The following is a 57,671-nucleotide window of genomic DNA, read 5'->3' as shown; positions in this document are numbered from 1 at the left end:
CGGCGGCGAGGACGACGGCCTGGGATTCGGAGGCGCGCGGGGCGTACCCCATGGAGGAGGGCGAACTGTCCGCGCGGTCGCGGGCGTTGGCCGTGGCGCGCAGCCGGTCCACCGCGCCGTCCATCGCGAACTGCGCGGCGCCGAGCCCTTCGACGACATAGCCGCGCCGTGCCTGCCCGCTGTCCTCGAAGGCCGACAGGACGCGGTACGTCGCCGAGAAGCCGCCCTCGACGCCTTCGGCCGCGACCGCGCCGCGGGTCACCACCCCGTGCCGGTCCAGGAGGGTGCGGGCCAGGGCGTGGGCGCGCAGGGTGGGGTCCGGTTCGCGGGTGGGGAGCAGCGACCAGCGGCCCGCCACGGTCGGCGGACCCGTCCGGGACGCGGGGCGGGCGGCGGCCGTCAGCGTGCCGTAGCGCCCGCGCGGGATCGTGCGCTTGGCGCGGTGGGCCGTGGAACCGGCCGTGCGGCCCGAGCCGAGAAGCGCGCGCATCGGGGCGAGCGTGTCGTTCGTGAGCCGCCCGGACCAGGCCAGGTCCCAGATCGTGTCGGCCAGTTGGGGATCCGGGACGTCGGGATGGGTGGTGGCACGGACCTGGTCGGCGATCTGCCGGAAGAAGAGGCCGTAGCCCCCGGAGAGGGTGTTCAGGACGGACTCGTGGAGCGCGGTGAGCTCCAGAGGGTGCGGCGGTGGCAGGAGCAGGGGCGCGGCGTCGGCGAGATACAGGGAGACCCAGCCGTCCTTGCCGGGCAGCGCGCCCGCCCCGGCCCACACCACCTCTCCGGCGGCGGTGAGTTCGTCGAGCATGGCCGGCCCGTACCCCGCGACGCGGGAGGGCAGGACGAGCTTCTCGAGAGCGGACGCGGGCACCGTCGCCCCCTGCAACTGCTCGACGGCACGTACAAGGCCGTCGACGCCGCGCAGGCCGTGCCCGCTCAAGTGCTGCCACTGGGGCAGGAACTGGGCGAGCGCGGACGGCGGCACCGGCTCCAGCTCGTGCCGCAGCGCGGCCAGGGAGCGGCGGCGCAGTCGGCGCAGGACGGCCGCGTCGCACCACTCCTGGCCGATGCCCGCCGGATGGAACTCTCCTTGTACGACACGTCCGTTGGCGGCGAGCCGCTGCAGCGCCCCCTCCGTGACCGCCGCGCCGAGGCCGAACCGGGCGGCGGCTGTCGCCGAGGTGAAGGGGCCGTGCGTGCGCGCGTACCGGGCGATGAGGTCGCCCAGGGGGTCCTTGACGGGCTCGGTGAACGCCTCGGGGACGCCGACCGGCAGCGCCGTGCCGAGCGCGTCGCGCAGCCGGCCGGCGTCCTCGATCGCTGCCCAGTGGTCGGCTCCGGCGATCCGGACGCGGATCGCGCGGCGGGTCGATGCCAGCTCCTCTGCCCACTCCTGCTCGGCCCCGCGCTCGGCCAGCTCGGCGGCGGTGAGTGGCCCGAGCAGACGCAGCAGATCGGCGACGCCTTCGGCGTCCTTGACGCGTCGGTCCTCCGTGCGCCACTGGAGCTCCTGCTCCAGCTCGGCAAGCACCTCCGCGTCGAGCAGCTCGCGCAGCTCGGCCTGGCCGAGCAGCTCCGCAAGGAGACGTGAGTCCAGGGACAGGGCCGCCGCGCGCCGCTCGGCGAGCGGCGAGTCGCCCTCGTACAGGAACTGCGCCACATATCCGAACAGCAGTGAGCGCGCGAACGGGGACGGTTCGGGCGTGGTGACTTCGACGAGCCGGACCTTGCGGGACTCGATGTCGCCCATCAGTTCCGTGAGGCCCGGTACGTCGAAGACGTCCTGGAGGCATTCCCTGACCGCTTCGAGGACGATCGGGAACGACCCGAACTCGCTGGCCACCTGGAGCAGTTGTGCGGCGCGCTGGCGCTGCTGCCACAGCGGGGTGCGCTTGCCGGGGCTGCGGCGCGGAAGGAGCAGCGCGCGGGCGGCGCACTCGCGGAAGCGGGAGGCGAACAGGGCCGAGCCGCCCACCTGGTCGGTGACGAGCTGGTTTACCTCGCCCTTGTCGAAGGCGATGTCACCGGCTCCTACGGGTGCCTGCTCGGCGTCGTACTCCAGATGCCCGCCCGTCGTGGGCTCCTGGTCGAGCAGGTCGAGGCCCATCAGGTCGGCGTCCGGCAGGCGCAGGACGATGCCGTCGTCGGCGTGCATCACCTGGGCGTCCATGCCGTACCGCTCGCTGAGCCGGGAGCCGAGGGCGAGCGCCCAGGGCGCGTGCACCTGCGCGCCGAACGGGGAGTGCACGACGACCCGCCAGTCGCCCAGCTCGTCCCGGAACCGCTCGACCACGATCGTCCGGTCGTCCGGGATGTGGCCGCAGGCCTCACGCTGCTCGGCCAGGTAGGTCTGGACGTTGTCGGCCGCCCAGTCGTCGAGCCCCGCGGCCAGCAGGCGCACGCGCGCGTCCTCGCGCGACAGCGATCCGACCTCCCGGAGGAACGCGCCCACCGCACGCCCCAGTTCGAGCGGGCGGCCCAGCTGGTCGCCCTTCCAGAAGGGAAGTCGGCCGGGGACGCCCGGTGCGGGGGAGACCAGGACGCGGTCGCGGGTGATGTCCTCGATGCGCCAGGAGCTGGTGCCGAGGGTGAACACGTCGCCGATACGGGATTCGTAGACCATCTCCTCGTCCAGCTCGCCGACCCGGCCGCCGCCCTTCTTCGGGTCCGCGCCGGCGAGGAAGACCCCGAAGAGGCCGCGGTCGGGAATCGTGCCCCCGGAGGTGACCGCGAGGCGCTGCGCGCCCGGCCGTCCGGTGACGGTGCCGGCGACGCGGTCCCACACCACCCGCGGCCGCAACTCCGCGAAGGCGTCCGACGGATAGCGGCCCGCGAGCATGTCCAGGACAGCGGTGAACGCCGACTCCGGGAGCGAGGCGAAGGAGGCCGCACGGCGGACCAGGGCCAGCAGGTCGTCGACCTGCCAGGTGTCCAGGGCGACCGTCGCGACCAGCTGCTGCGCCAGGACGTCCAGCGGGTTGGCAGGGATGCGCAGCGACTCGATGGAGCCGGTCCGCATCCGCTCCGTGACCACGGCGGCCTGCACCAGGTCTCCGCGGTACTTGGGGAAGACGACGCCGGTGGAGACCGCGCCCACCTGGTGTCCGGCACGGCCGACGCGCTGCAGTCCGGAGGCGACGGAGGGCGGCGACTCGACCTGGACCACCAGGTCGACCGCGCCCATGTCGATGCCGAGCTCCAGGCTGGAGGTGGCGACGACGGCCGGCAGCCGGCCCGCCTTCAGGTCCTCCTCGACCTGGGCGCGCTGCTCCTTGGACACCGAGCCGTGGTGGGCGCGGGCGAGAACCGGAGGGGCGCCCTTGGCCGCGCCCGATTCGGCCATCAGCTCGGCGGGGGAGTGGTCCTCGGGAAGCGGCTCGCCCGTCGCGCGTTCGTACGCGATCTCGTTGAGCCGGTTGCACAGGCGCTCCGCGAGGCGGCGGGAGTTGGCGAAGACGATCGTCGAGCGATGCGCCTGGACGAGGTCGGTGATGCGCTCCTCGACATGCGGCCAGATCGAGGGCCGCTCGGCGGCCTGGTCGGAGTCGGCGACCGGGGAACCGCCCAACTCCCCGAGATCCTCGACCGGAACGACCACGGAGAGGTCGAACTCCTTGCCGGACGGCGGCTGGACGATCTCCACCCTGCGCTGCGGGGACAGATAGCGCGCCACCTCGTCCACCGGACGGACCGTCGCCGACAGGCCGATACGGCGGGCGGGCCTGGGCAGCAGCTCGTCCAGCCGCTCCAGGGAGAGCGCGAGGTGCGCACCGCGCTTGGTGCCCGCGACCGCGTGGACCTCGTCCAGGATCACCGTCTCGATGCCCGTCAGCGCGTCCCGCGCGGCGGACGTGAGCATCAGGAAGAGCGACTCGGGTGTGGTGATCAGGATGTCCGGCGGGCGCGTGGACAGCGCGCGGCGCTTGGAGGGCGGGGTGTCGCCCGAGCGGATGCCGACCCGCACCTCGGGCTCGGGCAGGCCCAGGCGCACGGACTCCTGCCGGATGCCGGTCAGCGGGCTGCGCAGATTGCGCTCCACGTCGACCGCGAGGGCCTTCAGCGGTGACACGTACAGCACGCGGCAGCGCTTCTTCGGGTCGGCGGGCGGCGGGGTCGATGCCAGCTGGTCGAGGGCGGCGAGGAACGCGGCCAGCGTCTTGCCGGAGCCGGTCGGCGCGACCACCAGCACGTCCGAGCCCTCCCCGATGGCCCGCCACGCCCCGGCCTGGGCGGACGTGGGCGCGGAGAAGGCCCCCGTGAACCAACCGCGGGTCGCGGGGGAGAACCCGTTGAGTGCGCTGTGGGCGCTGGATGCGGACCTGACCATGACCCCATCGTGCACCCCGCCACTGACAACGGCGCCGACCTGCGGAAAAGGGCTTACAAAAGGGCTTGCGCGGCTGTCGCAGAATGAGAGTCATGGCAGCTTCGGCGGAGCAGGCGCGGCACTGGCGTTACGCGGAGCTGCCCGGGGTCGATCTGCTGCGGGCCCACTATGTCCGCAAGACGTTCGTGCGCCACACCCACGAGCACTTCGTGATCGCCGCGATCGCCGAGGGCGTCGACGTCTTCCACCACGGCGGCGCCGACCAGCACGCGGGGCCGGGAACCCTCGCCCTGATCAATCCGGACACCACGCACACGGGCCGGGCCGGTGCGCCCGAGGGCTGGCGGTACGGCGCGGTCTATCCGTCGCCGGAGCTGGTCGCCGCGATCGCCGGGGAGACGACGGCGATCCGGGGCGCGCCCGGCTTCATCCGCCCTGTGCTCGACGATCCGTACGCCGTCGCCCTCGTGCACCGCGTGCTGCGCGCGGCGGAGGAGAGCAACGCGCTCGCCGCCGACACCCTGCTGCGCGTGACGGTGACGCGGCTGCTGCGGCTGAACGGCGGCCGTCTGCCGCAGCGCGCCGTGCGGACGGCGGGGGCCAGGACGGCGGCACGCGCACGTGCCGTCCTGGAGGAGTGTCTCGTCGACCCGCCGAGCCTGGAGCGGCTCGCCGCCGACCTCGGCGCCAGCCCGTTCGCCCTGCTGCGGGCCTTCCGCGACGCGTACGGCATGCCGCCGCACGCGTGGCTCACGGACGCGCGCGTCAGGCGTGCCCGCGCCCTCCTGGACTCGGGAACGGCGCCCGCCGAAGCGGCCGTCGCGGTGGGATTCACCGACCAGCCGCACCTCAACCGGCACTTCACCCGGATCGTCGGGGTGCCGCCGGGGGCGTACCAGCGGGAGCGCAAGAATGTACAAGACCCGGAATCGACCGCCCCCGTAGCGTCCGAGGCGTGGCAGAACAGATAACCCCCGCGGACATCCGCGCAGCGGAAACAGCGGGCGAACCGGCAGACCAACTGGCAGGCCAACCGGCAGACGAGCCAGCACCGGAGAAGCCGGACTCCGCCGTCGTCCGCGACGCCCTCGGTGTCGGCGTCGCCGTCGGACTCTCCGGCTTCGCCTTCGGCGTGACCTCGGCCGGCAGCGGCCTCACCGTGCTGCAGACCTGCGCCCTCAGCCTGCTGGTCTTCACCGGGGCCTCGCAGTTCGCGCTGGTCGGTGCGCTCGCGGGCGGCGGGAACCCCTTCACGGCCGCCGCGGGGGCCTTCTTCCTGGGCGTACGCAACGCCTTCTACGGACTGCGCCTTTCGCAGCTGCTCGCCCTCCCGCGCACGGTGCGGCCCTTCGCCGCCCACTGGGTGATCGACGAGACCACCGCCGTCTCCCTGGCACAGCCCACGCGGCGCACGGCCCGCATCGGCTTCACCGTGACAGGGCTCAGCCTCTATGCGCTCTGGAACCTCACCACGCTCCTCGGCACCCTCGGTGCCGAAGCCATCGGTGACACCGATGCGTGGGGCCTCGACGCCGCGGGACCCGCGGTCTTCCTGGCGCTGCTCGCTCCGATGCTGCGGACGACCACGGAGCGCGCCGTCGGGGCCGTGGCGGTCCTCCTCGGGCTCGGACTGCTGCCCGTGCTGCCCGCGGGCGTTCCCGTCCTCGTGGCCGCTCTCGCGGTCCCGGCCGTCCTCTACGTAGAGGGGCGCAAAGCCCGTGACAGTCGCCGGGCTCGTGACGAGGCGCGGAGGGAGGACCGTTGAACATCTGGATCGCCATCGGCGTGACTTTCGTCAGCTGCTACCTCGTCAAGCTCGCGGGGCTGCTCGTGCCCGCAGGCGCCCTGGAGCGTCCGCTGGTCCAGCGCATGGCGGCGCTGCTGCCCGTGGCCCTGCTGGCGGCGCTCACGGCCCAGCAGGCCTTCGCCGAGGGCCGGGTGCTGGTCCTGGACGCCAAGGCGGCAGGGCTCGCGGCGGCGGCCGTGGCGCTGCTGCTGCGCGCGCCGTTCCTCGTCGTCATCTTGGCGGCCGTGGTCGTCACGGCGGGGCTGCGGGCGCTGACGGGCTGAACCGGTGTTACCGCTCACGGGAGTCGGTCCCGGCATTGCGGCCGGGACCGCCCCTGTCGCGCACAGGACCCGTGGGTAATGTGACGCGTCACAACGGCGGCCCTGGAGAGGAGACACCGTGGCGCTGTCCTCCGAAGCCCGGTCCCTCGCGGCGCGATGCGAGCCCCGGGTCAACGAACTGGCGCGCCGGATGGCCCGCGAGTCGTTCGAGGAACTGCCGGGCTACGCCGAGCTCCCGGACGACGTGAAGGACCTGGAGATAGCCGCGACCGCCCGCCACGGGGTGCGTCTCTTCCTGCGCCGCATCAACGACCGGCCCGGCAGCCACCGGGTCTTCCGGGAGCGGGCCGCGCAGCGCGCCGAGGAGGGCATGCCGCTGCACCTGCTGCTGCGTACGCACGCCCTGGGGGTCTACGTCCTGTGGCAGGCGTTGCGCGACGTGGCGCGTCCCGGCGAGGAGGCCGCCCTGGTCGAGCTCGTGGACGTACTCCTGGAGTCGCACCCGGCCATCGTCGGGACCGTGGCCGAGACCTACCTGGACGAGCGCTCGGCCCTGGAGGCCGAGCAGCGCGCCCAGCGCAGTTCCCTGGTGCGAGGCCTGCTCGACGGGATGGTGCCGCCCGGCCACGTGCTCCTCGACCAGTTGCGCCTCGCGGGGCCCGCCCTGGTCCTCGCGGTCGGCCTCGACAGGGCGCCCACCGAGGGCTCTGTGGCGGTACGGCGGCGGCTGCGGCGCCTGCAGACGGCCCTTGACCACGCCTTCGAGACGGAGGTGCTCGCGCTCCTCGACGCCGACGGGGGCCGGGTCATCGTCCCCAAGGAATGCCTGCCCCCGGAGGATCTGCCGCGCCGCCTGAGCAAGGCCTGCGAGCTTCCGGTGCGGGTGGCCGCCGTGGACGCTGCGGGGCCCGAAGCCGTGCCCGTCGCGGCGCGTACCGCGACGGAGATACTGCGCATCACGCGCGCGTGCGGGATGCCCCCGGGACTGCACCGCATGGACGACGTCCTGCTGGAGTACCACCTCTCCCGCCGCAACGAGAGCAGCCACCTGATCTCCGCGCTGCTCGACCCGGTCGCCGACCGCCCCGAGCTCCTGGAGACCCTGCGGGTCCACCTGGCCCATCAGCAGGAGCGCAGGGCCACCGCCGCCGCCCTCGGCCTGCACCCCAACACCGTCGACAACCGGCTCGCGAAGATCGGCGAACGGACCGGCATCGACCTGTCGGCACCGCGCGGCACGGCCCTGGCCATCGCGGCACTGCTGCTGCGTGAGGCCGAGAGCGCCCCGTCAGCCGATGGACCGTCCATACGCCCGTAGCGTGCGCAGTGCCTCGATGGTGACCATGGGGCGTGCCTCCAGGGCGGTGCCGGGCGCCCACTGCCGCCAGCGGATGGGCCAGCCGCCGTCGTCCTGCTGCTCCTGCTCGAGGTGGTCCAAGGAGAGCGCCATCTCCTCGTCCGTGAACCACGCGCGCGCGAGCGACTCGGGCACCTTCGCGTAGTCGTACGCGAAGTGGTGCTCACCCGGTGCGTAGCCCGGAGCGACCGGGTACGCGTCGAGCCGCCCGGGGTCGAGCGCCACGAGGCGCTGGTCCCGGGCGAGCCTGCCGAGACGGTCCGCGGCCGCCTCCGCGCGCGGGCGGTCCGGCGCCCCGTCCAGGAAGGCGACGGCCGCCTGGATCTCGTACGGATGTGACTTCTCGAGCGACTCGACAGCGGCCCAGCAGAAGTCGGTCGCCCGGAACAGCCAGGCGTGCCACACCTCGTTGCGGTGCAGCAGACCCACCACCGGACCGGTGGCGAGAAGCTCGCTCGGCGGGTCGTCCACGATCGGCACGAACGGCGCGCACGGATAGCCGCGCTGGCTGGGGTGGACCGCCGGAAGGGCGCCGTCCGGCGTGGACACCGAAGTCAGATAGCGGCACACGCGCTCCACGCGCTGGCCGCCGCAGCGCCGGATCGAGTCGAGGACGCGCAGCGCGTGCCCGGTGTGCAGGGGCTGGCTGACGGGGCCGCGCAGATCGGGCTCGAGCGCGTGGCCGTACCCGCCGTCCTCGTTGCCGTAGGCGGCAAGGGCGGTCTCCACCGCGTCGGCGAATGGTTCGGCGCCGCCCGGGCCGCTCAGGAAGTGGTAGGCGAACCGCCGCTGCTCCAGTACGCGCGCGGTGAGCCAGACGAAGTGCTCGGCGCGTGCGACCGGTGAGGGCGCGGCGTGCGGGGAAGCTCCGGTTTCGGCCATGCACAGACCGTAGGCCGGAAGGCGCCTTCAGGAAGCCCCCTGCGTCCGGCTGCACTCTCAAGGGCGCGATACTGGGGTCATGCGGTTGACGGTGTTCTGGGAGCGGATGGCCGACCATTTCGGGGCGGGGTACGCCGACTCCTTCGCGCGTGATCATGTGATGGCGGAGCTCGGCGGGCGCACCGTCCATCAGGCGCTGGACGCGGGCTGGGAAGCCAAGGACGTCTGGCGCGCGGTGTGCGGGGCAATGGACGTACCGGCCGAAAAGCGCTGACACGGGACGCCTCACCGCCTTCCGGTAGCCGTCACGAGCGCGCGGAAGTGCGAAGACATGGGGGCGGCGGCTGATTGTCGGTGGCGTGGGCGAGACTTGCACCGTGGCATCGACAGACGAGACCGCGCAGGTCGCCCAGGACGTAGCTCCGCTCGGCACGGCGCCGCCCGCACAGCCCCCGAACGGGGCCCGGGCCGGGCGAGGCGCCAGCATGCCGCGCTGGCTGCCGCGTGCCATGGTGCTCGCCCTCGCGCTGTTCGCCTGTTTCCAGCTGGGCAGTTGGGCTTTCCACCAGCTGACTGGGCTGCTGATCAACATCCTGATCGCGTTCTTCCTGGCCCTCGCGGTCGAGCCCGCGGTGAGCTGGATGGCCGCGCGCGGGCTGCGCAGGGGCTTCGCCACCTTCCTGGTCTTCCTCGGCGTCCTGATCGCGGGCGCGGGCTTCATCACGCTCATGGGCTCGATGCTCGCGGGCCAGATCGTGGACATGGTCGAGGACTTCCCCGACTACCTCGACAAGGTCATCAGCTGGATCAACCAGACGTTCCGCACGGACCTGTCCCGCGTCGAGATCCAGGACAGCCTGGTCCACTCCGACTGGCTCCAGAAGTACGTGCAGAACAGCGCCAGCGGCGTCCTGGACGTGTCGGCGCAGGTCCTCGGGGGCCTCTTCCAGCTCCTGACGGTCCTGCTGTTCTCGTTCTACTTCGCGGCCGACGGGCCCCGGCTGCGCCGCGCGCTGTGCTCGGTGCTCCCGCCGGCCAAGCAGGCCGAGGTGCTGCGCGCCTGGGAGATCGCGGTCGACAAGACCGGCGGCTATCTCTACTCGCGCGGCCTGATGGCGCTGATCTCCGGGGTCGCGCACTACATCCTGCTGCAGTCCCTGGGCGTGCCCTACGCGCCCGTGCTCGCGGTGTGGGTGGGCCTGGTCTCGCAGTTCATCCCGACCATCGGTACGTATCTGGCGGGCGCCCTGCCGATGCTGATCGCCTTCACGGTCGATCCCTGGTACGCGTTGTGGGTGCTGGGCTTCGTAGTGGTCTACCAGCAGTTCGAGAACTACGTACTGCAGCCCAAGCTCACCGCCAAGAGCGTGGACATCCACCCGGCGGTCGCCTTCGGGTCGGTCATCGCGGGCACGGCACTCCTCGGCGCGGTCGGCGCACTGATCTCCATCCCGGCGGTCGCGACGCTGCAGGCCTTCCTGGGGGCGTACGTGAAGCGGTACGACGTCACGGACGACCCGCGCGTCCACGGACACCGACGCAGGGGCGGAGCGCCCCTCCTGGCGCGCATGCGCCGTGCCCTGCGCGGGCCGAACGAGCCGGGGGCGGCGCCGGAGGCGGAGGCGGTGCCGGGCCCGGAGACGGCTCCGGGCGAGCGTCAGTAGGTGAAGACCGCCCAGATCCCGGAGGCGAGGACGGCCGCCACGTAGCAGCCGACGGCGACCGTTATCACCCGCTGCCGTGTCCGCTCGCTCCAGGAGGTGCGGGACATCAGCCAGGCAAGGGCGGGCAGGACAAGCACGGCGTGCAGGCTCACTCCGTGCAGCGGCTTGAGCGCCGCCGTGGAGTGGTACGCCGACTCCTGGTGGCCGGTCCGGGTCAGGAACACCCCGCGCGCGATCATCGAGGCGCCCGACGCGAGGGCGACGAGCAGGACGGCGAAGCCGGCCCGGAGCGCGAGAGCCATGCCCGTGGGCCCGGTGGGGCGGTGCTTGAAGGAGACGATCGCGAACGCCGAAAGCAGGACGACGAGGATGCCGCCGCCCACCGCGAGGGACATGGACACCGCGGAGTCGAAGCCGGTCTCCATGTTGAGATGCGATGGCACCTTGCGCCACGCCTGAAGTGTGATCCCGCCGACCTCCAGGACGCAGTCCGCGGCGAAGAGGACGAGCAGCGCGGTCCGGGTACGGGCCCCCATCCGCAGATACGACGTCACCCAGGCGACGGCGATCAGGGTCAGGCCGAAGGAGAGCCCGAAGGTGACGGGCTTGCGCCAGGAGACAGGCCCCTCCCAGGGGCCGCCGTCGACGGCGAACACCAGCAGGTGCGCGAGGCCCGAGAGGACCAGGACGGCGCCGGTCAGATAGCTGACGCGTTCGGCCGGGTGCGCCGAGCGCCACAGGGCGGGAAGGGGAGATGTCCCGGAGCGGCTTTCCATGAGGTCAAGCCTGGTGGGGAGCCGGCCTCCGGTCGTCGTCCGGCCGAAGGCACTGGCCGTACGCCCGGGGGAGTAGCTCCGGGTCGGCGGCCCGGGGGCGGGACGCAGGGTGGGTGGCCGGGTGGGTGGCCGGACGGCCCGACGCGGGGGCCGGATGACGGGTGTACGCCCGTGGAGCCGACCTGATCCGTACCCTCGGTGGTGCCGCGTGGTGCGCTTGACACCAAAATCGAACATCCATTCTTATGGGGTGTCTGGCGGCGTTTTCCCGGGGATTTCGCGGGGGGATGCCCGGAGCTCCGGCCGGTTTCGGCGGGGCGATCGCCTCGAGTTATCCACAGGCTGGACGGCCGTCGGGGCGGATTGTCAGTGGCAGGCGCTAGCGTCATTGACGTGAAGCGATCGACACAAGCAAATCGGGTGGAACCCATGGCAGGAACCGACCGCGAGAAGGCGCTGGACGCCGCGCTCGCACAGATTGAACGGCAGTTCGGCAAGGGCGCGGTCATGCGCATGGGCGAGCGGCCGAACGACCCCATCGAGGTGATCCCCACCGGGTCGACCGCGCTCGACGTCGCGCTCGGCGTCGGCGGCATCCCGCGCGGCCGTGTGGTGGAGGTGTACGGACCGGAGTCCTCCGGTAAGACGACGCTGACGCTGCACGCCGTGGCCAACGCCCAGCGCGCGGGCGGTGCCGTCGCCTTCGTGGACGCCGAGCACGCCCTCGACCCCGAGTACGCGAAGAAGCTCGGCGTCGACATCGACAACCTGATCCTGTCCCAGCCGGACAACGGCGAGCAGGCTCTGGAGATCGTCGACATGCTGGTCCGCTCCGGCGCCCTCGACCTGATCGTCATCGACTCCGTCGCGGCCCTGGTGCCGCGCGCGGAGATCGAGGGCGAGATGGGCGACTCGCACGTGGGTCTGCAGGCCCGCCTGATGAGCCAGGCCCTCCGGAAGATCACCAGCGCGCTCAACCAGTCCAAGACCACCGCGATCTTCATCAACCAGCTCCGCGAGAAGATCGGCGTGATGTTCGGCTCGCCGGAGACCACGACCGGTGGCCGCGCGCTGAAGTTCTACGCCTCCGTGCGGCTCGACATCCGCCGCATCGAGACCCTCAAGGACGGCACCGACGCGGTCGGCAACCGCACCCGCGTCAAGGTCGTCAAGAACAAGGTCGCGCCGCCCTTCAAGCAGGCCGAGTTCGACATCCTCTACGGCCAGGGCATCAGCCGCGAGGGCGGCCTGATCGACATGGGCGTGGAGCACGGCTTCGTCCGCAAGGCGGGCGCCTGGTACACGTACGAGGGCGACCAGCTCGGCCAGGGCAAGGAGAACGCCCGTAACTTCCTGAAGGACAACCCCGATCTCGCCAACGAGATCGAGAAGAAGATCAAGGAGAAGCTGGGCGTCGGCGTGAAGCCGAAGCCGGAGGAGCCGACGGCTGAGCCGGGCAAGGACGCGGCGGGCGCGGCCGAGGACGCCGCCAAGACAGTGCCCGCACCGGCGGCGAAGGCCACCAAGCCCAAGGCCGCAGCGGCCAAGAGCTGATCCGTGACGCGGCGAACCGACTGGGCGGAGCACACCGTCCCCGAGCATCACACCGCCCCCGCGGGCCAGGGCTTCGCGGACGGTGCGGATCAGGACGGCGCCGGCCAGGGTGGTGCGGGCACCGGCTCGCGTGGCGGCGGCAGGAGCGGCGGCCGTCGTCGGCGGCGAGGCGGTTTCGGTGACGGCCGGGGTGACAGCCGGGGCGACGGCCAACAGGACAGCGGCCCCCCTTCCTCGTCGAGGGCCGAGAAGGGGGAGTCGCCGACGGGGGATCCGGCTGAGCGGGCGCGGGCGATCTGTCTGCGCCTGCTCACCGGAACCCCGCGTACGCGCAAGCAGCTCGCGGACGCCCTGCGCAAGCGGGAAATCCCCGAGGACGTGGCGGACGAAGTACTGACCCGTTTCGAAGAGGTCGGCCTGATCAACGACGGGGCCTTCGCGGGCGCGTGGGTGGAGTCCCGGCACCACGGCCGGGGCCTCGCCCGGCGGGCGCTCGCGCAGGAGCTGCGGACGAAGGGCGTGGACGCCACGCTGATCGAGGAGGCCGTCGGACAGCTCGACTCGGAGCAGGAGGAGGCGACCGCACGCGAGCTGGTCGCCCGCAAGCTCCGCTCCACGCGAGGCCTCGACCGCGACAAGCGGCTGCGCAGGCTCGCGGGCATGCTCGCCCGCAAGGGCTACTCGGAAGGCCTCGCGCTGAGGATCGTCCGGCAGGCCCTGGAGGAAGAGGGCGAGGATACGGAAGACCTCGGGTACGACGGGGGCTGAGCGACCAGGGCCCTCGCGGGGGTGGGGCCCAGGTCAGGGCCGGGCGACGCGGTGCGAGCCGCGGGCCCGGCCCTTTCTCGTACACGGCCTCAACTCGCCTACCGCGCCTGGGGGGTGGGGGTAACCCCCCACTGAAGACGCCGGTCCACCGCACTGCACAGCTCCCTGTGCACAGGAAACTGTGTACGCATGGCAAAGCAACCCGGCACGACCGGCTCAGCCCCGGAAGGTGGGGCGGAGCCCGCATCTGATGGCGAGACGGACGCGGCCCTGCGTGGCGGGACCGAAGCCGTCCCGGAGTACGGGGCTGACGCGGTCCCCGGAGACGAGACCGAACCCGACGCAGCCCCCGAAGGCGAGCCCCAAGCAGCCCCCCAGCGCGCGGCAGCGCACCACGCCCACGAAGAGCTCCGTGATCTCCGCGTGCTCAAGGCGCTCGCGCAGCCCCGGCGGCAGCAGATGCTGCAGCACCTCACCGTGCACGGTCCTGCCACCTCCGCGACCCTCGCCAGGGATCTCGGTCTGAACACCGGGGCCACCAGCTACCACCTGCGCGAACTCGCCCGCTACGGCTTCGTCGAGGAGACCGGGGGTGCGGGGCACGGCCGTGAACGCTGGTGGCGCGCGGTCCCCGGCGACCGGCGCTTTCCGCCGCGCAGCAGGCAGAACGCCGAAACACGGCTCGTGATGGACGAGTTGAACCATCTTTCGTACGTCGCCGACCTGGAGCTCTTCGAGCAGTTGCAGCGGGACGGCGGCCCCGAACTAGGCGAGTGGACCGACGCGTTCCCGTACTCGCGCGGCACGATCCGGCTGACCCTCCCCGAACTCCGCGAGTTCTTCGAGGAGTACATCGCCCTGCTCAACCGCTACAAGCGCCCCGACGCCGAGACGCCGGCTGACGCGCGCACCGTGCTCACCCGGTTCCTGGCCTTCCCGGCACCCGAACTCCCGGACGAGCCCGCCCACCTCGCCGACCCCGCCCACCCCTCCGCACCCGACGCGACCGAACCCGAGGCCACATCATGATGCTGCGCTACGCACTGCAGACAGTCCGGGCCCGCAAGGGCGGATTCCTCGGCGCCTTCCTCGCGTTGATGTGCGCCGCCGCGCTCATCACGGCCTGCGGCACCCTCCTGGAGACGGGCCTGCGGGGCACCGTACGGACCGAGCGCTATGCCGCGGCCCCCGTGATCGTCTCCGCCGACCAGAACGTCCACCAGACCACGGTCAAGCACAAGAAGGGCAAGACCAAGGTCAAACACAAGGCCAAGCCGATCGCCGAACGGGCCTGGTTGTCGGACGACATCGCTCGCAAGCTCCAGGGAGTGAGAGGCGTCGGCGACGTCGTCCCCGAACTCACCTTCCTCGCCCAGCCGTTGACGCGCACGCCCGGAGACGTCTCCGGCGACCTCCCCGACAAGCCCGCGTACGGACACGCCTGGCGGTCGGCCGCGCTCACTCCGTTCCGTCTCGTCGAGGGCAAGGCCCCGCGCGCCGCCGGCGACCTCGTCATCGACCGCGACCTCGCCGACCGTGCCCGCCTCGCGCCGGGAGACCGGCTCACCGTGCAGTCGACACAGGCGCCGCGCACCTACCGGATCACCGGAGTCGCGGCCCCCGCCCAGGGTGCGCTCGCCCACCAGACGTCGCTCTTCTTCTCCGCCGGCGAGGCCGAGCGGCTCGCCGCCCACCCGGGACAGGTCACCGCCTTCGGCGTCGTACCCGCCGAGGGCACCGACACTGGCACCGAAACAGGAGACCTCAAGGCGGCGGTCACCCACGCGCTCAACGGAACGAAGGCGCAGGTCAGCGCCGGAGACGACCGTGGTCCCGTCGAGTTCCTCGACGCGGCGAGCGCCCGCGTCAAGCTGGTCAGCATGGGCGGTGCGATGGGCGGTACGTCCCTCCTCGTCGCCATCCTCGTGGTCGTCGGCACCTTCGCCCTCTCCGTGCAGCAGCGCCACCGCGAACTCGCCCTGCTCCGCGCCATCGCCGCCACCCCCAAGCAGATCCGGCGGCTCCTCGGCCGCGAGGCCCTGATCGTCGGCGCGGCCGCCGGCATCCTCGGCTCGCTCGCCGGAATCCCGCTCGGCGGCTGGCTGCACGGCCGGTTCGTGGACCTGGGCGCCGTCCCCGCCACTCTGGAGCGCTCCGTGAGCGTCTTCCCGCCCATGGCGGCCGTGGCCGCGACGCTCCTCGGGGCCTGGGCCGCCGCCCGCGTCTCGGCCCGCCGCATCGCCGGGATCCGCCCGGCGCAGGCCCTCGCCGAAGCGCGCGTCGAGCGCTCCGGGCTCCCATGGAGCCGCGTCATCGCGGGGCTCGTGCTCCTCGCCGGGGGCGCCGTACTGGTCGCCCTGCTCAGCGTCCTGCGCACCGAGCCCGCGTCGACTCCCGTGACATTCCTGGCTGTTGTGGTCCTCGCCTCCGCCGTCGCGCTGCTCGGCCCGCTCCTGGTCAAGGCGGCGGCCGCCCTGCTCCGCGGCCCCCTGCGGCTCTCCGGTCCCGGTGGCCGCCTCGCGCACGCCAACCTCCGGGGCAACGCCGCCCGGATGGCGGCCGCCGTCACCCCGCTCGCCCTCCTCACCGGCATGACCTGCACCGTCCTGTTCGTCCAGCCCACGCTCGGCGACGCGGCCCGCGCGCAGGCCCGCGAGGGCATCCGCGCCGACTGGGTCCTGGCGGCACAGGGGCCCGGCGTCCCGGCCCAGGCCGCGCAGAAGCTGCGTACGACCGAAGGCGTCGAGGCCGCCACCGAAGTCGTCCGCACCACCGTGCGCGTAGGCCTCGACAAGTACCCGGCGCAAGGCGTCACCCCGGCCGACCTGAGCCGCACCTGGGACCCGAACGTCACCGCCGGATCGCTGAAGGGGTTCGGCAAGGACAGCGTCGCCGTCAGCGAACTGGCCGCCGACCAGCTCGACTTGAAGCCCGGAAGCACCCTGAAGCTCACGCTCGGCGACGGCACAAAGACTGAGCTCAAGGTCGGTGCCGTGTACGCGCGCGGGCTCGGGTTCGGCGATCTGACCATGGCGCACGACCTGGTCGCCCGCCACGTCGACAACCCGCTCGCCGCCACGGTCCTGATCAAGAGCGACCGTACACAGGAACAACTCGCGGTGGACGTCGAGAAGTTCCCGGGTGTGCGGGTCCTCGCACCGGCCGAGGCCGACAACCTCCAGGCCGCACGCCAGCAGGCGAACGCCGAGGTGAACTACCTCGCCATGGGCCTCGTCCTGGCCTTCACCGCGATCGCCGTGGTCAACACCCTGGCCATGTCGGTCTCCGAACGCGTCCGCGAGTTCGCGATGCTGCGCCTCGCCGGAGCGAGCCGCCGCCAGGTCCTGCGCATGCTGCGCACCGAAGCACTGTCCGTGCTGCTCATCGGCACGGCCCTCGGCAGCGGCATCGCGCTCGCCGTCCTGACGGCCTTCAGCGTGGGCATGACCGGCAGCGCGGCGCCCTCGGTCGCTCCCTTGGTGTACGTCTCCGTGGTGGCCCTCGCCGCACTGCTCGCCCTCACCGCGACCGCCCTCCCCGGCCGCGCCGCCCTGAGGCCGCGCCCCGTGACGGTGGCCACGGCCAAGGAGTGAGGGTCACCGCTCGACGGGAAGCCCGGCGGCCCTCCACGCCTGGAACCCGCCGATGAGATCGGTGGCGTGCCGAAGCCCCAGCTGCCGCAAGGAGACGGCCGCCAGACTCGACGCGTAGCCCTCGTTGCAGACCACGACGACCCGCAGGCCGTGACCCACGGCCTGCGGGTCGCGGTGGCTGCCCTGCGGGTCAAGGCGCCACTCCAGTTCATTGCGTTCTACGACGAGGGCGCCGGGGATCAGCCCGTCGCGCTCGCGCAGGGCCGCGTACCGGATGTCGACGAGAAGTCCCCCGGCGGCAGCCGTGTCGCGTGCCTGCTGGGGAGTGACCCGGTCGAGATCGAGCCGTACACGCTCCAGCAACTCATCGATACCTATGGGCGGTTCGCCCACGGTCTGCTGCTCGCCGAGATCGTCGCCGCGAGCCACGGCACGCCCGCTCACTGCCAGTCCTCCGGACGCTCCACGGACTCCAGGCGGAGCACAGGACCGGTGCGGCTGTAGCGGCGGATGCGCGGCAGCGGCGGGTAGTAGGCGTGCACGGAGACGGCGTGCTCGGTGGTGGACTCGTTCAGGACCTCGTGCACGTGGTTCTGGCCGAACGCCCTGCCCTTGCCCGCCGCCAACTCCCGTTCGCGGTCCACCCCTTCGGACAGCTCCAGGGTCTTCCAGCCGTCGGTGGGCAGCCGCGCGGCGAGCGAGTTCTCCTTGAGGGTGCCCGCCGCGGTGAGGAAGGCGCCGACGGATTCGGCGTGGTCGTGCCAGCCGGTGCCGGTGCCTGGCGGCCAGCCGATCAGCCAGGCCTCGCTGCCGCCGGGACCTTCGAGCCGGACCCAGGTGCGGCCTTCGGGGTCGAGCGGCAGGGAGGCGATGAGCTCGGGGTCGGCGGCGCTACGACGTACGAAATCGAGCAGTTCGGCGGCGGTGGGCGCGGACGCCGGCGCGGGCGCGTGCGTGGTGGAGACAGAGGCAGACACGGGTATCCGTCCTGGAAGTTCGCGGAGGCGCGCACCAAAGAACACAAGAAACAGGGGCGCGCGAGGGGGGAAGGCGAATTCAGCAGGACGGACGACACACGCAGCCCGCATAGCGGACGAGGTCCATATGGACCCTCCGCCACAGGCGCAGATCGGTGTCGGTCACGTTTCGGAGTAGACCATGACGCTGCGTGCCGGTCAACTCTGGCTCACTGTGTGGTCGGCCGGCTCGCGACGGCCTTGCTCTCCGCCTTCTTCGCCTTCTCCGTAGTGTCCGTTTCGCGCGCCCGCTGCTTCGGAAGCACCCCGCCGAGCACCGTCTCGGCCGCCGTGTACAGCTCGGCGGGGCGCACCCCGCTCAGCGCGGTGACCAGGTGGCCGTCGGGGCGGATGAGCAGCACCGAGTGCGCGGCGGCCCCCGGGTAGCTCTCCGCGACGAGCAGCTCCGCAGGGTGCGGCAGCGCGGTCACCGCGGCGGCGAGCCGGGGCATGATCCCGGCCTTCACCCAGTGCCGCCGCTCCCACACCACCGTGCCCGGCGCGACCAGGACCACGAGCAGCTGCCCGAGGCCGAGCCGGTCCCGCAGCTGCACGAAGGACCCGTCGGGCGCCGTCACCCGCACATCGGCGACCGGGGCGCCCGGCTCGGTGCCGACCACCACCTCGGACTCCGATGGCGCGGGTGCCAGCGGTGACTCCGCGTACGACCCGGGCGCGCCGAGCGGGCCGCGCCCCACATGGCCGTCCGTGAGGAGCGTGTCGTGCCCGCGCGCCGTGCCCGGCACGTACGAGCGCAGCCCTCCGCCGCCCCGCAGTATCGGCAGCGACTGGTCGGCCGCGCGCAGGCGGGCGGCGACACTGGCGCGCCGCTCGGCCTGGTAGCTGTCGAGCAGGGATTCGCGCGCGCCGTGGTGCCAGGCGAGTGCCAGCTTCCAGGCGAGGTTGTCCGCGTCCCGCAGCCCTTCGTCGAGCCCCTGCGTGCCGAGCGCGCCGAGCAGGTGTGCGGCGTCGCCCGCGAGGAAGGCACGGCCGACCCGCCACCGGCGGGCGAGTCGGTGGTGGACGGTGTGCACACCTGTGTCGAGCAGTTCGTACGGCGGCGTGGATCCCCCGCACCACCCCGCGAGGGTCTCCCGGACGCGCGCCACGAGCGCATCCGGAGTCACCAGGTCGCCGCGGGGCGGCAGCAACCAGTCGAGCCGCCACACCCCGCCGGCGAGCGGACGGCCCGTCACCTCGGCGCCTCCGCCGCGCCACGGAGGCATCCGATGCAACAACGCTTCACCGGGCCTGGGAAGTTCCGTGCGCAGCGCGGCCACGGCGTGTCGCTCGACGGCCGTACGCCCCGGGAAGCGGATGTCGAGCAGCTTGCGCACCGTCGAGCGCGGCCCGTCGCAGCCCACCAGGTAACTGCCGCGCCACCAGGTGTCCTTGGGCCCGCGGGTGTGGGCGGTGAGCCCGCCCGAGTCCTGCTCCAGGGAGTCGAGCTTGCTCTCGACCGCGATCTTGACGAGGCGCTCATCGGCGATGGCGGCGCGCAGAGCGCCGGTCAGCACATGCTGCGGCACATGCAACGGCGGAGGCGTCTGATCACTGAACGTGAGCTCCCGCATGAGCTGCTTGCGGCGCAGGGAACGCCAGCCCGCCCACCGCGCGCCCGTCTCCATGTCACCGAACGAGTGACCGGCGAGCCGCTCCATGAGGGCCGCGGTGTCATCCCGCAGGACGACGGTCCGCGCGGGCCGCTGCTCGTCCTTGCCGGGCCCTTCGTCGAGTACGACGGTGGGTACGGAGTGCCGCGCGAGAGCCAGGGCGAGCGTGAGCCCCACGGGCCCCGCACCGACAACGATCACCGGGTCCACGGTGCACGACCTCCCGCCGCAAGGGCCCGGGAGCGCTGGACGTACGTACAAGAACTGGCAGTTGGAGCCCGGTGCACGATCACAGAACGTATGCAACCCATTGCCGGTGCTTGCGTCAAGTGACGACGTCGTGTGGGGACGGCTTAAACGATGGGGCGGCGATACTACGTCGTCCCCGGTCAGGCTCGTTCCCCGAGGCGTCCGGTCAACGAGCCTGCTGGACGGAACTACGCAGCTGCAGAGGCTTGCCAAGCGATTCGGGCGGCGTGGAGTCGACTCGCTGCATCAAGTTTCATGCAGATTGATCGAACATGCCCTTTCACCGTCTCTGAGCTTATTCCGAGGAGAGTTGCCACTTCTTTGTTGGGTAGTGCCTCGGCGATGAGCTCCAGCACTTGGCGCTCCCGGGTGCTGAGCTGCCCGAGTTTCTCGCGAGCCTCTCTGGTGTTATTGGAGAAGTGATTCGGTTTTGAGTACTCGTTAAATACATGGTCTGCGATTTCAGGGGAAAGGGCGCGACTTCCCTTGTGTATGGCGTCCACGGCCCAGGCGAGATGTCGAGCTGCCGTCTCTTGGAGCAGGATTCCGAACGCATCCAGGGTGAGCAGTCTCCGAACCTCGCTCACACGTATTCGTTGGGCGATCACGAGAATCTTCGGGGGATCTTTGAGTCGCTTTATGCGTTCGATGGCTTCAATAGACTCACCCGCGGTGACGGTGCAGACCATGATGATATCGGCGCGTGCAAACCCTCGTAGAGGCAACGCTTGGTCAAGTTCTCCCTGTGATGTGATGCGAACTTCGAATTGAGAAGACAAAATCGCGACCAAGCTGGCCCGAAAGAACTCGTTATTGCTGGCAATCGCTACCTGGATCATCATTAAACCCCCGGCTCCCCGAGACTCCGAAGTGTCGCCACTGCCTGGTCAGGGCGAATGGCTTGGCGGCAACATTGCCGAGCTCGCCCTGTGTCCGTCAAGCTACTCACGGTGATGGCGCTGCAATTTGAGCTTCTATTGAGGGAGGTGAGGGGTGCTCGGCTGCGCCGAGTGTCGTTTTGCCCTGAAAGGACGCCATTCTCCGATTGTGGCGGGATTGCTGTCGGGGTGGGTCTGGTGGTGTCGGCTGCAGCAGTTGCTGCGCTGGATTAGGCGCCCCCAGTGTGGGGGCGGGAGCTCCAAGGACCCCCAAGTGGGGGGTGCCGGATTCGCAATTTGCAAATATACGGTAACTCTCAAGGAAAAGGGGATAGTCTCCGATTCGATCAGTGAGGTGAGTTTACGGATGCGGATGGATTTCGGTGGACAGGATGTCCGTCGAGCTACGACGTCGCCTTGGGGTAGGCGTGGCATCGCTGCCCTTGCTGGTGCGGCTGCATTGGTTTTCGTGCCGTCGGGCGTGGGGGTAACTGCTCCTGCGGCGGCGAAAGAGCGCGGAGCGGTGAGTGCCTCCGGCGAATGCGGGTCTCCGCAAATCAAGATCAGATATTCCGGGCGTCACCCCAAGATCTACTTCAAGTCCCCCTCGGGGTGCAGTCGCGGCCGTCATGTTCTCGGTCTGGGGGCGGCGGTCTGGTGTGATGGGCGGCGAGTGGTGAGGATCCAGGGCGGCAGTGTGGTTGGTAAGACACCAATCAAGACCCCGACCAAGAAGCTTCCCACGAAGGCGAACTGCAAGCGTCTGCAGGCCACTGCCAACATTAGGTATGTGCAGGCGGACTTCGATGACGACTGGGCATGGAAATGGGGCAACTTTCCTGCCTGACTGCCGGGCTCGTTTTTTCAGGTCAGATTCATGAAATGAATCTGACCTAGCTGAATCCACTCGGAGGGGAATTAGTGCCTTACTCGAAGATTGCAGTGCGCCGCGGCTTGTCGGCTGCTGGAGTGTCGCTGCTCATGTGCCTCGGCGCGACAACTGTCCCTGCACACGCCGACGGGCCGACGGAAATATATCGCGGCACAGTCAAGGGGAGCATCGATATTCTGGGGGGTGGCCACACCTGGAAATTCAAGGATAAGCAATACATCAGTACCAGCATGAGGAATACTCGAAAGCATAGTATTCGCGTTACGTACAAGGGTTGCAAGGAGTGGAGGGCTCGGGCTGCCGTCAGGTACCCCGGTTCTGGTGGCCCTGACATGGACGAGCAGACGGTCAAGGGATGCAACAAGACGGCATGGCTGACTGTGATGGGAAGCAAGCGCTCAGAGGTTACTCTGGGTATCAAGCTCTCCGTATCCGGAGACTACCAAAGTAAGGAAATACGTCCACGCTAAGCGTGGCGACCATACACATGGCGGAGGCAGCGGCATGAATGCCGCTGCCTCCGCCATGTGTGTCCGTAGGACCGGCGGTCCCTAGATGCCGCCGCTGGCGTCTCCGGGGTCGCCCGGGATCTTCTTGGGGCCGACTGTCTCAAGGTTGTCGAGCGCCGCGGGGCCCACTACGGCCCCGGTGCTCTTCTTGGCTCGGCGCAGTCGCTTCTCGAGCCAGCTTGCGAAAGTCGTGAGTGCGAAGTTGATTGCCACGAAGATCACCGCGACGATGGTGAAGCTCGCGATGGTGTTCGCGCCGTATGCGGCGCTCATGGGCCGGACCGAGGCCAGCAGTTCCGAGAACGTGAGCATCGCGCCACCGAGCGCCGTGTCCTTCACGACGACCACGAGCTGGCTGACGATTGCGGGCAGCATCGCGGTGACCGACTGCGGGAGCAGGACGGACCGCATCGTCTGTCCCTTGCGCAGGCCAATCGCCATCGCGGCTTCGGACTGGCCCTTGGGCAGGGACAAGATTCCCGCTCGCACGATTTCCGCGAGAACCGACGCGTTGTAGAGCACCAGACCGGTGACGACGGCATAGAGCGGACGGTCGTCCGAACTGACGTTGGTGAACTCGGAGTACGCCGCGTCGGCGAACAACATCAGGATCAGCACCGGGATCGCGCGGAAGAGCTCCACGACGGTGCCGGACGGAATGCGCACCCAACTGTGGTCGGAGAGACGCGCAATACCGAAGATGGCGCCCAAGGGAAGGGCGATCAGCATGGCGAATGAGGCTGCCGTGAGGGTGTTCTCAAGCCCCGGCCAGATGTATGTCTCCCAGGCACGGGTGTCGGTGAAGAAAGGCTTCCACTTCACCCAGTCGAGCTGGTGCTTCTCGTCCAGCTTGGCGTACACCCAATAGGCGACGGCAGCGAAAGCGGCGAGGAAAACGATTGAATAGACGATGTTCCGCCGCTTGGCGCGAGGCCCCGGAGCGTCGTACAGAACGGAGGTCATCGCTTCACCGCCACCTTCTTGCTCACCCAGCCGAGGATCAGACCGGTGGGAAGGGTGAGGCACATGAATCCGAGCGCGAAGATGGCCGAGATCAGCAGCAGCTGAGCTTCGTTCTCGATCATCTCCTTCATCAGGAGTGCGGCTTCGGATACGCCGATCGCCGAGGCGACCGTCGTGTTCTTGGTCAAGGCGATCAGTACGTTCGTGAGTGGCGCAACGACCGCGCGGAAAGCCTGCGGCAGAATCACCAGTCCCAGCACCTGAGTGAAGCTGAGGCCGAGCGCACGTGCCGCCTCGGCCTGGCCGACGGGCACGGTGTTGATTCCGGACCGCAGCGCCTCACAGACGAACGCAGACGTGTAAAGGGTCAGCCCGAGCACCGCTAGCCGGAAATTGATCGTCTTGAACTCTTCCGCACCCAAGTTGATGCTCAGCGTCTGGAAGAGCCCCAGGGACGTGAAGACGATGATGACTGTCAGTGGGATGTTTCGCACCACGTTCACATACGCGGTACCGAAACCTCGCATGAGTGGCACCGGGCTGACTCGCATACCGGCCAGCATTGTTCCCCATATGAGGGAGCCGACGGCGGAGAGCGCGGTGAGTTTCACCGTCACCCAGAAGGCCGCCAGCAAGTCGTAACCTTCAAGAAAGTCGAACACGATCTCCCGCGCTTCCGCGTGTGGGGAGGGCGTGGCGCGCCGCCCAGGGGGACGGCGCGCCTATCAAGCCCTGCTTCACTTCTTGATGTCGCCGATCTTCGGGGCGGGCTCGTACTTGTAGTTCGCCGGGCCGAAGTTGGCCTTCACGGCCTTCTCCCACGAACCGTCGTCGACCATCTTGGTCAGCGCGGCGTCGATCTTCTTCTTGAGGTCGGCGTCGCCCTTCTTGAGGCCGATGCCGTAGTTCTCATTGGTCATCTTGAAGCCGGCGAGCTTGAACTTGCCCTGGAACTCCTTCTGCGCGGCATAGCCCGCGAGGATGGAGTCGTCCGTGGTCAGCGCGTCGATCGCCTCGTTCTCCACGCCGGTCAGGCACTCCGAGTAGCCGCCGTACTCCTGCAGCTGGGCCTTCGGGGCCAGTTCCTTCTTGATGTTCTGCGCCGACGTCGAGCCGGTCACAGAGCAGAGCTTCTTGTTGTTCAGGTCCTTCGGCGACTTGATGGACTTGTCGTCCGCGCGGACCAGGATGTCCTGGTGGGCGAGCAGGTAAGGGCCGGCGAAGTCGACCTTCTCCTTGCGCTCGTCGTTGATCGAGTACGACGCCGCGATGAAGTCGACGTCACCACGCGAGATCATGTTCTCGCGCTCGGCGCTCTTGGCTTCTTTCCACTCGATGTCGTCGGCCTTGTAGCCGAGCTCCTTGGCGACGTACGTCGCCACGTCGACGTCGAAGCCTTCGTACTTGCCGTCCGGGGTCTTCTGGCCGATGCCCGGCTGGTCGAACTTGATGCCGATGGTGATCTTCTTGCCACCACCGGAACCCTTGTCGTCCTTGTCGTCCGAGCCACAAGCGGTGGCGGTGACGGAGAGGGCGAGCACGACGGCGGCCGCCGCGGTGACCTTACGAACCTTCATGGTGAACATCCTTTGTGTCGGCAGAAGAGATTGAGACGCAGAGGGCTCGACGCGTGATGCGTCCAGCGCGTCAGTGGTGAAGGATCTTCGACAGGAAGTCCTTGGCCCGGTCACTGCGCGGGTTGCTGAAGAACTGGTCCGGCACGGCCTCTTCGACGATCCGGCCGTCCGCCATGAAGACGACGCGGTTGGCCGCGGACCGGGCGAAGCCCATCTCGTGGGTGACCACGACCATGGTCATGCCGTCACGGGCGAGCTGCTGCATGACCTCGAGGACCTCGTTGATCATCTCCGGGTCGAGCGCCGACGTGGGCTCGTCGAAGAGCATCACCTTCGGGTCCATCGCCAACGCGCGTGCGATCGCGACGCGTTGCTGCTGGCCACCCGAGAGCTGCGCCGGGTACTTGTCGGCCTGCGAGGCGACACCCACGCGGTCCAGGAGACCGCGTGCCTTTGTCTCAGCTTCCGCCTTGGACGTCTTGCGCACCTTGATCTGGCCCAGCATCACGTTCTCGAGCACGGTCTTGTGCGCGAAAAGGTTGAAGGACTGGAAGACCATGCCCACGTCCGCACGGAGACGGGCGAGCTCCTTGCCCTCCTGGGGCAGCGGCTTGCCGTCGATCGAGATCTCTCCCGACTCGACCGTCTCCAGGCGATTGATGGCGCGGCACAGTGTCGACTTGCCCGACCCGGAGGGGCCGATCACGACGACGACCTCACCGCGGGTGATGGTCAGGTCGATGTCCTGGAGGACGTGCAGAGCGCCGAAGTGCTTGTTGACGTTCTTCAGCACGACCAGGTCGTCCGCCCCGGGCGGTATGGCGTCCTTGGTCACCGATACTTCGGTCACGGCTTGTTGCTCCATCCTCCTCGGTTGGGAGGACAGTAATAACCCGGTGCGACCAGCGTCATTACATCTGAGGGGAAATTGAGCATAACGATCCGGCCGCAACCGGACACTCCGCGTGAAGGGGACGCCCTGCGTAGCTCTGCGCGCGTACCGGCTGCATAACGGAACGTGCCCGTAACCCGAACCCTCTTGACGCCGCCCTTATCCATCGGCGTGGATGCCTTGGTGCGTACGCACGCGCGCGTACCGGCCATCGGCAAGCGCGAACGAAACGACCGATGAACCGGAGGGGGCCCGCATGAGACTGCTCCTCGTAGAGGATGACAATCACGTGGCCGCCGCCCTGTCCGCGGTCCTGGCCCGGCACGGCTTCGACGTCGTGCACGCACGCAGCGGCGAGGAGGCCCTGCAGGCCCTGCTGCCCGGCGAAACGGCGCCCTTCGGAGTCGTACTGCTCGATCTGGGGCTGCCCGACCAGGACGGCTACGAGGTCTGCGGCAAGATCCGCAAGCGTGGGTCGACGCCCGTGATCATGGTGACAGCCCGTGCCGACGTGCGCTCCCGGATCCACGGCCTGAATCTCGGGGCCGATGACTACGTAGTGAAGCCGTACGACACCGGGGAACTGATAGCCCGCATCCACGCGGTCATCCGGCGCCCCCCGTCCGGCGCCGCGGCGGGCCCCGCCGACAGCGAACTGCGCCTCGGTCCCGTACGCATCGAACTGCCCACCCGCCAGGTCAGCGTGGACGGTTCGACCGTCCAACTGACACGCAAGGAGTTCGACTTGCTGGCGCTCCTCGCGCAGCGGCCCGGTGTGGTGTTCCGCCGGGAGCAGATCATCAGCGAGGTGTGGCGCACCAGCTGGGAGGGGACGGGGCGCACCCTTGAGGTGCATGTGGCGTCCCTGCGCTCCAAGCTGCACATGCCGGCCCTGATCGAGACCGTACGGGGCGTGGGCTACCGCCTCGTCGCCCCGGCCGCGTAGCGCGTAGCGAGGTCAGGTGCGCACTCGCCTTCTGCCGCTGCTCATCGTCCTCATGGCGGGAGTGCTGCTCGCGCTGGGCTTCCCGCTCGCGGTGAGCGTCGCCGCGGCGCAGCAGCAGAAGGTGGTCGTCGACCGGATCGACGACACGGCGAGATTCGCGGCGCTCGCGCAGTTCGTCACGAAACGTCCCACCGGCTCGCGGGTGCGCGACAAGGACGAACGCCGCGAAACCCTCCAGACCGAACTCGACTACTACCACGAGGTGTACGGGATCAGGGCGGGCGTCTTCTTCCGGGACGGCCAGCCCATGGCGCACGCGCCCGGCAACTGGTTCCTGCCCCCGCGCGGGCACGAACGGGAGGCCTTCGAGGAGGCACTCAGGTCCCGCGGCAGCCACGATCCGCGCCAGGTGTGGCCCTGGCAGCGCGGCCGGCTAGTCGTCGCCTCTCCGGTGATCAGGGACGGTGACGTCATCGCCGTCGTCGTCACCGACTCGCCCACGGGTCACATGCGTTCGAAGACCCTGCAGGGATGGCTGCTCATCGGCGCAGGCGAGTCGGCGGCGATGCTGCTGGCTGTGGGCGCCGCGCTGCGGCTCACCGGCTGGGTCCTGCGCCCGGTGCGGGTCCTGGACGCGACGACGCACGACATAGCGACCGGGCGCCTGAAGTCGCGGGTCGCGGCCGCGGGCGGGCCGCCGGAACTCAGGCGCCTGGCCCGGTCGTTCAACGAGATGGCGGACAACGTCCAAGACGTGCTGGAGCAGCAGCGCGCCTTCGTCGCCGACGCCTCGCACCAACTGCGCAATCCGCTCTCCGCCCTGCTGCTGCGCATCGAGCTGCTCGCCCTCGAACTGCCCGAGGGTAACGAGGAGATCGCCTCTGTGCGCACCGAGGGCAAGCGCCTCGCCCAGGTCCTCGACGACCTGCTCGGCCTGGCGCTCGCCGAGCACGCCGACGCGGACCTGAGCCTCACCGACATCGGCGAGCTCGCGTCGGAGCGGGTCGGGGCCTGGCGGCCGCTCGCCGAGGAGAGCGGGGTCCGGCTCACGGGGGAGTGCCCCGCCACCACCGGCTGGGCCGATCCCGTCGCGCTGTCCAGCGCCCTGGACGCGGTGATCGACAACGCCCTGAAGTTCACGCCCGAGGGCGAGGAGGTGCGGGTGGAGGTCTCCGGGAGCGGAGCGATGACGACGATAGTGATCACGGACGGCGGACCCGGCCTCACCGAGGACGAACTCGCCCGCATCGGCGACCGCTTCTGGCGCAGCAACCGCCACCAGAACGTGAAGGGCTCGGGCCTCGGCCTCTCCATCTCGCGGGCCCTGCTGGCGGCGGGCGGCGGCTCCATCGCCTACGAGAGCCATGAGCCGCACGGGCTGCGGGTGACCGTCGGCGTCCCGCGCACGGAAACCGCGTCGACGACGTGAGTGCCGATGGCTGAGCGTCGATGACCGCTACGGCTTGATCGACCCCTGGTAGCGGCGCGCGCACGACGGCGTTCAGCTCCGGTTCAGCGCAGGGGGGCCACAATCAGAAACATGCGGGTACTGGTCGTCGAGGACGAGGAGCGCTTCGCGGACGGGCTGCGCATCGGCCTGGAGGCCGAGGGTTTCGCCGTCGATGTCGCGCTGGACGGCACGGACGGCCTGTGGCGGGCGCGCGAGAACCCGTATGACGCCATCGTCCTGGACATCATGCTGCCGGGTCTGAACGGCTACCGCGTCTGCGCGGCCCTGCGCGCCGAGGGCAACTGGACCCCCATCCTGATGCTCACCGCCAAGGAGGGCGAATGGGACGAGGTCGAGGGCCTCGACACGGGCGCCGACGACTACCTGACGAAGCCCTTCTCGTACGCCGTGCTGCTTGCCCGGCTGCGCGCGCTGCTGCGCCGCGACCTCCGTGAGCGGCCCGCGGCGCTCACGGCCGGTGATCTGCGGCTCGATCCGGCGGTCAAGGAGGTCACACGCGGGGCGGTGCGGGTCGAACTGACCGCCCGGGAGTTCGCGCTCCTTGAGTTCCTGCTGCGCAGGCGCGGCGAGACCGTGTCCAAGCGGGAGATCCTCGCCCATGTCTGGGACGACGACTTCGACGGCGACCCGAACATCGTCGAGGTCTACGTCAGCCATCTGCGCACCAAACTCGACCGGCCGTTCGGAAGAGCAGCCATCGAGACCGTGCGCGGCTGCGGATACCGGCTGGCCTCCGATGGCGGGTAGACAGGGGGTGAGGGTCCGGTCGACCGCGGCAGCCGTCCTCGTCGTCGCGGTGGGGTTGGTCGCGGGTGCTGTGGCGCTGGTGGCGCTGTTGCAGGCGGAGCTCACCGACGACGTACGGCAGGCGGCACGCGCGCGTGCCGGGCAGGTCGCCGCTGTCATCGAGTCCGGGCGCGGTGTGCCGTCCCTGGCGGTGGCCGAGCGCGACGAGCAGTTCATCCAGGTCCTTGACGCCTCCGGGGCTGTGGTGGCCGCAAGCAAGAACGTGGCGGAACTGCCCGCCCTCGTGCGCCCGGACAGGGGCGGCGAGAGCAGGATCACCACCCCGCTGGACGAGGACGAGTTCCTGGTGGTGGCGGTCGCCGCCGATGGGCCGGACGGCAAGCAGACCGTGCTGGTCGGGCGGGCGCTGATCGCGGTCGCGGAGTCGACGCAGATCGTCACCAGGCTGCTCCTTGTGGGACTGCCGCTGCTGCTGATCATGGCCGCCGCAGCCACCTGGATGGCCGTCGGGCGGGCGCTCGCGCCGGTCGCGGCCATCCGCGCCGAGGTCGAGGAGATCTCCTCCGCGCAGCTGCACCGCCGCGTGCCGCTGCCGCACGGCCGCGACGAGATCTCCGCGCTCGCCGCCACCATGAACCGCATGCTGGACCGCCTCGAAAGGGCCCAGACGGCACAGCGGCGGTTCATCTCGGACGCCTCCCACGAACTGCGTTCCCCTGTCGCCTCCATCCGGCAGCACGCCGAGGTCGCGCTCAGGTATCCCGGCAGGACCGATCAGGAGCAGCTCGCGGCGACCGTCCTCGCGGAGGACCTGCGCATGCAGCGGCTGGTCGACGATCTGTTGCTGTTGGCACGCGCCGACGAGGACGCGCTGAGCCCACGCCTCCAGCCGGTCGACGTCGATGACTTGGTGCTCGACGAGGCGCGGCGGTTGCGCTCGGCGATGACGGGGCTGCGGATCAGTACGGCCGGGGTGTCGGCGGTGCGCCTCGACGCGGACGAGCAGGGCCTGCGGCGGGTGCTGCGCAACCTCGGTGACAACGCGGCCAGGCATGCCCGCTCCCAGGTGGCTTTCGACCTGGCGGCCCGGGCGGACGGCCTGGTCGTCCTCGGGGTCGAGGACGACGGCCCCGGAGTGCCTGCCGCCGAGCGCGAGCGGGTCTTCGAGCGGTTCGTGCGGCTCGACGACGCCCGTTCCCGCTCTGTGGAGGACGGCGGTGGCAGCGGCCTCGGGCTCGCGATCGTGGCGGAACTGGTGGCGGTGCACGGTGGTGCGGTGACCGTGGCGCGCGGGGAGCTCGGCGGGGCCCGGTTCGAGGTCTCGTTCCCTGCCGGATCCGCCTCCTGAAGGCCCTTTCAGTTTCGTTCAGGGTCCGTTCAGCGGCCTCCTGCCACGGTCGTCGTACGAGACGTGGAGGTGCGCCATGAGCAACAGGAATCTCGCGGCGGCTGTGGGAGTGGTGCTGGGAGCGGCGCTGGTGACCAGCGCCTGCGACTCCGGCTCGACGGTCGAGAAGGCCGGCCCCGAGTGCGTACAGATCGTGGAGGAGAGCACCGGCAAGAAGACCGGCGACTGCCTGCCGCTCGCGCCCCGGAAGGACCGCGTGGACCTGGGCAAGCCGGCCTTCTCCCATCCGGCATCGATCACCAACCCGCTGCACCCCAGCACCGAGGTCAAGCAGGTGATCTACGGCGGTCAGGTCGACGGCAAGCCGTTCCGGACCGAGTTCACGCTGCTGCCCGGCACCAAGACCATCGTCCTGAAGGGGGAGCGCGTGAAGGCGCGCACCGTCCAGTACATGGCCCTGTCCGACGGGCGCATCGAGGAGCTCGCGCTCGACTGGTTCGCCCAGGCCGACGACGGTTCCGTCTGGTACCTCGGCGAGGACGTCTTCAACTACAAGAACGGTGTGGTCGCCGACACCGGAGGCACTTGGCTGGCAGGGAAGACGGGGCCTGCGGCGATGATCATGCCCGCGCGGCCGGAGACCGGCGATGTCTACCGGCCGGAGAACGCGCCGGAGACCGTCTTCGAGGAAGTCACGGTCAAGGCCACCGGGCAGACCGTCGACGGACCGTACGGACCCGTCAAGGGCGCGATCACGGTGAACGAGCTGCACATGGACGGCTCCCGCGAGGACAAGGTCTTCGCCCCCGGTTATGGCGAGTTCTCCACCGGAAACGCGCATGGCGACCTTGAGGCGGTCTCGCTGGCGGTGCCCACCGACGCGAAGCCGGGGCCGGTGCCGGGCGACCTGACCGCGCTCTCGGGCGCCGTCCGTGCGGCACACGACGGCCCGACGGACGCGACGGCGCGGAAGGCGCGTGCGGCCTGGGACGCGTACGAGGCCTCGGACCGCGTGCCGCGTCTGCTGGCCCGGCAGATGGGCCGCGACCTGGACGCCCTCATCAGGGCGGTTGGCGCGCACGACGCGGCTGCCACCCGCGGAGCGGCGCTGCGGGTCGCCCAGAACGCACTGGACCTGCGCCTTCGCTACGAACCGCTCTCCTCCGTAGAGGCGGACCGGATGGATCTGTGGGCACGCCAGGTGACGATCGACGCGGCCGCCGGGGACGACGGCGCGGTCGCGGGGGACGTCACCAGCCTCGAACTCACCTGGGAACGGGCCGGCGCCGGTACTCCGGCCGACAAGGCCGCGCCGGTCGACGACGCGCTGCGCGAGCTCCGCGAAGCCGCCGACCACAAGGACACCGCCGCGGCGGCGAAGTCCGCGCCCCGGCTGCTCGCCGTGCTGGGTGACGCGTCGTGAACCTGCGCTACGGCTTGACCGACCGGTAGTAGCGGCGCGCGCCGTCGTGCAGGTCGAGCGGGTCCGTGTAGAGGGCCGTCCGCAGGTCCACCAGCTGGGCCGCGTGCACCTGGTCACCGATGTGGTCACGGCTGTCGATCACGGTCCGGGTCAGGCCCTCGGTCAGTTCCGGGTCGGCGCGGTCCGTGGTGACCAGGAGGTTCGCCACGGCCAGGGTCGGCACCGCGGCGTTCTGCTGCGCCTTGGGATAGGCGTCCGCGGGCATCACGGCGGCCCGGTAGTAGCGCGACGCACCGCCCTGCTTGTGCAGCTCCTCCACCAGGTCGCCGAGTTTGACGAGGCGGATGTCGAACTCTTCGGAGAGCTCAAGAACCGAACTGGTGGGCAGTCCGCCCGACCAGAAGAAGGCGTCGATGTCGCCCTTCTTAAGAAGAGTGGGCGCCTTGTCGATGCCGGCGTCCACCGCCGTCAGATCCTTCTCGGGATCGAGGTCGGCGGCCTTGAGAACGCGGTCCGCTATCAGCCGCACGCCCGAGCGCGGCTGCCCGACGGCCACCCGCTTGTCCCGGAGATCCGCCGCCTTCTCGATGTCCGACGAGCGCCGGACGACGAGCTGGACGTAGTCGTCGTACAGCCGCGCACACCCCCGCAGCCGGTCTGCGCCCGCACCGCCCTCCAGGCGGTACTTCTCGACGGCGTCGGCGGCCGCGATGGTGAAATCGGCCTTCCCCGTGGCCACCCGCTCGACGTTCTCCTGCGACCCCTGGCTGTTCAGCAACTCCACGTCCACCTTGGGCATGTCCTGCGCCACGGCGGTCCGCAGCAGCTTGCCGTACCGCTCGTACACGGCGTTCTTCACGCCCGTACTGAACGTCATCCGGCCACCAGGAGAGTCGTCGCCCGCCGGGACCAGCCACCACATCAGAAGACCGAAGACCACGAGGGCGGCGCCCGCACCCTGGAGTGCGCGCCGTCGGCTGATGTGGGGGAGTGCCTTGAGCATGCGCGCGATCCTGCCAGTCGATTCGCTCCGGTGACCAGGGGCGAACTCACACCGGCCACCGGGCGGCGCCCGCCCGTCCCGCTCGGGAGGCGTCCGTCACACCGTGATACCCGGACAAACCTCACTTGACGGATGTGGAGCGAGTGTCGTCGTACTGCCCATGACACAGACAGAGGCGTAAGTAAATCGAGCAGATAAGGCGGAGTTTTTGGGCTCGATCGAGCGAGAGTTCACTTTTTAGACACACCTGCGACCGCGGCTACACTCCCCCGCCATGGTTAGGGCGAGCAACACCGGCAGCAGAAGACGAGAACAGCGAAATCGCCAGATATTCGTCGACGGTTCCGGCAGGCGCCGGCGGCTCCTGCGGTACGCGGCCTTGCTGGTCGCCTGTGCCTGCGCGGGCTACCTGCTGCTGCTCGCCACGGCGCTGACGGGCGTCCTGCGGCAGCACGCCGGTGCGGCACCCGGAGCGGTCGAACCGGCCCCGGCCACTGGTGTGGCTGTCACGGCGACGAGTGGAGGCATCTCTACGTGAGCCGGCACGCGCAGCGGCGTGACCCGCGCGTTCACTGGGTGCTGATGGTCATCGTCCTCTCCGCGGTCGCCGCCGCGCTGCTCTTCGAGGGCTGGACCACCCACCAGATCTCCTCGGCGCAGACGCGGACGGCCTGTACGTCACCCGTGCCGAAGGCGGCGGACGACGGCGATCCGGTGCTGAGCATCACCGGCGACAAGGTGGAGACCTCCGCGATGCCCGCCCGCACCGTCGCGCTCACCTACGACGGCGGGCCCGACCCGGTGTGGACCCCGCGGCTGCTGAAGCTCCTGCGCGAGCACGACGCGCACGCGACCTTCTTCCTCTCCGGCGCACAGGCGGCCCGGCAGCCCGATCTGGTGCGGCAGATCCACGCCGCCGGGCACGAGATCGGCTCGTACACCTACACCGGCGCCGACCTGGGCTCCGTGTCGGCGCGGCGGGCCGGGATCGAGCTGTCGCTCACGCAGACGGCGCTCGCGGGCACCGCTGGCGTCGACACCCGGCTGCTGCGGCTGCCGCACACCACGCAGGCCGACACGCTGTGCGGCGGCGAATGGGCAGCGGCGCGACGGGCCGCCGCGGACGGCTACCTCCTGGTCGCAGCCGACCGGCCGTTCCGGAAACCGGAGCAGGGCGTGGTCCGTCAGTTCAGCCACACGAGCACCGCGTACCACGAGACCGAGAAGCTGCTCGGCAACCGGAAGGTCGAGAAGTTCACCACCGTGACCGCCGGGCTCGCGCAGCCGTCGGCGAACGCACCGGTGTCCTCCCTCGACCGTCAGCAGGGCAAGGGCCTGGTCTGGGTGCAGGCCGCGGGGCATGTCTTCGTGGACGCCATGACCTGGGTGCTCGGGATCGCGGGCAGCCTCGCGGTGCTGCGCCTGCTGATGCTCGTAGTCTTCGCCCGCGCCCATAGCCGGCGGCTGGACCGCTTCCGCCCCGGCGCGCCCCGGCTGCGGGAGGTCAACGGGCCGGTGACGGTGCTGGTCCCCGCGTACAACGAGGAAGCGGGCATCGAGTCCACCGTCAGATCGCTGCTCGCCTCCACCCACCGGCACCTGCAGATCGTGGTGATCGACGACGGGTCGACGGACCGCACGGCGGAGATCGCCGAGCGCATACGCGATCCCCGCGTGACGGTGGTGCGGCAGGCCAACGCGGGCAAGGCGGCCGCCCTCAACACCGGTCTGGCCCACACGAAGTACGACTACGTAGTCATGGTCGACGCCGACACGGTCTTCGAGCCGGACGCCATTCACCGGCTCATCCAGCCGCTCGCCCACGCGGCCGTCGGCGCGGTCAGCGGCAACACCAAGGTCGGCAACAGGCGTGGCCTGCTCGGCAGATGGCAGCACCTGGAGTACGTCTTCGGATTCAACCTCGACCGCCGGATGTTCGAGGTCCTCGAGTGCATGCCGACGGTTCCGGGGGCCGTCGGCGCCTTCCGCCGGGACGCGCTGATGGGTGTCGGCGGTGTCAGCGAGGACACCCTCGCCGAGGACACCGATCTCACGATGGCGCTGTGGCGGGCCGGCTGGCGGGTCGTGTACGAGGAGTCTGCGGTCGCCTGGACCGAGGTCCCCACCAAGCTGGGCCAGCTGTGGAGGCAGCGCTACCGCTGGTGCTACGGCACGCTCCAGGCCATGTGGAAGCACCGCCGAGCCGTGTTCGAGGTGGGCCCGTCCGGGCGCTTCGCGCGCCGCGGTCTCAGCTATCTCGCCCTCTTCCAGATCCTGCTGCCGCTGCTCGCGCCGATCGTCGACGTCTTCGCGGTCTACGGACTGCTGTTCATCAACTCCGCGCAGGCGATCGGCGTGTGGGTGGGCTTCCTCGTCGTCCAGATGATCGTCGCCGGATACGCGCTGCGGCTGGACGGGGAGCGGCTGCGGACGCTGTGGTCGATGCCGTTCCAGCTTTTCGTCTACCGACAGCTCATGTACCTGGTGACCATCCAGTCCGTGGTCACCGCGTTGCTCGGCAACCGGCTCAAGTGGCATCGCATGCAGCGCTCGGGCTCGGCCGCCGACCAGTTGCCCAGGGGACGCGAGCGCAAGGAGGTGTTGCCCGGATGAGCAGGGGCGAGCGGGGAAGGCGACGTCGTACGCGGGCGGAGAGCGCGGAGTCGGAGCCGCTGACCGGCGCGGTCCTGCCGCAGCAGCGCACGGAGCTGCTGCCGCCGGACGCGGCCGGGTACGGGACTGCGGCCGGGTACGGGACTACGGAGTACGTGCCTATGGGTCACCCGCCTACGGAGTACGTGCTTATGGGGCACCCGCCTACGGAGTATGTGCCTTCGGGATACGCGACTACGGAGTACGGCGTCTCCGCGTACGAGCACGACTACGGGACGGCTGAGCAGACTGTCCCCTACACGGGGCGCGGTGATTACGGCGTCCCCTCTGAAGCCGATGACGAGTGGGACGACGAGGACGACGAGGACGACGCGGAGGACGACGGCTCCCGCCGCGGTCGGCGCCGCACGGGGACCCGCCGCAGCCGGCCCCGCCGGATCATGCGGACGTTGCTCGTCCTGGTGGCCGCGGCGCTGGTCACATCCGTGTCCACGTATGTCTGGGCCGACGCCAAGCTCGAACGCGACGTCGATCTCGGCAAGGTCGAGGACCGGCCGTCCGGCGGTGAGGGCACGAACTACCTCATCGTGGGCTCCGACAGCCGCGACGGCCTCTCCGGCCAGGACAAGAAGGACCTGCACACCGGCTCGGCCGATGGCCGCCGCACCGACTCGATGATCCTGCTGCACACCGGCCGCAACGGGACCACGATGATGAGCCTGCCGCGCGACTCCTGGGTCACCATTCCGCCGTTCACCCGCCCGGAGACGGGAAAGCGCCCCGCAGCCGAGAAGAACAAGCTGAACGCGGCCTTCTCGGAGGGCGGCCCGGAACTCCTTGTGCGGACCGTCGAGTTCAACACCGGACTGAAGATCGACCACTATGCGGAGATCGGCTTCGCCGGTTTCGTGAACGTCGTCGACTCGGTCGGCGGCGTCGAGATGTGCCTCGACAAGGCCATCAAGGACAAGAGCTCGGGCGCGGACCTGAAGAAGGGCTGCCAGACCCTGGACGGCACCGAGGCCCTCGCGTTCGTCCGCCAGCGCCATCAGGAGTCGGAGGGAGACCTGGGGCGGTCGAGGAACCAGCAGAAGTTCCTGTCCGCGCTCGCGGAGCAGGCCGCGGCACCGGGCACCGTGTTCAACCCGGTCAAGCTCTACTCGACCATGGGCGCGGGCCTCGACACCCTCATCGTCGACAAGGACCTGAGCCTGAAGGACCTCACCGCGATGTTCCAGGCGATGCAGGGGGTCGCGGGCGGCACGGGCAGGCAGATCAACGTCCCGGTGGCGAGTCTCGGCTTCCCCACGTCCAAGGGCAGCGCCGTGAAATGGGACGAGGCGAAGGCGAAGAAGCTCTTCGGCGAGCTCCGGGACGACCGGCCGGTGACCGTCCGGGAGAAGAAGTGACCGGCCGCCGGGGGCCTGCTCCCGCTGAACGACTCCGGCGTCGGGAGGTGTCCGAGGTACCGCCTACCCTTGTCACATGAGCAGCAGCGACCGGAGCCAGCCAGTGGGCGTCAAGGGAACATACGAGGTGCGCACCTACGGGTGCCAGATGAACGTCCACGACTCCGAGCGGCTCTCCGGGCTGCTGGAGGGCGCCGGCTACGAACGCGCGCCCGAAGGCTCGGACGGCGACGCCGACGTGGTCGTCTTCAACACGTGTGCCGTCCGTGAGAACGCCGACAACCGGCTGTACGGCAACCTCGGCCGCCTGGCGCCGATGAAGACCAAGCGGCCCGGCATGCAGATCGCCGTCGGCGGCTGCCTCGCCCAGAAGGACCGCGACACGATCGTCAAGAAGGCCCCCTGGGTCGACGTCGTCTTCGGGACGCACAACATCGGCAAGCTGCCGGTGCTCCTGGAGCGCGCCCGCGTCCAGGAGGAGGCGCAGGTCGAGATCGCCGAGTCCCTGGAGGCGTTCCCCTCGACGCTGCCCACGCGCCGCGAGAGCGCGTACGCGGCGTGGGTCTCCATCTCCGTGGGCTGCAACAACACCTGCACGTTCTGCATCGTGCCCGCCCTGCGCGGCAAGGAGAAGGACCGCAGGACCGGCGACATCCTCGCCGAGATCGAGACCCTGGTCGGCGAGGGCGTCTCGGAGATCACCCTGCTCGGGCAGAACGTGAACGCGTACGGCTCGGACATCGGCGACCGCGAGGCCTTCAGCAAGCTCCTGCGCGCCTGCGGGAAGATCGAGGGCCTTGAGCGCGTGCGTTTCACGTCCCCGCACCCGCGCGACTTCACAGACGACGTGATCGCCGCGATGGCCGAGACGCCGAACGTGATGCCGCAGCTGCACATGCCGCTCCAGTCCGGCTCGGACCCGGTTCTGAAGGCGATGCGCCGCTCGTACCGCCAGGACCGCTTCCTGGGGATCATCGAGAAGGTCCGCGCCGCCATGCCGGACGCTGCGATCTCCACCGACATCATCATCGGCTTCCCCGGGGAGACCGAAGAGGACTTCGAGCAGACGATGCACGTCGTGCGCGAGGCCCGCTTCGCCAACGCCTTCACCTTCCAGTACTCCAAGCGCCCCGGTACGCCGGCGGCCACCATGGAGGGGCAGATCCCCAAGGAGGTCGTCCAGTCGCGTTACGAGCGTCTGGTCGCCCTCCAGGAGGAGATCTCCTGGGAGGAGAACAAGAAGCAGGTCGGCAGGACTCTGGAGCTGATGGTCGCCGAGGGCGAGGGCCGCAAGGACGGCGCCACGCACCGCCTCTCCGGACGTGCTCCCGACAACCGCCTGGTCCACTTCACCAAGCCGGACACCGAGGTGCGCCCCGGCGACGTGGTGACCGTCGAGATCACCTACGCGGCGCCCCACCACCTGCTCGCCGAGGGCGCAGTCCTGGGCGTACGCCCCACGCGCGCGGGTGACGCCTGGGAGAAGCGCAACACGGAGGCGGCGGCCAAGCCCGCGGGCGTGATGCTGGGGCTGCCGAAGATCGGTGCTCCGGAGCCGCTGCCCGTGGCCTCCGGCAGCGGCTGCGGCTGCGACTGACTGCGGGAGAGACGCTGATGCCGGGGGACGGGCGCCGGACGGCGCGCTGGGCGCTGCTGATGGAGAACCCTCCCGGGCCGGGGGCGTGGCATCTGTTCGAGCAGATGGCCATGGTGGAAGGCACGCACGAGGAAGCGGTGGAGCGGTTCGGGGAGTTCGTGCGTCTGTACCGCCCCAAGCACCCGCGCTATCCGGTACGGGTGCGGCGCTTCCGCACGGGCAACGGCTGGATGGTGATCGGCGAGGGTTCCGGCGGAGGTTCCTTCCCGTACCGTTTCTCGATCGCCGAGCTGGAGTGGGACTCGGGCCCGATCGCCTACTAGTGCGCGTTACGCTGCGGATCATGCTTGTCGCCGCAGCCGTCTGCCCCTGCCCGCCCCTGCTCGTGCCCGAGGTCGCCGCGGGCGCGGCCCCCGAACTGGACGCCGCGCGCGCTGCGTGCACGGACGCCATCGGGGTGCTCGCAGCCGCACGGCCCGACCGGCTCGTCGTGGTCGGACCCGCCGAGCAGAGCGGGCGCGGGTGGCACACGCAGGGGGCCCGTGGGTCCTTCCGCGGCTTCGGAGTGGACCTCGGCGTGCGGCTGGGGGCCCCAGCCGCACACGAAGGCGCGGACGGCCTCGCTGACGGCGCGGCAGACCGTGAGCTTCCGCCTTCGCTCGCCGTGGCTGGCTGGCTGCTCGGACGTACGGAATGGTCGGCCGCACCGCTGGACGGTCTCGGCGTGGGGGAACCTCTCGGGGCCGAGCGGTGTATTCAAGTCGGAGGGGACATCGCGACGCGGGCCGACCGGGTGGCGCTGCTGGTGATGGGCGACGCCAGCGCGTGCCGCACGCTGAAGGCGCCGGGGTATCTGGACGAGCGGGCGGCCGGATTCGACGCGGCGGTCGCGCGTGCGCTGGGTGCCGCGGACGTCGAGGCGCTCAAGGGCCTGGACGAGCAGCTGGCGTACGAGCTGAAGGCGGCGGGCCGGGCGCCGTGGCAGGTGCTCGCGGGCGCGGCCGAGGGCGCGGGCCTGCGCGGTGAGCTGCTCTACGAGGAAGCGCCGTACGGCGTGGGGTACATGGTGGCCGCCTGGTCGTAGCGGCGGCCCCGCTGCCGTCGGCCGCAGCAGCGGTGAACGGCGCGGCGACGGCCGCGGAGCTGATGGCGCTCCGCGACCGTCCGCCGGTGCGGGTCGGCCGATGGCTCGGCCGGTGGTGCCGGGCGGATGATGCGGCCCGTGACGTGTCCTTCAGGGGGCCGGCGGGGGCGTCGGAGGGGTGGTGTCGCCACCGCCCGTGTCCTTGCCACCGCCCGCGTCCTTGCCGTCGCCGGACGTCCCGGCGAGGCGGTCCACGGCGTGCTTCGCCTTGCCCGTGCCCGTCTGGATCTTGTCGCTGTACTTGCCCTTGGTCTTGGCGTCGACCACCTTCGCGGCCTTGTCGAGACCGTGGTCGATCTTGTCCCCGTGCTGTTGCGCGAGTCCCGAGACCTTGTCCTTGGCCGGGGCGAGCTTGTCCTTCAATTTGTCCAGGAAGCCCATCGTTACCTTCCCTCACTGGGAGAGCTACTTGCGGGCGCCTTCGTCGGCCTCGTTGTCGGCGACCTTGCCCGCGGACTGCTGCTTCGGGATCTCCACACCCTCGGCCGCGGCCGCATCCGCGCTCTCGGCCTGCTCCTCGGCTTCGGGCTCGGTGTCGTCCGTTGCGGCGGCCGCGGCCTTTTCCTCGGCCTTGTCCCCGGCCTCCGCCCCGGTCCCGGCCTCGGAAGTCTCCTCGGCCGCGGCCGGCTCGGCCGTCAGGGTGTCGGCCGCCGCCTCAGTTGTCGACGCCTCTTCCGAATCCTTGGACTTCCTACGGAACCGTGAAAAAACACCCATAACTACTCCATACGTTACTCGTGTGGGCGAAATGCCGTGCCGCCCGGTGCGCCCTGTTGCGCCACTCGGGTCACCGGTCCTCGAAACCGGCGGCCGGAACCTCGCAACAGGCAACGACCCCGGACCTGGGGCGTCACGTAACTCGTTCGGGAAGTGGCCGAGAGGTTTGCGAGACTGGGGCGGTGAGTAGCGCAGCTCCCGCCCCGCGGGTCATCGCCGTCGTCGGTCCGACCGCGGCAGGAAAGTCCGATCTGGGCGTTTTCCTCGCCCAGCGTCTCGGCGGCGAAGTCGTCAACGCCGACTCCATGCAGCTCTACAGAGGGATGGACATCGGGACCGCCAAGCTGACGCTCGAAGAGCGCGACGGAGTGCCGCACCACCTCCTCGACATCTGGGACGTCACGGAGGCGGCGAGCGTCGCCGAGTACCAGAAGCTGGCCCGCGCCGAGATCGACCGTCTCCTCGCCGCAGGGCGCTGGCCGATCCTGGTCGGCGGCTCCGGGCTCTACGTCAGGGGAGCCGTCGACCAGCTCGAGTTCCCCGGCACTGACCCCGCCGTAAGGGCCCGCCTCGAGGAAGAGCTGGAGCTGCGCGGCTCCGGAGAGCTGCACGCCCGCCTCGCCGCCGCCGACCCGGGAGCGGCCCAGGCCATCCTGCCCAGCAACGGCCGCCGGATCGTCCGCGCCCTAGAGGTCATCGAGATCACCGGCAAGCCCTTCACCGCCAACCTCCCCGGCCACGAATCCGTCTACGACACTGTCCAGATCGGCGTGGATGTGGCCCGCCCCGAGCTCGACGAACGGATCGCCACGCGCGTGGACCGCATGTGGGAGGCCGGCCTCGTCGACGAGGTGCGCGCCCTGGAGGCCGTGGGCCTGCGCGAGGGGCGTACGGCGTCGCGTGCGCTCGGGTACCAGCAGGTGCTCGCGGCGCTCGCGGGGGAGTGCACCGATGACGAGGCGCGCGCCGAGACCGTGCGCGCCACCAAGCGCTTCGCGCGCCGCCAGGACTCGTGGTTCCGCCGCGATCCCCGGGTGCATTGGCTCAGTGGTGCGGTGGCCGATCGGGGGGAACTCCCGGCACAGGCACTGACGTTGGTCGAACGAGCGGTCACAGCCTGATCACGTGATGGCATCGGGACGCTCCGGCGGTCATCCCGGCCCCTGGCGCCGTGCCATCATCGACCATCGATCGACCAGTGGAGTCCGGAGTGGGAGGGCGGATGGCGATGGAGGCCGGCCCTCGTGACACCGCACATGACGGCGGCGAGCTGACCCCCGACGGGCCCGACGCGGCGCTTGACGGCGTCACCGACGACGGGCCCGGCGCGGACGAGATGGCCGCGGCCGAAGTCGAGGTCGAACTCCGCCCGCAGCGCCGGCTGCGCATCTGGCAGCTCGCGCCGATCGTCGTCCTCGCCGCGGCGGGCTCGCTGATGTTCGCCTTCCCGCTGGCCTTCGAGTTCGGTGACGGCGGTGCCGTGGTCGCCATGCTCGGACTCCTGATCAGCTGCTGCGCGGCGGGCTGGGGAATGATGGCCGCGCGCCGCGTCGGGCACACCTGGCCGGGGCTGCCCGAGCGTGGTTCCGGCAAGCGCCCCGACTGGCGCGTCGTCTCCGCGTACGCCCTGGTGTTCCTGGCCGCCGCGGTCCTCGCCGTATGGCGGGTAGCGCGCCTTCGCTGACGGCGTCGTACGAGGTCAGGGCCCGTCCGGCGACCGCCGGGGCGGAGTGTCGCAGCCACCCCGTACGATCGAGGAATGAGCACGCGGATCGCTTTCCTCAAGGGGCACGGGACCGAGAACGACTTCGTGATCGTCCCCGACCCCGACAACGCCATCGAGCTGTCCCCGGCCGCCGTGGCCGCCCTGTGCGACCGCCGCGCGGGCATCGGGGGCGACGGTCTGCTGCACGTCGTGCGGTCCGCGGCACACCCCGAGGCGCAGCATCTGGCGGACCGGGCCGAGTGGTTCATGGACTACCGCAACGGCGACGGTTCGATCGCCGAGATGTGCGGCAACGGAGTGCGCGTCTTCGCCCGCTACCTGCAGCGCGCGGGACATGCCGGCGAGGGCGATCTGGCCGTCGCGACCCGTGGCGGCGTGAAGACCGTGCACATCGCCAAGGCCGAGGCCGGCGGGGACATCACCGTGGGCATGGGCAAGGCGATCCTCCCCGAAGGGGACGTGACCGTCTCCGTGACCGGCCACCACTGGCCCGAGCGCGATCTGGACGTGGCCGACCACCTCTGGCCGGCGCGCAACGTGAACATGGGCAATCCGCACGCCGTCGCCTTCGTGGAAGACCTCGACCAGGCGGGCGCCCTGCTCGCGCCGCCGCCCTTCAGCCCGGCGTCGGCGTACCCAGAGGGTGTGAACGTCGAGTTCGTGGTCGACCGCGGCCCGAACCACGTCGCCATGCGCGTCCACGAGCGCGGCGCGGGCGAGACCCGCTCGTGCGGCACGGGCGCGTGCGCCGTGGCCGTCGCCGCCGCCCGCAGGGACGGCGCGGACCCGTCGGTCACCGGCACGCCGGTGACGTACACCGTAGACCTGCCCGGCGGGCGCCTGGTGATCATCGAGCGTCCCGACGGCGAGATCGAGATGACAGGACCCGCGGTGATCGTCGCCGAAGGCGAGATCGACGCGGACTGGCTCGAAACAGTAATCCCGTGAACTGTCGCTCGAATGGGTGATCCGTTTCACGCTCGGCGAGAGGCGGTCAGCGGCGCGTGATGGGCTCGGTAGCATCAAGCACCGGCCCGGACGGAGCACGTCGTCGTCCGCTCACCGCCGGTCGGAGCAGCCGGAGGTGCCCATGAGTGCGGAGGCCACAAACCCTGCGATGCCTGGTCCCGTGACGCCCGGAGCACAGCGCAGGCGCGGTCGTCCGCGGCTTGACCTGCGCAGGCTCGGCCGGGCGGCCCTCATGGGAGGGGCCACGCGCGACCGGCTTCCGGACGCGATCGGCCATGTGGCGGAAGCCCATCGCGCCCACTACCCGGACGCGGACCTCGAGCCGCTGCGCCGCGCGTGGGTCCTCGCCGAGTCCTCCCACCGCGGCCAGATGCGCAAGAGCGGTGAGCCGTACATCACACATCCGCTCGCCGTGACGCTGATCCTCGCCCAACTGGGCGCGGAGATCACGACCTTGACCGCGTCGCTGCTCCACGACACCGTCGAGGACACGGATGTGACGCTCGATCAGGTGCGTACGGAGTTCGGCGACGACGTCTGCTATCTGGTCGACGGCGTCACCAAGCTCGAGAAGGTCGACTACGGCGCGGCCGCGGAACCGGAGACCTTCCGCAAGATGCTCGTCGCCACCGGCAACGACGTGCGCGTGATGTCGATCAAGCTCGCCGACCGCCTGCACAACATGCGCACGCTCGGCGTCATGCGCCCCGAGAAACAGGCGCGGATCGCCAAGGTGACGCGGGACGTGCTGATTCCGCTCGCCGAGCGGCTCGGCGTCCAGGCGCTCAAGACCGAACTGGAGGACCTCGTCTTCGCGATCCTCCACCCGGAGGAGTACGAGAAGGTCAAGTCGCTGATCGCGGCCGACGCGGAGAGGGACGGCGACCCGCTGGAGCAGACGGCCGACGACGTACGAGGAGTGCTGCGCGAGGCTGGCATCGCCGCCGAAGTCCTCATCAGGCCACGGCACTTCGTCTCCGTCCACCGTGTGCACCGCAAGCGTGGCGAGCTGCGTGCGGCGGACTTCGGGCGGCTCCTGGTGCTGGTGAACGAGGACGCGGACTGTTACGGCGTCCTCGGCGAGCTGCACACGTGCTTCACGCCGGTCGTCTCGGAGTTCAAGGACTTCATCGCCGTACCGAAGTTCAACCTGTACCAGTCGCTGCACACCGCCGTGGCCCGCCCCGACGGCGAGGTCGCCGAAGTCCTCATCCGTACGCACCAGATGCACAAGGTGGCCGAGGCGGGCGTCGTCGCCCTGCGCAATCCCTACGCTCCTCCTTCGGAGGAGCAGTCCGACACCGCTTCCGGCGACGCCGCCGACGACGGTGAGCGCGCGGACCCGACCCGGCCCGGCTGGCTCTCCCGGCTTCTCGACTGGCAGCAGGCGGCTCCCGACCCGGACACGTTCTGGTCCACGCTGCGCGAGGACCTCGCCCAGGACCGGGAGATTGCCGTTTTCCGGCCCGACGGCGGCACGCTCGGACTGCCCGCGGGCGCGACGTGTGTGGACGCCGCCTACGCGCAGTACGGCGAGGACGCCCACGCCTGCATCGGCGCGCGCGTCAACGGCCGCCTGGCGACGCTCAGCACCGTCCTGCGGGACGGCGACACGGTGCAGCTGCTCATGGGGCAGGACGTGGCGTCCGGGCCCTCACGCGAGTGGCTCGACCACGCCCGCACCCCCGCCGCCCGGATCGCCATCCGGCGCTGGCTCACCAGCCACCCCGCGCCCGCCGCCACCCCTCAAGGTGCGCCCCCGGAGCAGCCGGCGCCCGCGCCACCGCAGCACGCCGCCGATTTCCCGCGGCCCGCCGCGGCGAACGCCGTCGTGGACCGGGAGGGCGCGAGCGTCCGCCTCGCGGGCTGCTGTACGCCCGTACCGCCCGACGAGGTGACCGCCTTCGCGGTGCGCGGCGGTGTCGTGACCGTGCACCGCGTCGAGTGCCCCGCGGTCGCACGCATGAAGGAAGTGGGGCGCGCGGAGGTCGGAGTGCGCTGGGGGGACAGTGCGGGATGCCGCGTCACGCTGACCGCCGAGTCGTTCGGGCGGGCGCATCTGCTGGCCGACCTCACCGAAGCCATCGCCCTGGAGGGCGTCGAGATCATGTCGGCGACCGTCGAGCCGCCGAGCCAGCAGCGCGTGCGCCACACGTACACGCTGCAACTCCCCGATGCGGCCCACCTGCCCGGCCTGATGCGGGCGATGCGCGCGGTGCCCGGCGTGTACGACGTGAGCCGTGCGCAGCATCCGGCGGCGGCCACTTCGTAGGGCCCGCTCCGAGGGCGGCCACTTCGTAGTGGCCGGTGGACGCCAATCGGCGTCTGCCCCCGGTCGCGTGGGAGGCATCCGGGACTCGTTCGGGTGGCATGGCGCGCGCCGACACCGGTGTCGAAGGCCCGCGCTGATAGCGGTGGTTCATGCTGCTCACCCCCCGGGCCAAGGCCGCACGGCCGAAGACCCTCCGCATCGCGACCGCGCTCCTGGCCGCGGCCACCTCCGCCACCCTGCTCGCCGCGAGCGCGCCGTCACCGGCCACTCCGCTCGGCATCGGCGACCCGCTCTTCCCGCATCTGGGGAACCCCGGGTACGACGTCGCGTCGTACGACATCTCCTTCGACTATCGCGGCGACAACAAGAAGCCGCTGGACGCCGTGACGGTGATCGACGCCCGCGTGACGTCCCCGCTGGAGCGGGTCAATCTCGACTTCGCGTACGGCAAGGTCCGCTCCGTCGCGGTCAACGGCGCACCCGCCCGTTTCGCCTCCACCGGCGAGGACCTGGTCGTGACGCCGCAGCGGCCGCTCGGCCCGGGCGAGGGGGTGCGGATCACCGTCCGTCACACCAGCGATCCCACCCCTGGGAAGAACCAGGTAGGCGGCTGGGTGCGCACGGACGACGGGCTCGCCATGGCCAACCAGGCCGATGTCGGGCACCTGGTGTTCCCGTGCAACGACCACCCCGCGGACAAGGCCCGCTTCACGTTCCGCGTGACGGCTCCCAAGGGACTCACCGCCGTCGCCAACGGCCTCCCCATGGGGCAGACGCGAAACGCGGGCACCACCACCTGGGCCTACCGCTCCCACCACCCGATGGCGACCGAACTGGCCCAGGTGTCCATCGGCCGCTCCTCCGTGGTGCACCGCTCCGGGCCGCACGGCCTCCCCGTACGCGATGTGGTGCCCACCAAGGACCGCAAGAAGCTGGAGCGCTGGCTGAAGAAGACGCCGGACCAGATCGGCTGGATGGAGGGGAAGGTCGGCCGCTACCCCTTCGAGACGTACGGCGTGCTGATCGCCGGGGCGCAGACCGGCTTCGAACTGGAGACACAGACACTCTCTCTCTTCGAGAGAGACCTTTTCACGCGGCCCGAGTTCCCCGAGTGGTACGTGGACGCGATCATGGTGCACGAGCTGGCGCACCAGTGGTTCGGCGACAGCGTGAGCCCGCGGTCCTGGTCGGATCTGTGGCTCAACGAAGGCCACGCCACCTGGTACGAGGCCCTCTTCGTCGAGGAGAGGTCGGGGAAGCCGGGGACGTCGCTCAAGAAGCGGATGCACGAGGCGTACCGGCAGTCGGATGCCTGGCGTGCCGCAGGCGGGCCGCCCGCAGCTCCGAAGAAGCCCGCGCCGGGTCAGAAGATCAGCATCTTCCGCCCCGTCGTGTACGACGGCAGCGCCCTGGTCCTCTACGCACTGCGGCAGGAGATCGGTCGGGACGCCTTCGACCGGCTCGAGCGGGAGTGGGTGCGCACCTACCGGGACGGGAACGCGGCCACCGCGGACTTCGTGCGCCTCGCCTCCGAGACCGCGGGGCGCGACCTGGACGGATTCTTCGACGCCTGGCTGTACGGCGCGAAGACGCCGCCGATGCCCGGGCATCCGGACTGGCGTAAGCCCGCTCCCGCCAGGAAATAACCCATGTGACGAGACGGGCCGTTCCGTGCAACCATCCTCTGGTCGGCGTCGCGGCCGGTCCGGGAGAACCCTTCGGTGGAATCTCAGGGTCGACGCGGGTCGGCCCGGGGAATCCCGGGACGGCCCCGAGCGTTGACGACTATGACGGAATCCCATCGACGTAAGGATCCAATGACCTCCTCTTCTTCCCCTTCCCAGGACGCGCAGAGCCTCGCGCAGAACTACCCCGAAGGTCTTCGGGCCGATGCCCTGATGGAAGAGGACGTCGCCTGGAGCCACGAGATCGACGGAGAGCGGGACGGCGAGCAGCTAGACCGCTCCGAGCGCGCGGCTCTGCGCCGCGTCGCGGGCCTCTCCACCGAGCTCGAGGACGTCACCGAGGTCGAGTACCGACAGCTCCGCCTGGAGCGTGTGGTGCTCGTCGGCGTATGGACCTCGGGCACCGTGCAGGACGCCGAGAACTCGGTCGCCGAGCTCGCCGCCCTCGCGGAGACCGCGGGTGCGCTCGTGCTCGACGGAGTCATCCAGCGCCGCGACAAGCCCGACCCGGCGACGTACATCGGATCCGGCAAGGCCCAGGAGCTGCGCGACATCGTCCTCGAGACCGGGGCCGACACCGTGGTGTGTGACGGTGAGCTGAGCCCTGGCCAGCTGATCCACCTCGAAGACGTCGTCAAGGTCAAGGTGGTCGACAGGACCGCCCTGATCCTCGACATCTTCGCGCAGCACGCCAAGTCCCGAGAGGGCAAGGCGCAGGTCGCCCTTGCCCAGATGCAGTACATGCTCCCCCGCCTGCGCGGCTGGGGTCAGTCGCTCTCCCGTCAGATGGGTGGCGGCGGATCCAGCGGAGGCGGCGGCATGGCGACCCGTGGTCCCGGTGAGACCAAGATCGAGACGGACCGCCGTCGGATCCGCGAGAAGATGGCGAAGATGCGCCGGGAGATCGCGGAGATGAAGACGGGCCGCGACATCAAGCGCCAGGAGCGCAAGCGCAACAAGGTGCCTTCGGTCGCGATCGCCGGTTACACGAACGCGGGCAAGTCCTCCCTGCTCAACCGACTCACGGGCGCGGGCGTCCTGGTGGAGAACGCACTGTTCGCCACCCTCGACCCGACCGTGCGCCGGGCCGAGACGCCGACCGGCCGGATCTACACCCTGGCCGACACCGTCGGGTTCGTCCGGCATCTGCCGCACCACCTCGTCGAGGCGTTCCGCTCCACGATGGAGGAGGTCGGCGAGTCCGACCTGATCCTGCACGTGGTGGACGGTTCGCACCCGGTGCCGGAGGAGCAGTTGGCCGCCGTGCGCGAGGTGATCCGCGAGGTGGGCGCGATGGACGTGCCCGAGATCGTGATCGTCAACAAGGCGGACGCGGCCGACCCGCTGGTGCTCCAGCGGCTGCTGCGCAACGAGAAGCACGCGATCGCGGTGTCCGCGCGTACGGGCGCAGGCATCGACGAGCTGCTCGCGCTGATCGACGACGAACTGCCGCGGCCCAAGGTCGAGATCGAGGCCCTCGTGCCGTACACGCAGGGTCAGCTCATCTCGCGGGCGCACGCCGAGGGCGAGGTGCTCTCCGAGGAGCACACCGCCGATGGCACGCTGCTCAAGGCGCGGGTGCACGAGGAACTGGCGTCGGATCTCACGCCGTACGTTCCGGTCGCGAGCTGAACGCGGGCTCCGGCAGGCGTAGTTCACGCATCGGTTGACACGGCGAAGGCCCGCCCCCTCTCGTGGGGGGCGGGCCTTCGCCGTGTCAGGTTCGACGGTTCGACGTGCGAGGTGCGGCTACTTGGAGCCGTACTTCTTGCTCATCATGTCGTAGACCTGCTGGGCACCCTTGCCCAGCTGCGGTCCGGCCAGCCAGGTGTTCTCGGCCGGGCCGATCGAGGTGTTCGAGACCAGCTTGGTCTTGTCACCCACCATGCGGAACCAGCCGCCGCCGGACGAACCGCCGGTCATGGTGCAGCCGATGCGGTACATCGTCGGCTGGGCGGAGGTCAGCGAGAGACGGCCCGGCTTGTCGATGCACTTGTGCATGATCTGGCCGTCGTACGGCGGAGCGGCGGGGTAGCCCCAGGCGCCCATCGAGCTCACGGTCTGCGCCGACGGAGTCGAGAAGTCGACGTCCAGCGCGTTGCCGACGGTCTCCTCGAGGGACTTGGAGCCCTGCTCCGGCTTCACGTGCATCACGGCGTAGTCGTACGGCGCACCGGCACCGCCCGAAGCGGCGCCCTCGTCGATCCACTCGGCGGACGTCGAGACCCAGTCGGCCCAGTACTGGCCGTAGGGGGCGATCTCCTGCGGCGCGGCGTTCTGCAGCTCGGCCTCGGACTTGCCCAGGTCGTTGTACGCGGGCACGAAGGTGATGTTGCGGTACCAGCCACCGGCGGCACCGGCGTGCACGCAGTGACCCGCGGTCCACACGAGGTTGGACTTGCCCGGGTTGCGCGGGTCCTTCACGACCGTGCCGGAGCAGACCATCGAGCCCTCGGGGGAGTCGAAGAAGATCTTGCCGACCGGGGCGGCGTTCTCGTGGTACGGCGTCTTCTCGCGCTTGGCCTTGACCGGCGACGGCTCGGGGTCGGTCGCGCCCTGGTCGGCTGCGGCGTCCTTCGCGGCGATCGTCTTGTTCGGGTCCTTGGCCTTCGTCATGCGCTCGGGCTTCCACAGCCCGTCGATGACCGGGTTGACGAAGTCCTTTGCCTCGCGCAGCCAGTCCTCCTTGGCCCAGTTCTTCCAGGCCCCGTTCTTCCACTTGTCCGGGTCGATGCCGTGCTCCTTGAGCCGGTCGGCGATGTCGCCGGGCAGCTGAGCCTCGGAGCCGGTGTCGGAACCCTTGTCGGCGCCCTGCGAGGCGCCGGAATCGGCCTTGTCACTGGCCTTGTCGTCGCTGGGGCCGCAGGCCGTGGCGGTGAGCGCCAGAGTCGCGGCGAGCCCGGTGGCGGCGAGTGCGAGACGCCGCCCGCGACTGCGCGCGAAGGGCGCACGAGTGGAACGCATGCTGTTGTAAACCCCCGAATAGAGCGTGTAATTGCGTAATTTGCCATGTACGTGTCATATGCGGGCCTGGCTGCTCCGGGAGCCCCACGCCGACGCAACACCCCACTATGCCTGGGCGATTGAGGACGAACGCAGGCGGGGTCGTGAAGGTTTCCGGCAACCCCGCCGCTGACCGGCCCGCGTACGCCAGGCGACCTGGGACGCGCGACTACTGGCCGGCGAACTTCTTGCTGACCGCGCTGTAGATGCCCTTGGCCTCCTTGCCCAGGCGCGGACCGGCGAGCCAGCCGGCCGTCACCGGGCCGATGGAGGTGTTGGACACCAGGGCCGGCTTGCCGTCCGAGCCCGCGGCGACCCAGCCGCCGCCCGACGAACCGCCGGTCATCGTGCAGCCGATGCGGTACATCGTCGGGTCGGGCTTGCTGATCGAGAGCCGGCCCGGCTTGTCGGCGCACTGGAACGCCTTCTGGCCGTCGAACGGCGGAGCGGCCGGGTAGCCGGTCGCCGTCATCTTGTCGATCTGCGGCACCGCCGGGGCGTTGAAGTCCACCGGGAGCGCCGAACCGACCTGCTCCTCGAGGGACTGGCCCTCGCTGCCCTTCTCCGGCGTCACGTGGATGACCGCGAAGTCGTACGGCGCACCCTTGCCGCCCGTCGGGCCGCCCTGCTCGATCCACTGGTCGGAGGTCTGCGCCCAGTCACCCCACCAGACGCCGTACGGAGCGACCTCTTCCTTGGGGGCGTTCTGCAGCTCCTCGACCGACTTGCCCGAGTTGTTGTACGAGGGCACGAAGGCGATGTTGCGGTACCAGCCGCCCTTCGCGCCGGCGTGCACACAGTGGCCCGCGGTCCACACCATGTTGGACTTGCCCGGGTGGGCGGGGTCCTTGATGACGGTGGCGGAGCAGACCATCGAGCCCTCGGGGCCGTCGAAGAAGAGCTTGCCCGACTCGGGAACGGCGTCGTGGTACGGCGTCTTCACGGCCGCCGCGTCCACCGGCTCGGGCGTCGGGTCGGTCACGCCCTGGTCGCCGGAGATGTCGTTGTCGTCGACGCCCCGGTCCGGGTTCTTGTCGGCGTCCCGCATCCGGTCCGGGTCCCACAGACCGTCGATGATCGGGTTGACATAGTCGCCGGCCTCGCGCAGCCAGTCGTCCTTGTCCCAGTTCTTCCAGGCCCCGTCCTTCCACTTGTCCAGGTCGATGCCGTGCTCCTTGAGCCGGTCCTGGATGTCGTCCGGGATCTGGACCTTGCCGTCGCCGCCGTCGTCGGCGGGCTGGGACGCGGACGGATCGTCACCCGCGTTGTCCTCGCTCGGGCCACAGGCCGTGGCCGTGAGAACCAGTGCCGCGCCGATCGCGACAGCGGCCGCCACAGGGGAGGTTCTGCTGCGCGCGCTCCTCCCACGACGAGCGGTGTTGAGCGGGCGTATGGGTCGCATAGAGAGATTCCCCCTGGGCTTCGAAATGGTTCCACATGCCGGACACCGTGCGTCATTTGGCGCGTTCTGCGCCGAATGACCCGGCGCTGCACACCCTGTTGCCGGTGAACGGCACCCCACACTATGCCGGTGCCGTAGGGGACTGCCGACGGAACGGCAACGGTTCCGTCACGGCAAGGATCTTCCGATTACCCGTGATCCCCCGCATCCCCCGTCGTTGGTACGTACGGGGGACTCGCGGCCTGCGTTCAACTCCCCTGCCAACTCGTCGGCGCACAAGCCCAGACCGAGTGGGACGTGCGCATTCCCAGCGGGAGGACCAACAGTCGTGGCCGTGACCGAGCCTGCGCCCGCGGCGGTTTCCGCTGCACCGTCCGTGGGACGTTCCGCGGCGCACTCCGCCGCACAGGAGGGGATCCTGCGACGCCAGTCGGCGCGTGAGTCGGCGGCGCGCACCTATGCGCGCGCCCTGCCGATCGTGCCCGTACGGGCACGCGGTCTCACGATCGAGGGCGCCGACGGACAGCGCTATCTCGACTGCCTCTCGGGAGCCGGGACGCTGGCCCTCGGTCACAACCATCCGGTGGTGCTCGAGGCGATCAGAAAGGTCCTCGACTCGGGGGCGCCGCTGCACATCCTCGACCTGGCCACACCGGTCAAGGACGCCTTCACCACGGAGCTGTTCCGCACGCTGCCCCGCGGGCTCGCGGACCGTGCGCGCATCCAGTTCTGCGGCCCTGCCGGCACGGACGCGGTGGAGGCCGCGCTCAAACTCGTGCGTACGGCGACCGGCCGCGGCGGCATGCTCGCCTTCACCGGCGCCTACCACGGCATGACGGCGGGGGCGCTCGAAGCATCCGGCGGCGCATCGGACGTACGGGTCGCGCGGCTGCCCTATCCGCAGGACTACCGCTGCCCGTTCGGGATCGGCGGGGAACGCGGAGCCGACCTCGCGGCCCGCTGGACCGAGAGCCTCCTCGACGACACCAAGTCGGGTGTGCCGGCACCGGCCGGGATGATCCTCGAACCGGTGCAGGGCGAGGGCGGAGTGATCCCCGCCCCCGACGACTGGCTGCGCCGGATGCGCGAGATCACCGCCGCGCGCTCCATCCCGCTCATCGCGGACGAGGTCCAGACGGGCGTCGGGCGCACCGGCACCTTCTGGGCCGTCGAACGCAGCGGCATCGTCCCCGACGTGATGGTCCTGTCCAAGGCCATCGGCGGCAGCCTGCCGCTGGCCGTCGTGGTCTACCGCGACGACCTCGACGTCTGGCCGCCCGGCGCCCACGCGGGAACCTTCCGCGGCAACCAGCTCGCCATGGCGGCGGGCGCGGCCACCTTGGCGTACGTCCGCGAGAACCACCTCGCCGAACGTGCCACCACCCTCGGCACCCGCATGCTCACCCAACTGCGCTCCCTGGCCGACGAACACCCCAGCGTCGGCGACGTCCGCGGCCGAGGCCTGATGATCGGCGTCGAGCTGGTGGACCCCACCGGCGTGGGCTCGGTCGTCGCGGCGGACCCCGAGCCGGAGGCGGCGACGGACCGTTCCGCGAGTCCGCTGCCCCCGGCGCCCGAACTGGCCGCCGCCGTACAGCGGGAATGCCTGCGCCGAGGCCTCATCGTCGAACTGGGCGGACGGCACTCCAGCGTCGTACGCCTCCTCCCTCCTCTCACCATCACGGACGAGCAGGCGGCCGCGATCCTCGACCGCCTCGCCGACGCGCTGACCGCGGCGGTGCGCTCGCACCACGGATGACCACGTCCGACGCGCAGCGCCCCCAGTCGGCCACGAGACAACAGCACAGCTCCAGCCCGTCCCCACGGAGCCCGAACGACCCCACAAGGAAGCCCTCTTGAACGCCACCCCCGCATCCGACGGCCAGCCCCGCTCCCACGCCCCAGGCGCGTGCGGCACGCAATATTCGCTGGTGGCAGAGCACGGCACGGTCCCCCGGCAGAAGAGCAGCCGGCAGGCCGAGCACCTGCATGGCGCGACCGCCGACCTGCTGGAGCACCCCGATCCGCACACGGCGGCGCAGATCGCGGCCATCGAGAACCTCTTGCGCTGCTGGGTCCGCGAGAACGGCCTCCCCGCCCCTGAGCACGGAGCCCTGCGCATCCCCCTCGAAGCCAGCGGCACGGCACTCCTTGTCCCCGTGCACTACTGGTCGGCGACAGGCTGGCACCGCTTCGGCCTCCCGTACCTGGAAGACGGCCCCCAGAGCGCGCCCCCTGCCGACGCCGTCACCGTTGCCGCCCTCCTGGGCCGCGAGACCAGCCACTCCGAGGACGCCGTCCCGGGCGACGAGGCCCTGGCCGGCACCGGCACCGGCGACGTACGTGATCCTGGCGACGTCAGCGGCACCAGCGGCGGAGACCTCGTGGGCCGTGTCGCCGACTCCGTACGCCGCACCGCCACCTTCATCGCCGAACGCCGCAACAACCCCGGCGACGAGCCCGACCGCTTCCTCGCAGCCGAACAGTCCCTGCTCCTCGGCCACCCGCTGCACCCCACCCCGAAGAGCCGCGAGGGACTCTCCGACACCGAATCCCGCCTCTACTCACCCGAGTTGCGCGGCGCCTTCGCACTGCACTGGCTCGCCGTCCACCCCTCCGTGCTCGCCGCGGACTCGGCCTGGACGGAGCGCGGCCGCCCCCTCCCTGCCGAACAGCTCACCGCCCGCCTCGCAGGCCCGGACCTGCCGCTGCCGGACGGCCGCGCCGCCCTGCCCCTGCACCCGTGGCAGATGCGCGAGCTCAGGCACCGCCCCGCGACCGCCGCCCTTCTGGAAGCCGGACTGCTCCAGGACCTCGGACCGCACGGCGCACCGTGGTACCCCACCTCCTCCGTGCGCACCCTCTACCGCTCCGGCGCCGCCGCCATGCTGAAGCTCTCGCTCGGCCTGCGCATCACCAACTCCCGTCGTGAGAACCTCCGCAAGGAACTCCACCGCGGCGTCGAGGTCCACCGGCTGCTGCGCAGCGGCCTCTCCGAGCAGTGGCAGGCGGCCCACCCCGGCTTCGACGTGATCCGCGACCCGGCGTGGCTCGCCGTGTCTGACTCCGACGGCACGCCCGTCACCGGACTCGACGTCATGATCCGGCACAACCCCTTCGGCCCCGGCGACGACGCCACCTGCATCGCAGGCCTCGTATCGCCCAGGCCGTCGCCGCAGGCCACCGGGCAGGACCGCCCCCCGATGCGCTCCCGGCTCGGCGAGCTCGTCATCCGCCTCGCCGGACGGACGGGCCGCCCCCGAGGAGCCGTCGCCACGGAGTGGTTCCTGCGCTACCTCGAGAACGTCGTACGCCCTGTGCTCTGGCTGGACAGCGAGGCCGGTGTCGCCCTGGAGGCCCACCAGCAGAACACGCTCCTGCTGCTCGACTCGGAGGGCTGGCCCGTGGGCGGCCGATACCGCGACAACCAGGGCTACTACTTCCGCGAGTCCCGCCGCACCGAGCTCGACCAGCGGCTCCCCGGCATCGGTGAGCACAGCGACACGTTCGTCTCCGACAAGGTGACGGACGAGCGCTTCGCCTACTACCTCGGCATCAACAACGTCCTCGGCCTCATCGGAGCCCTCGGCGCCCAACGACTCGCCGACGAGGGCCTGTTGCTCGCCGCGTTCCGACGCTTCCTCGGCGAGGCCGCCTCCGGAAGCGACCCGCTGCGCACCCCACTGCCCGCCCTGCTCCTCGACTCACCCGTCCTGCGCTGCAAGGCCAACCTGCTGACCCGGCTGCGCGGTCTCGACGAGCTCGTGGGCCCCGTCGACACCCAGTCCGTCTACGTCACCATCGCCAACCCCCTGCATTCCTGAGGAACATGCCCGACCCTTTCTGAGAGGAGCGACGCCGTGCCTCCCACCGACGCGAGCACCGACGCCGGAACGGAATCCGCGACCGATCGCGCCACCGGCTCCGCCATCGAGTCGGTCACCGCCGACCGGGCCGACGGCCAAGACACCCTGGACCTGCGCCTCCCGGACGAGCTCATCGCGCTGCTCGCCGCGAGCGGTGAGGACGGCGCGCACGCCGGACGCATCGGTACCGATACGCGGACGGCGGACCGCCCCCGGACGCGCCCGGCCGCGTCGCCGGTCGACGACCTGCTCGACGGCGTCGGTGACTGGGGCCCCGCGACCACCGACGCCGGGGTCTTTCAACTCGTTCCTGTACGCATCGAACGCGATCTCCCTCTGATCAGCCGATGGATGAACGACCCCGCTGTGGCGGCGTTCTGGGAGCTGGCCGGCTCCGATGCCGTCACGGAGGCCCATCTGCGCCGCCAACTGGACGGCGACGGACGCAGCGTCCCCTGTCTCGGCGTCCTGGAGGGCACGCCGATGAGCTACTGGGAGGTCTATCGCGCGGACCTCGACGCCTTGGCCCGTCACTATCCGGCCCGCCCGCACGACACCGGGGTTCACCTCCTCATCGGCGGTGTCGCCGACCGCGGCCGAGGGCTCGGCACGACCCTGCTGAAGGCCGTCGCCGATCTTGTGCTCGACCATCGCGCCGCGTGTGCACGCGTCATCGCGGAACCCGACCTGCGCAACACCCCCTCCGTCTCCGCGTTTCTGAGCGCCGGCTTCCGCTTCGCCGCCGAAGTGGATCTCCCCGACAAGCGAGCGGCGCTCATGGTCCGTGACCGGGCCCTGCGCGCAGTGCTATGACCCGTTCACTCTTAGTACACCGCCCGACCTGATCCGGTTCCCTCCTCGAGGAGTCCCCGTGCCGAATCCGTCCTTCCCCCCGACGCCCCTTCCTCCGACGACCGTCCCTCCGGCGCCCGTCACCCCGACGTCCCGCGAGCCGTCCGCCCTCTACGACCCACCCGAGCTGACCCCGGACAGGTGGGTGCGGGGCGGCCGCCGCCTGCTGGCCAAAATGATCGGCGAGTTCGCGTACGAGGAGATCATCGAGCCCGTCACCGCCGGCCCGGGCCCAGGCCCGGACTCTGACGCCCACGCCGGCGACGCGGACAGCTACAGCCTCCGCCTGGACGGACCACCGGCCGAGGACGAGGCCGACGACGAGACCGAGGACGAGGGCCACGGCCGACCACCGACCCTCCTTCTCAACTTCCGTGCCCGCCGTGGCTCGTACGGCAGTTGGCACGTCGATCCGGCCAGCGTGACCCTGACCGAAGGCGACGGACCGCCGCGTCCCTTCGGCGACCCCCTCCGCTTTCTCGTCGAGTCCCGCCGGACCCTCGGGATCGACGGCGCGACGCTCGGCCACCTCATCCGCGAGCTGACTGTCACACTCGCCGCCGACGCCCGGCTCGACCGGACGGCGCTCACCGCGGCCCAGCTCGCCGAACTCGGCTACGCGGAACTCGAAGGGCATCAGACCGGCCACCCCTGGCTCGTCCTCAACAAGGGCCGCATCGGCTTCTCCGCGAGTGACGCCGCCCGCTGGTCGCCCGAGGCCCGCCACGCCGGGCCGCTTCCCTGGATCGCGGTCCACACCGACCTCGCCGCGTACCGAGGCGTCGCCGGTTTGGACACGGCGGAGCGGCTCTACGACCGTGAACTCGCCCCGGCGACAAGGGAGTCCTTCGCGAACATACTCAGGGTGCGCGGCCTCGACCCGCAGAAGTACCTCTACCTGCCGGTGCATCCATGGCAGTGGGACGATGTCGTGCTGCCGCTCTTCGCCCCTTCGGTCGCCGCGGGCGCGATCGTGCCCCTCCCCACCGACGGCGACGTGCGGCTGCCCCAGCAGTCCATCCGTACGTTCCTGAACACGTCCCGCCCCGACCGCCACACCGTCAAGCTCCCGCTGTCGGTGCTCAACACCCTGGTGTGGCGGGGCCTGCCCACCGGGCGCACCCTCGCCGCCCCCGCGGTCACCGCCTGGATGCACGCCCTGCGCGACGCCGACCCCTTCCTGCGGGACGAATGCCGGGTGATCCTGCTCGGCGAGGTCGCGTCCGTGACGGTCGAACACCCTCTGTACGACGGTCTTTCCGAAGTTCCGTACCAGTACAAGGAACTCCTGGGCGCCATTTGGCGCGAACCGATCACCCGGTATCTCGCTCCCGGTGAGCGCGCCCGAACGCTCGCCTCGCTGCTGCACACCGACCCGCACGGCAGAGCCTTCGTCGCGGAGCTGGTCGCCCGGTCGGGGCTGCCCCCCGATGTCTGGCTCCGGCACCTCTTCGCCGCGCTGCTGCCGCCGCTCCTGCATTTCCTCTACCGGTACGGCACCGTGTTCTCCCCTCACGGGGAGAACACCATCGTCGTCTTCGACGACAAGGACGTACCGGTCCGGCTCGCAGTGAAGGACTTCGTCGACGACGTCAACGTCAGTGCCACGCCCCTGCCGGAGCACGCGTCCATGCCGGACGACGTCCGCGACGTCCTGCTCGCCGAGCCTCCTGGCTTCCTCACCCAGTTCATCCACTCCGGTCTCTTCGTGGGCGTCTTCCGCTACCTCGCGCCGCTGTGCCGGGACCAGCTGGGGATCTCGGAGGCCGCCTTCTGGTCCGCGGCCCGGGCGGAGATCCTGCGCCACCAGGCACGCGCTCCGGAGCTCAAGGAGCGGTATGAGATGTTCGACTTGCTCACCCCACGCATCGAGCGGCTGTGCCTCAACCGGAACCGGCTCC

General features: G+C 70.4%; 48 protein-coding genes (2 of these 48 cut by a window edge). 31 read left to right on the top strand and 17 right to left on the bottom strand.

Annotated features, from left to right (window positions below; translation table 11 throughout):
• A protein-coding gene (locus AB0O76_RS34065) for an ATP-dependent helicase (RefSeq protein ID WP_365499389.1) crosses the window boundary here: on the bottom strand, positions 1-4,324 show its 5' portion. The gene continues 368 nt to the left of window position 1, outside the view; 4,324 of the gene's 4,692 nt are visible here — the first part of the coding sequence; it begins with the start codon at positions 4,322-4,324; its stop codon lies beyond the left edge, outside the window.
• 92 nt (positions 4,325-4,416) lie between these two features.
• Between AB0O76_RS34065 and AB0O76_RS34060 the strand changes: the two genes are divergently transcribed.
• The 4 genes from AB0O76_RS34060 to AB0O76_RS34045 all read left to right on the top strand — a co-directional run bounded on the left by AB0O76_RS34060 (position 4,417) and on the right by AB0O76_RS34045 (position 7,712).
• Entirely contained in the window at positions 4,417-5,295 is an 879-nt protein-coding gene (locus AB0O76_RS34060) for an AraC family transcriptional regulator (RefSeq protein WP_365499386.1), read from the top strand.
• 50 nt (positions 5,296-5,345) lie between these two features.
• On the top strand, positions 5,346-6,089 hold the full coding sequence (locus tag AB0O76_RS34055) for an AzlC family ABC transporter permease (RefSeq protein ID WP_365499444.1): 744 nt from the start codon (positions 5,346-5,348) through the stop codon (positions 6,087-6,089).
• Entirely contained in the window at positions 6,086-6,394 is a 309-nt protein-coding gene (locus AB0O76_RS34050) for an AzlD domain-containing protein (protein WP_365499383.1), read from the top strand. The genes AB0O76_RS34055 and AB0O76_RS34050 overlap by 4 nt, the downstream gene beginning before the upstream one ends.
• A gap of 118 nt (positions 6,395-6,512) precedes the next feature.
• Positions 6,513-7,712 (top strand): helix-turn-helix domain-containing protein, encoded by a 1,200-nt coding sequence (locus tag AB0O76_RS34045; RefSeq protein ID WP_365499380.1) that lies wholly within the window; start codon positions 6,513-6,515, stop codon positions 7,710-7,712.
• Here the strand turns inward: AB0O76_RS34045 and AB0O76_RS34040 are convergent.
• Positions 7,683-8,633 carry a hypothetical protein gene (locus AB0O76_RS34040; RefSeq protein WP_365499377.1) on the bottom strand — a complete coding sequence of 317 codons (951 nt, stop codon included), beginning with the start codon at positions 8,631-8,633 and terminating at the stop codon, positions 7,683-7,685. The genes AB0O76_RS34045 and AB0O76_RS34040 overlap by 30 nt on opposite strands.
• A 79-nt stretch (positions 8,634-8,712) precedes the next feature.
• Here AB0O76_RS34040 and AB0O76_RS34035 point away from each other — a divergent pair, with 79 nt between their 5' ends.
• Together AB0O76_RS34035 and AB0O76_RS34030 are read left to right on the top strand one after the other, a co-directional pair.
• Positions 8,713-8,907 (top strand): DUF3046 domain-containing protein, encoded by a 195-nt coding sequence (locus tag AB0O76_RS34035; RefSeq protein ID WP_361816589.1) that lies wholly within the window; start codon positions 8,713-8,715, stop codon positions 8,905-8,907.
• Positions 8,908-9,010: 103 nt separating this feature from the next.
• Positions 9,011-10,297, top strand: a complete 1,287-nt coding sequence (locus AB0O76_RS34030) for an AI-2E family transporter (protein ID WP_365499373.1) — start codon at positions 9,011-9,013, stop codon at positions 10,295-10,297.
• Here AB0O76_RS34030 and AB0O76_RS34025 read toward each other — a convergent pair.
• Positions 10,291-11,073, bottom strand: a complete 783-nt coding sequence (locus tag AB0O76_RS34025; RefSeq protein WP_365499370.1) for a hypothetical protein — start codon at positions 11,071-11,073, stop codon at positions 10,291-10,293. The genes AB0O76_RS34030 and AB0O76_RS34025 overlap by 7 nt on opposite strands.
• Positions 11,074-11,502: 429 nt before the next feature.
• Here AB0O76_RS34025 and recA point away from each other — a divergent pair, with 429 nt between their 5' ends.
• The 4 genes from recA (at position 11,503) to AB0O76_RS34005 (ending at position 16,988) form a co-directional block, all read left to right on the top strand.
• Positions 11,503-12,627: a recombinase RecA gene (gene recA, locus AB0O76_RS34020; RefSeq protein ID WP_365499367.1), complete on the top strand. Its 1,125-nt coding sequence runs from the start codon at positions 11,503-11,505 to the stop codon at positions 12,625-12,627.
• 3 nt (positions 12,628-12,630) lie between these two features.
• Complete coding sequence (recX, locus tag AB0O76_RS34015; RefSeq protein WP_365499364.1) at positions 12,631-13,395, top strand: recombination regulator RecX; 765 nt, start codon at positions 12,631-12,633, stop codon at positions 13,393-13,395.
• 189 nt (positions 13,396-13,584) lie between these two features.
• Entirely contained in the window at positions 13,585-14,424 is an 840-nt protein-coding gene (locus AB0O76_RS34010) for a helix-turn-helix domain-containing protein (protein WP_365499361.1), read from the top strand.
• Complete coding sequence (locus AB0O76_RS34005; RefSeq protein WP_365499358.1) at positions 14,421-16,988, top strand: FtsX-like permease family protein; 2,568 nt, start codon at positions 14,421-14,423, stop codon at positions 16,986-16,988. The genes AB0O76_RS34010 and AB0O76_RS34005 overlap by 4 nt, the downstream gene beginning before the upstream one ends.
• Positions 16,989-16,991: 3 nt before the next feature.
• Here AB0O76_RS34005 and AB0O76_RS34000 read toward each other — a convergent pair whose 3' ends face one another.
• From AB0O76_RS34000 to AB0O76_RS33960, 9 genes are all read right to left on the bottom strand, one after another.
• Positions 16,992-17,417, bottom strand: a complete 426-nt coding sequence (locus AB0O76_RS34000) for a rhodanese-like domain-containing protein (protein WP_365499441.1) — start codon at positions 17,415-17,417, stop codon at positions 16,992-16,994.
• Positions 17,418-17,428: 11 nt separating this feature from the next.
• Complete coding sequence (locus AB0O76_RS33995; protein WP_365499355.1) at positions 17,429-17,965, bottom strand: cysteine dioxygenase; 537 nt, start codon at positions 17,963-17,965, stop codon at positions 17,429-17,431.
• A gap of 79 nt (positions 17,966-18,044) precedes the next feature.
• A complete protein-coding gene (locus AB0O76_RS33990) occupies positions 18,045-18,131 on the bottom strand; it encodes a putative leader peptide (RefSeq protein ID WP_348541654.1) in 87 nt (28 codons plus the stop codon).
• A gap of 43 nt (positions 18,132-18,174) precedes the next feature.
• Positions 18,175-19,827 carry an FAD-dependent monooxygenase gene (locus tag AB0O76_RS33985; RefSeq protein ID WP_365499352.1) on the bottom strand — a complete coding sequence of 551 codons (1,653 nt, stop codon included), beginning with the start codon at positions 19,825-19,827 and terminating at the stop codon, positions 18,175-18,177.
• A gap of 227 nt (positions 19,828-20,054) precedes the next feature.
• Positions 20,055-20,708 (bottom strand): response regulator transcription factor, encoded by a 654-nt coding sequence (locus tag AB0O76_RS33980; protein WP_365499349.1) that lies wholly within the window; start codon positions 20,706-20,708, stop codon positions 20,055-20,057.
• Between the two features lie 1,479 nt (positions 20,709-22,187).
• Complete coding sequence (locus AB0O76_RS33975) at positions 22,188-23,108, bottom strand: amino acid ABC transporter permease (protein ID WP_365499346.1); 921 nt, start codon at positions 23,106-23,108, stop codon at positions 22,188-22,190.
• Positions 23,105-23,770 (bottom strand): amino acid ABC transporter permease, encoded by a 666-nt coding sequence (locus tag AB0O76_RS33970; protein ID WP_365499343.1) that lies wholly within the window; start codon positions 23,768-23,770, stop codon positions 23,105-23,107. The genes AB0O76_RS33975 and AB0O76_RS33970 overlap by 4 nt, the downstream gene beginning before the upstream one ends.
• Positions 23,771-23,845: 75 nt before the next feature.
• Entirely contained in the window at positions 23,846-24,685 is an 840-nt protein-coding gene (locus AB0O76_RS33965) for a glutamate ABC transporter substrate-binding protein (RefSeq protein WP_365499340.1), read from the bottom strand.
• 70 nt (positions 24,686-24,755) lie between these two features.
• Positions 24,756-25,535, bottom strand: a complete 780-nt coding sequence (locus AB0O76_RS33960; RefSeq protein ID WP_363310129.1) for an amino acid ABC transporter ATP-binding protein — start codon at positions 25,533-25,535, stop codon at positions 24,756-24,758.
• 298 nt (positions 25,536-25,833) lie between these two features.
• Here AB0O76_RS33960 and AB0O76_RS33955 point away from each other — a divergent pair, with 298 nt between their 5' ends.
• From AB0O76_RS33955 to AB0O76_RS33935, 5 genes are all read left to right on the top strand, one after another.
• Positions 25,834-26,523 (top strand): response regulator transcription factor, encoded by a 690-nt coding sequence (locus AB0O76_RS33955; protein WP_361816624.1) that lies wholly within the window; start codon positions 25,834-25,836, stop codon positions 26,521-26,523.
• Between the two features lie 16 nt (positions 26,524-26,539).
• Entirely contained in the window at positions 26,540-27,952 is a 1,413-nt protein-coding gene (locus AB0O76_RS33950; protein ID WP_365499336.1) for a HAMP domain-containing sensor histidine kinase, read from the top strand.
• Between the two features lie 111 nt (positions 27,953-28,063).
• Positions 28,064-28,741, top strand: coding sequence for a response regulator transcription factor (locus AB0O76_RS33945; RefSeq protein ID WP_365499333.1), 678 nt, complete (start codon positions 28,064-28,066; stop codon positions 28,739-28,741).
• Positions 28,742-28,748: 7 nt separating this feature from the next.
• Positions 28,749-30,089, top strand: coding sequence for a HAMP domain-containing sensor histidine kinase (locus AB0O76_RS33940; RefSeq protein ID WP_365499330.1), 1,341 nt, complete (start codon positions 28,749-28,751; stop codon positions 30,087-30,089).
• Between the two features lie 76 nt (positions 30,090-30,165).
• Positions 30,166-31,512 carry a hypothetical protein gene (locus tag AB0O76_RS33935; protein ID WP_365499327.1) on the top strand — a complete coding sequence of 449 codons (1,347 nt, stop codon included), beginning with the start codon at positions 30,166-30,168 and terminating at the stop codon, positions 31,510-31,512.
• 7 nt (positions 31,513-31,519) lie between these two features.
• On the opposite strand, the gene AB0O76_RS33930 is transcribed toward AB0O76_RS33935, so the two are convergent.
• On the bottom strand, positions 31,520-32,515 hold the full coding sequence (locus tag AB0O76_RS33930; protein WP_365499324.1) for a TAXI family TRAP transporter solute-binding subunit: 996 nt from the start codon (positions 32,513-32,515) through the stop codon (positions 31,520-31,522).
• Positions 32,516-32,789: 274 nt separating this feature from the next.
• On the opposite strand from AB0O76_RS33930, the gene AB0O76_RS33925 reads away from it, so the two are divergent.
• The 6 genes from AB0O76_RS33925 (at position 32,790) to AB0O76_RS33900 (ending at position 39,218) form a co-directional block, all read left to right on the top strand.
• A complete protein-coding gene (locus AB0O76_RS33925; protein WP_365499321.1) occupies positions 32,790-33,053 on the top strand; it encodes a hypothetical protein in 264 nt (87 codons plus the stop codon).
• Positions 33,054-33,097: 44 nt separating this feature from the next.
• Positions 33,098-35,128 (top strand): bifunctional polysaccharide deacetylase/glycosyltransferase family 2 protein, encoded by a 2,031-nt coding sequence (locus AB0O76_RS33920; RefSeq protein WP_365499438.1) that lies wholly within the window; start codon positions 33,098-33,100, stop codon positions 35,126-35,128.
• Positions 35,125-36,537 carry an LCP family protein gene (locus tag AB0O76_RS33915; protein WP_365499318.1) on the top strand — a complete coding sequence of 471 codons (1,413 nt, stop codon included), beginning with the start codon at positions 35,125-35,127 and terminating at the stop codon, positions 36,535-36,537. The genes AB0O76_RS33920 and AB0O76_RS33915 overlap by 4 nt, the downstream gene beginning before the upstream one ends.
• A gap of 76 nt (positions 36,538-36,613) precedes the next feature.
• On the top strand, positions 36,614-38,134 hold the full coding sequence (gene miaB / locus AB0O76_RS33910) for a tRNA (N6-isopentenyl adenosine(37)-C2)-methylthiotransferase MiaB (RefSeq protein ID WP_365499315.1): 1,521 nt from the start codon (positions 36,614-36,616) through the stop codon (positions 38,132-38,134).
• 17 nt (positions 38,135-38,151) lie between these two features.
• Complete coding sequence (locus AB0O76_RS33905; RefSeq protein ID WP_365499312.1) at positions 38,152-38,457, top strand: hypothetical protein; 306 nt, start codon at positions 38,152-38,154, stop codon at positions 38,455-38,457.
• Positions 38,458-38,477: 20 nt separating this feature from the next.
• Positions 38,478-39,218: a class III extradiol dioxygenase subunit B-like domain-containing protein gene (locus AB0O76_RS33900; RefSeq protein WP_365499309.1), complete on the top strand. Its 741-nt coding sequence runs from the start codon at positions 38,478-38,480 to the stop codon at positions 39,216-39,218.
• Positions 39,219-39,368: 150 nt separating this feature from the next.
• Here AB0O76_RS33900 and AB0O76_RS33895 read toward each other — a convergent pair whose 3' ends face one another.
• Positions 39,369-39,659: an antitoxin gene (locus AB0O76_RS33895; RefSeq protein ID WP_365499306.1), complete on the bottom strand. Its 291-nt coding sequence runs from the start codon at positions 39,657-39,659 to the stop codon at positions 39,369-39,371.
• Positions 39,660-39,683: 24 nt separating this feature from the next.
• The gene (locus AB0O76_RS33890) at positions 39,684-39,995 is read right to left on the bottom strand and encodes a hypothetical protein (protein ID WP_365499303.1); all 312 of its coding nucleotides are present in this window, start codon (positions 39,993-39,995) and stop codon (positions 39,684-39,686) included.
• A 182-nt stretch (positions 39,996-40,177) separates the two neighbouring features.
• On the opposite strand from AB0O76_RS33890, the gene miaA reads away from it, so the two are divergent.
• The 6 genes from miaA to hflX all read left to right on the top strand — a co-directional run bounded on the left by miaA (position 40,178) and on the right by hflX (position 48,279).
• Positions 40,178-41,116, top strand: a complete 939-nt coding sequence (gene miaA, locus AB0O76_RS33885; RefSeq protein ID WP_365499300.1) for a tRNA (adenosine(37)-N6)-dimethylallyltransferase MiaA — start codon at positions 40,178-40,180, stop codon at positions 41,114-41,116.
• 101 nt (positions 41,117-41,217) lie between these two features.
• The gene (locus AB0O76_RS33880) at positions 41,218-41,679 is read left to right on the top strand and encodes a hypothetical protein (protein ID WP_266871283.1); all 462 of its coding nucleotides are present in this window, start codon (positions 41,218-41,220) and stop codon (positions 41,677-41,679) included.
• A 75-nt stretch (positions 41,680-41,754) separates the two neighbouring features.
• Positions 41,755-42,669, top strand: a complete 915-nt coding sequence (gene dapF / locus AB0O76_RS33875; RefSeq protein WP_365499297.1) for a diaminopimelate epimerase — start codon at positions 41,755-41,757, stop codon at positions 42,667-42,669.
• A gap of 142 nt (positions 42,670-42,811) precedes the next feature.
• Complete coding sequence (locus AB0O76_RS33870) at positions 42,812-44,962, top strand: HD domain-containing protein (protein ID WP_365499294.1); 2,151 nt, start codon at positions 42,812-42,814, stop codon at positions 44,960-44,962.
• Positions 44,963-45,111: 149 nt separating this feature from the next.
• On the top strand, positions 45,112-46,608 hold the full coding sequence (locus AB0O76_RS33865) for a M1 family metallopeptidase (RefSeq protein WP_365499291.1): 1,497 nt from the start codon (positions 45,112-45,114) through the stop codon (positions 46,606-46,608).
• A gap of 171 nt (positions 46,609-46,779) precedes the next feature.
• Positions 46,780-48,279, top strand: a complete 1,500-nt coding sequence (gene hflX, locus AB0O76_RS33860; protein ID WP_365499288.1) for a GTPase HflX — start codon at positions 46,780-46,782, stop codon at positions 48,277-48,279.
• A gap of 117 nt (positions 48,280-48,396) precedes the next feature.
• On the opposite strand, the gene AB0O76_RS33855 is transcribed toward hflX, so the two are convergent.
• Together AB0O76_RS33855 and AB0O76_RS33850 are read right to left on the bottom strand one after the other, a co-directional pair.
• Positions 48,397-49,611: a hypothetical protein gene (locus AB0O76_RS33855; RefSeq protein WP_365499285.1), complete on the bottom strand. Its 1,215-nt coding sequence runs from the start codon at positions 49,609-49,611 to the stop codon at positions 48,397-48,399.
• Positions 49,612-49,819: 208 nt separating this feature from the next.
• On the bottom strand, positions 49,820-51,052 hold the full coding sequence (locus AB0O76_RS33850) for a hypothetical protein (RefSeq protein WP_365499282.1): 1,233 nt from the start codon (positions 51,050-51,052) through the stop codon (positions 49,820-49,822).
• Between the two features lie 376 nt (positions 51,053-51,428).
• Here AB0O76_RS33850 and AB0O76_RS33845 point away from each other — a divergent pair, with 376 nt between their 5' ends.
• From AB0O76_RS33845 to AB0O76_RS33830, 4 genes are all read left to right on the top strand, one after another.
• Entirely contained in the window at positions 51,429-52,811 is a 1,383-nt protein-coding gene (locus AB0O76_RS33845) for a diaminobutyrate--2-oxoglutarate transaminase family protein (protein WP_365499435.1), read from the top strand.
• A gap of 226 nt (positions 52,812-53,037) precedes the next feature.
• The gene (locus AB0O76_RS33840) at positions 53,038-54,876 is read left to right on the top strand and encodes an IucA/IucC family protein (RefSeq protein ID WP_365499432.1); all 1,839 of its coding nucleotides are present in this window, start codon (positions 53,038-53,040) and stop codon (positions 54,874-54,876) included.
• Between the two features lie 36 nt (positions 54,877-54,912).
• Positions 54,913-55,731 carry a GNAT family N-acetyltransferase gene (locus AB0O76_RS33835; RefSeq protein ID WP_365499279.1) on the top strand — a complete coding sequence of 273 codons (819 nt, stop codon included), beginning with the start codon at positions 54,913-54,915 and terminating at the stop codon, positions 55,729-55,731.
• Positions 55,732-55,789: 58 nt separating this feature from the next.
• Positions 55,790-57,671, top strand: partial view of an IucA/IucC family siderophore biosynthesis protein gene (locus tag AB0O76_RS33830; RefSeq protein ID WP_365499276.1) — the 5' portion only. It continues 83 nt past the right edge of the window; 1,882 of the gene's 1,965 nt are visible here — the first part of the coding sequence; it begins with the start codon at positions 55,790-55,792; its stop codon lies beyond the right edge, outside the window.

It is taken from the genome of Streptomyces sp. NPDC086554 (assembly GCF_040686095.1).
GTDB lineage: Bacteria > Actinomycetota > Actinomycetes > Streptomycetales > Streptomycetaceae > Streptomyces.
This window is presented reverse-complemented; position numbering and strand designations above follow the sequence as displayed.

Bases quoted from the DNA above. Each gene is read 5' to 3' on its own strand.
- AB0O76_RS34010 (WP_365499361.1), top strand. From the start codon at position 13,585: ATGGCAAAGCAACCCGGCACGACCGGCTCAGCCCCGGAAGGTGGGGCG.
- AB0O76_RS33900 (WP_365499309.1), top strand. From the start codon at position 38,478: ATGCTTGTCGCCGCAGCCGTCTGCCCCTGCCCGCCCCTGCTCGTGCCC.
- AB0O76_RS33865 (WP_365499291.1), top strand. From the start codon at position 45,112: ATGCTGCTCACCCCCCGGGCCAAGGCCGCACGGCCGAAGACCCTCCGC.
- AB0O76_RS33965 (WP_365499340.1), bottom strand. From the start codon at position 24,685: ATGAAGGTTCGTAAGGTCACCGCGGCGGCCGCCGTCGTGCTCGCCCTC.
- AB0O76_RS34035 (WP_361816589.1), top strand. From the start codon at position 8,713: ATGCGGTTGACGGTGTTCTGGGAGCGGATGGCCGACCATTTCGGGGCG.
- AB0O76_RS33955 (WP_361816624.1), top strand. From the start codon at position 25,834: ATGAGACTGCTCCTCGTAGAGGATGACAATCACGTGGCCGCCGCCCTG.
- AB0O76_RS33925 (WP_365499321.1), top strand. From the start codon at position 32,790: ATGGTTAGGGCGAGCAACACCGGCAGCAGAAGACGAGAACAGCGAAAT.
- AB0O76_RS33905 (WP_365499312.1), top strand. From the start codon at position 38,152: ATGCCGGGGGACGGGCGCCGGACGGCGCGCTGGGCGCTGCTGATGGAG.
- AB0O76_RS33980 (WP_365499349.1), bottom strand. From the start codon at position 20,708: ATGATGATCCAGGTAGCGATTGCCAGCAATAACGAGTTCTTTCGGGCC.
- AB0O76_RS33930 (WP_365499324.1), bottom strand. From the start codon at position 32,515: ATGCTCAAGGCACTCCCCCACATCAGCCGACGGCGCGCACTCCAGGGT.
- AB0O76_RS34040 (WP_365499377.1), bottom strand. From the start codon at position 8,633: ATGGCCGAAACCGGAGCTTCCCCGCACGCCGCGCCCTCACCGGTCGCA.
- AB0O76_RS33975 (WP_365499346.1), bottom strand. From the start codon at position 23,108: ATGACCTCCGTTCTGTACGACGCTCCGGGGCCTCGCGCCAAGCGGCGG.
- AB0O76_RS33850 (WP_365499282.1), bottom strand. From the start codon at position 51,052: ATGCGACCCATACGCCCGCTCAACACCGCTCGTCGTGGGAGGAGCGCG.
- AB0O76_RS33915 (WP_365499318.1), top strand. From the start codon at position 35,125: ATGAGCAGGGGCGAGCGGGGAAGGCGACGTCGTACGCGGGCGGAGAGC.
- hflX (WP_365499288.1), top strand. From the start codon at position 46,780: ATGACCTCCTCTTCTTCCCCTTCCCAGGACGCGCAGAGCCTCGCGCAG.
- AB0O76_RS34060 (WP_365499386.1), top strand. From the start codon at position 4,417: ATGGCAGCTTCGGCGGAGCAGGCGCGGCACTGGCGTTACGCGGAGCTG.
- AB0O76_RS33855 (WP_365499285.1), bottom strand. From the start codon at position 49,611: ATGCGTTCCACTCGTGCGCCCTTCGCGCGCAGTCGCGGGCGGCGTCTC.
- AB0O76_RS33890 (WP_365499303.1), bottom strand. From the start codon at position 39,995: ATGGGTGTTTTTTCACGGTTCCGTAGGAAGTCCAAGGATTCGGAAGAG.
- AB0O76_RS33920 (WP_365499438.1), top strand. From the start codon at position 33,098: ATGGTCATCGTCCTCTCCGCGGTCGCCGCCGCGCTGCTCTTCGAGGGC.
- AB0O76_RS33895 (WP_365499306.1), bottom strand. From the start codon at position 39,659: ATGGGCTTCCTGGACAAATTGAAGGACAAGCTCGCCCCGGCCAAGGAC.
- dapF (WP_365499297.1), top strand. From the start codon at position 41,755: ATGAGCACGCGGATCGCTTTCCTCAAGGGGCACGGGACCGAGAACGAC.
- AB0O76_RS33880 (WP_266871283.1), top strand. From the start codon at position 41,218: ATGGCGATGGAGGCCGGCCCTCGTGACACCGCACATGACGGCGGCGAG.
- recA (WP_365499367.1), top strand. From the start codon at position 11,503: ATGGCAGGAACCGACCGCGAGAAGGCGCTGGACGCCGCGCTCGCACAG.
- miaB (WP_365499315.1), top strand. From the start codon at position 36,614: ATGAGCAGCAGCGACCGGAGCCAGCCAGTGGGCGTCAAGGGAACATAC.
- AB0O76_RS33870 (WP_365499294.1), top strand. From the start codon at position 42,812: ATGAGTGCGGAGGCCACAAACCCTGCGATGCCTGGTCCCGTGACGCCC.
- AB0O76_RS34025 (WP_365499370.1), bottom strand. From the start codon at position 11,073: ATGGAAAGCCGCTCCGGGACATCTCCCCTTCCCGCCCTGTGGCGCTCG.
- AB0O76_RS34005 (WP_365499358.1), top strand. From the start codon at position 14,421: ATGATGCTGCGCTACGCACTGCAGACAGTCCGGGCCCGCAAGGGCGGA.
- AB0O76_RS33945 (WP_365499333.1), top strand. From the start codon at position 28,064: ATGCGGGTACTGGTCGTCGAGGACGAGGAGCGCTTCGCGGACGGGCTG.
- AB0O76_RS33935 (WP_365499327.1), top strand. From the start codon at position 30,166: ATGAGCAACAGGAATCTCGCGGCGGCTGTGGGAGTGGTGCTGGGAGCG.